57 protein-coding genes, 1 tRNA gene and 3 rRNA genes (1 of these 61 cut by a window edge) are annotated in these 56,924 nt (G+C 54.0%); 30 read left to right on the forward strand and 31 right to left on the reverse strand.

Going from position 1 to position 56,924, the window contains the following annotated elements:
- Positions 1-35: 35 nt before the first annotated feature.
- From glgD to PXT33_RS14315, 4 genes are all read right to left on the reverse strand, one after another.
- Entirely contained in the window at positions 36-1,163 is a 1,128-nt protein-coding gene (gene glgD / locus PXT33_RS14300; RefSeq protein ID WP_005938113.1) for a glucose-1-phosphate adenylyltransferase subunit GlgD, read from the reverse strand.
- On the reverse strand, positions 1,157-2,350 hold the full coding sequence (locus PXT33_RS14305) for a glucose-1-phosphate adenylyltransferase (RefSeq protein ID WP_005938116.1): 1,194 nt from the start codon (positions 2,348-2,350) through the stop codon (positions 1,157-1,159). Before PXT33_RS14305 ends, glgD begins: the two co-directional genes overlap by 7 nt.
- Before the next feature lie 87 nt (positions 2,351-2,437).
- Positions 2,438-4,654 (reverse strand): 1,4-alpha-glucan branching protein GlgB, encoded by a 2,217-nt coding sequence (glgB, locus tag PXT33_RS14310; RefSeq protein ID WP_332376828.1) that lies wholly within the window; start codon positions 4,652-4,654, stop codon positions 2,438-2,440.
- A 306-nt stretch (positions 4,655-4,960) separates the two neighbouring features.
- Positions 4,961-5,983, reverse strand: coding sequence for a 3D domain-containing protein (locus tag PXT33_RS14315; RefSeq protein WP_242702886.1), 1,023 nt, complete (start codon positions 5,981-5,983; stop codon positions 4,961-4,963).
- 759 nt (positions 5,984-6,742) lie between these two features.
- Between PXT33_RS14315 and PXT33_RS14320 the strand changes: the two genes are divergently transcribed.
- From PXT33_RS14320 to PXT33_RS14345, 6 genes are read left to right on the forward strand one after another with little or no spacing between them, the layout of a single operon-like run.
- Positions 6,743-8,203, forward strand: coding sequence for a phage baseplate protein (locus PXT33_RS14320; protein WP_143405583.1), 1,461 nt, complete (start codon positions 6,743-6,745; stop codon positions 8,201-8,203).
- 18 nt (positions 8,204-8,221) lie between these two features.
- Positions 8,222-8,614: a hypothetical protein gene (locus PXT33_RS14325; protein WP_291012948.1), complete on the forward strand. Its 393-nt coding sequence runs from the start codon at positions 8,222-8,224 to the stop codon at positions 8,612-8,614.
- Positions 8,614-8,727, forward strand: coding sequence for a CD1375 family protein (locus tag PXT33_RS14330; protein ID WP_263287078.1), 114 nt, complete (start codon positions 8,614-8,616; stop codon positions 8,725-8,727). The genes PXT33_RS14325 and PXT33_RS14330 overlap by 1 nt, the downstream gene beginning before the upstream one ends.
- Positions 8,720-9,115: a D-Ala-D-Ala carboxypeptidase family metallohydrolase gene (locus PXT33_RS14335; RefSeq protein ID WP_207698550.1), complete on the forward strand. Its 396-nt coding sequence runs from the start codon at positions 8,720-8,722 to the stop codon at positions 9,113-9,115. Before PXT33_RS14330 ends, PXT33_RS14335 begins: the two co-directional genes overlap by 8 nt.
- Positions 9,116-9,129: 14 nt before the next feature.
- Positions 9,130-9,357 carry a hypothetical protein gene (locus PXT33_RS14340; RefSeq protein ID WP_044953283.1) on the forward strand — a complete coding sequence of 76 codons (228 nt, stop codon included), beginning with the start codon at positions 9,130-9,132 and terminating at the stop codon, positions 9,355-9,357.
- Position 9,358: 1 nt separating this feature from the next.
- A complete protein-coding gene (locus PXT33_RS14345) occupies positions 9,359-9,610 on the forward strand; it encodes a phage holin (protein ID WP_005938144.1) in 252 nt (83 codons plus the stop codon).
- Between the two features lie 433 nt (positions 9,611-10,043).
- Here PXT33_RS14345 and lepA read toward each other — a convergent pair whose 3' ends face one another.
- The 4 genes from lepA to PXT33_RS14365 are packed head-to-tail and all read right to left on the reverse strand — an operon-like array spanning position 10,044 to position 14,427.
- Positions 10,044-11,855, reverse strand: a complete 1,812-nt coding sequence (gene lepA / locus PXT33_RS14350) for a translation elongation factor 4 (protein WP_097774375.1) — start codon at positions 11,853-11,855, stop codon at positions 10,044-10,046.
- A gap of 20 nt (positions 11,856-11,875) precedes the next feature.
- Positions 11,876-13,078: an alanine racemase gene (gene alr, locus PXT33_RS14355; RefSeq protein WP_332376829.1), complete on the reverse strand. Its 1,203-nt coding sequence runs from the start codon at positions 13,076-13,078 to the stop codon at positions 11,876-11,878.
- A 3-nt stretch (positions 13,079-13,081) separates the two neighbouring features.
- Positions 13,082-13,861, reverse strand: coding sequence for a tRNA 2-thiocytidine biosynthesis TtcA family protein (locus PXT33_RS14360; protein WP_005938152.1), 780 nt, complete (start codon positions 13,859-13,861; stop codon positions 13,082-13,084).
- On the reverse strand, positions 13,858-14,427 hold the full coding sequence (locus PXT33_RS14365; RefSeq protein WP_332376830.1) for a hypothetical protein: 570 nt from the start codon (positions 14,425-14,427) through the stop codon (positions 13,858-13,860). Before PXT33_RS14365 ends, PXT33_RS14360 begins: the two co-directional genes overlap by 4 nt.
- A gap of 310 nt (positions 14,428-14,737) precedes the next feature.
- Here PXT33_RS14365 and rplM point away from each other — a divergent pair, with 310 nt between their 5' ends.
- The 3 genes from rplM to PXT33_RS14380 all read left to right on the forward strand — a co-directional run bounded on the left by rplM (position 14,738) and on the right by PXT33_RS14380 (position 16,434).
- Entirely contained in the window at positions 14,738-15,166 is a 429-nt protein-coding gene (rplM, locus tag PXT33_RS14370; RefSeq protein WP_005938158.1) for a 50S ribosomal protein L13, read from the forward strand.
- A 17-nt stretch (positions 15,167-15,183) separates the two neighbouring features.
- Complete coding sequence (gene rpsI / locus PXT33_RS14375) at positions 15,184-15,582, forward strand: 30S ribosomal protein S9 (RefSeq protein WP_332376831.1); 399 nt, start codon at positions 15,184-15,186, stop codon at positions 15,580-15,582.
- A 288-nt stretch (positions 15,583-15,870) separates the two neighbouring features.
- Positions 15,871-16,434 (forward strand): hypothetical protein, encoded by a 564-nt coding sequence (locus PXT33_RS14380; protein ID WP_154261308.1) that lies wholly within the window; start codon positions 15,871-15,873, stop codon positions 16,432-16,434.
- 108 nt (positions 16,435-16,542) lie between these two features.
- Here PXT33_RS14380 and rrf read toward each other — a convergent pair.
- The 3 genes from rrf to PXT33_RS14395 all read right to left on the reverse strand — a co-directional run bounded on the left by rrf (position 16,543) and on the right by PXT33_RS14395 (position 21,398).
- Positions 16,543-16,659: ribosomal RNA gene (gene rrf, locus PXT33_RS14385) — 5S ribosomal RNA — on the reverse strand.
- A gap of 127 nt (positions 16,660-16,786) precedes the next feature.
- Positions 16,787-19,621: ribosomal RNA gene (locus PXT33_RS14390) — 23S ribosomal RNA — on the reverse strand.
- Positions 19,622-19,887: 266 nt separating this feature from the next.
- Positions 19,888-21,398 (reverse strand): 16S ribosomal RNA (locus tag PXT33_RS14395).
- Together the 16S, 23S and 5S rRNA genes form the textbook arrangement of a ribosomal RNA operon.
- A 916-nt stretch (positions 21,399-22,314) precedes the next feature.
- Here PXT33_RS14395 and nrdD point away from each other — a divergent pair.
- Positions 22,315-24,486 carry an anaerobic ribonucleoside-triphosphate reductase gene (nrdD, locus tag PXT33_RS14400; RefSeq protein WP_005938935.1) on the forward strand — a complete coding sequence of 724 codons (2,172 nt, stop codon included), beginning with the start codon at positions 22,315-22,317 and terminating at the stop codon, positions 24,484-24,486.
- 261 nt (positions 24,487-24,747) lie between these two features.
- Positions 24,748-25,305 (forward strand): anaerobic ribonucleoside-triphosphate reductase activating protein, encoded by a 558-nt coding sequence (gene nrdG, locus PXT33_RS14405; protein ID WP_118528346.1) that lies wholly within the window; start codon positions 24,748-24,750, stop codon positions 25,303-25,305.
- Positions 25,306-25,380: 75 nt separating this feature from the next.
- Here the strand turns inward: nrdG and PXT33_RS14410 are convergent, their stop codons facing one another.
- Positions 25,381-26,958, reverse strand: coding sequence for a RecQ family ATP-dependent DNA helicase (locus PXT33_RS14410; RefSeq protein ID WP_332376832.1), 1,578 nt, complete (start codon positions 26,956-26,958; stop codon positions 25,381-25,383).
- 248 nt (positions 26,959-27,206) lie between these two features.
- Here PXT33_RS14410 and PXT33_RS14415 point away from each other — a divergent pair, with 248 nt between their 5' ends.
- From PXT33_RS14415 to PXT33_RS14430, 4 genes are all read left to right on the forward strand, one after another.
- Complete coding sequence (locus PXT33_RS14415) at positions 27,207-28,235, forward strand: glycosyltransferase family 2 protein (RefSeq protein ID WP_154261215.1); 1,029 nt, start codon at positions 27,207-27,209, stop codon at positions 28,233-28,235.
- 354 nt (positions 28,236-28,589) lie between these two features.
- Positions 28,590-28,787 (forward strand): hypothetical protein, encoded by a 198-nt coding sequence (locus PXT33_RS14420; protein ID WP_294648605.1) that lies wholly within the window; start codon positions 28,590-28,592, stop codon positions 28,785-28,787.
- Positions 28,788-28,931: 144 nt separating this feature from the next.
- Positions 28,932-29,183, forward strand: a complete 252-nt coding sequence (locus tag PXT33_RS14425; RefSeq protein WP_005938917.1) for an AbrB/MazE/SpoVT family DNA-binding domain-containing protein — start codon at positions 28,932-28,934, stop codon at positions 29,181-29,183.
- Between the two features lie 24 nt (positions 29,184-29,207).
- On the forward strand, positions 29,208-30,137 hold the full coding sequence (locus PXT33_RS14430; RefSeq protein ID WP_120081344.1) for an alpha/beta fold hydrolase: 930 nt from the start codon (positions 29,208-29,210) through the stop codon (positions 30,135-30,137).
- A 181-nt stretch (positions 30,138-30,318) separates the two neighbouring features.
- Here the strand turns inward: PXT33_RS14430 and PXT33_RS14435 are convergent, their stop codons facing one another.
- From PXT33_RS14435 to PXT33_RS14460, 6 genes are all read right to left on the reverse strand, one after another.
- Complete coding sequence (locus PXT33_RS14435) at positions 30,319-31,809, reverse strand: lipopolysaccharide biosynthesis protein (protein ID WP_154261213.1); 1,491 nt, start codon at positions 31,807-31,809, stop codon at positions 30,319-30,321.
- 76 nt (positions 31,810-31,885) lie between these two features.
- Positions 31,886-32,440 (reverse strand): M48 family metallopeptidase, encoded by a 555-nt coding sequence (locus PXT33_RS14440; protein ID WP_097774138.1) that lies wholly within the window; start codon positions 32,438-32,440, stop codon positions 31,886-31,888.
- Positions 32,441-32,444: 4 nt separating this feature from the next.
- On the reverse strand, positions 32,445-33,365 hold the full coding sequence (locus PXT33_RS14445; protein WP_332376833.1) for a DMT family transporter: 921 nt from the start codon (positions 33,363-33,365) through the stop codon (positions 32,445-32,447).
- Complete coding sequence (locus PXT33_RS14450) at positions 33,365-33,904, reverse strand: hypothetical protein (RefSeq protein WP_332376834.1); 540 nt, start codon at positions 33,902-33,904, stop codon at positions 33,365-33,367. Before PXT33_RS14450 ends, PXT33_RS14445 begins: the two co-directional genes overlap by 1 nt.
- A gap of 182 nt (positions 33,905-34,086) precedes the next feature.
- The gene (locus PXT33_RS14455; protein WP_332376835.1) at positions 34,087-35,379 is read right to left on the reverse strand and encodes a family 10 glycosylhydrolase; all 1,293 of its coding nucleotides are present in this window, start codon (positions 35,377-35,379) and stop codon (positions 34,087-34,089) included.
- Positions 35,376-35,876 carry a conjugal transfer protein TraD gene (locus tag PXT33_RS14460; RefSeq protein WP_332376836.1) on the reverse strand — a complete coding sequence of 167 codons (501 nt, stop codon included), beginning with the start codon at positions 35,874-35,876 and terminating at the stop codon, positions 35,376-35,378. Before PXT33_RS14460 ends, PXT33_RS14455 begins: the two co-directional genes overlap by 4 nt.
- A gap of 123 nt (positions 35,877-35,999) precedes the next feature.
- Here PXT33_RS14460 and PXT33_RS14465 point away from each other — a divergent pair, with 123 nt between their 5' ends.
- Both PXT33_RS14465 and PXT33_RS14470 read left to right on the forward strand, forming a co-directional pair.
- Positions 36,000-36,419 carry a hypothetical protein gene (locus PXT33_RS14465; protein WP_044953353.1) on the forward strand — a complete coding sequence of 140 codons (420 nt, stop codon included), beginning with the start codon at positions 36,000-36,002 and terminating at the stop codon, positions 36,417-36,419.
- Between the two features lie 257 nt (positions 36,420-36,676).
- A tRNA-Ile gene (locus PXT33_RS14470) sits at positions 36,677-36,752 on the forward strand.
- Between the two features lie 54 nt (positions 36,753-36,806).
- Here PXT33_RS14470 and PXT33_RS14475 read toward each other — a convergent pair.
- The 9 genes from PXT33_RS14475 to PXT33_RS14515 all read right to left on the reverse strand — a co-directional run bounded on the left by PXT33_RS14475 (position 36,807) and on the right by PXT33_RS14515 (position 42,652).
- Positions 36,807-38,285, reverse strand: a complete 1,479-nt coding sequence (locus PXT33_RS14475; protein WP_270195062.1) for a site-specific integrase — start codon at positions 38,283-38,285, stop codon at positions 36,807-36,809.
- 107 nt (positions 38,286-38,392) lie between these two features.
- A complete protein-coding gene (locus PXT33_RS14480) occupies positions 38,393-38,617 on the reverse strand; it encodes a hypothetical protein (protein ID WP_097777023.1) in 225 nt (74 codons plus the stop codon).
- On the reverse strand, positions 38,610-38,945 hold the full coding sequence (locus tag PXT33_RS14485; RefSeq protein ID WP_347070399.1) for a type II toxin-antitoxin system PemK/MazF family toxin: 336 nt from the start codon (positions 38,943-38,945) through the stop codon (positions 38,610-38,612). The genes PXT33_RS14480 and PXT33_RS14485 overlap by 8 nt, the downstream gene beginning before the upstream one ends.
- A 150-nt stretch (positions 38,946-39,095) precedes the next feature.
- A complete protein-coding gene (locus tag PXT33_RS14490) occupies positions 39,096-39,941 on the reverse strand; it encodes a DUF6551 family protein (protein WP_270195063.1) in 846 nt (281 codons plus the stop codon).
- Positions 39,938-40,204: a hypothetical protein gene (locus tag PXT33_RS14495; RefSeq protein WP_347070400.1), complete on the reverse strand. Its 267-nt coding sequence runs from the start codon at positions 40,202-40,204 to the stop codon at positions 39,938-39,940. Before PXT33_RS14495 ends, PXT33_RS14490 begins: the two co-directional genes overlap by 4 nt.
- A 98-nt stretch (positions 40,205-40,302) precedes the next feature.
- Entirely contained in the window at positions 40,303-40,980 is a 678-nt protein-coding gene (locus PXT33_RS14500) for a hypothetical protein (RefSeq protein WP_347070401.1), read from the reverse strand.
- Complete coding sequence (locus tag PXT33_RS14505) at positions 40,958-41,203, reverse strand: hypothetical protein (protein ID WP_270193029.1); 246 nt, start codon at positions 41,201-41,203, stop codon at positions 40,958-40,960. Before PXT33_RS14505 ends, PXT33_RS14500 begins: the two co-directional genes overlap by 23 nt.
- Before the next feature lie 559 nt (positions 41,204-41,762).
- Positions 41,763-42,068 (reverse strand): helix-turn-helix domain-containing protein, encoded by a 306-nt coding sequence (locus tag PXT33_RS14510; protein ID WP_270195065.1) that lies wholly within the window; start codon positions 42,066-42,068, stop codon positions 41,763-41,765.
- A gap of 263 nt (positions 42,069-42,331) precedes the next feature.
- Positions 42,332-42,652, reverse strand: a complete 321-nt coding sequence (locus PXT33_RS14515; protein ID WP_270195066.1) for a helix-turn-helix domain-containing protein — start codon at positions 42,650-42,652, stop codon at positions 42,332-42,334.
- Positions 42,653-42,868: 216 nt separating this feature from the next.
- Here PXT33_RS14515 and PXT33_RS14520 point away from each other — a divergent pair, with 216 nt between their 5' ends.
- The gene (locus PXT33_RS14520) at positions 42,869-43,204 is read left to right on the forward strand and encodes a hypothetical protein (RefSeq protein ID WP_270195067.1); all 336 of its coding nucleotides are present in this window, start codon (positions 42,869-42,871) and stop codon (positions 43,202-43,204) included.
- A 246-nt stretch (positions 43,205-43,450) separates the two neighbouring features.
- Here the strand turns inward: PXT33_RS14520 and PXT33_RS14525 are convergent, their stop codons facing one another.
- The 4 genes from PXT33_RS14525 to PXT33_RS14540 are packed head-to-tail and all read right to left on the reverse strand — an operon-like array spanning position 43,451 to position 45,767.
- On the reverse strand, positions 43,451-43,711 hold the full coding sequence (locus tag PXT33_RS14525) for a hypothetical protein (protein ID WP_347070402.1): 261 nt from the start codon (positions 43,709-43,711) through the stop codon (positions 43,451-43,453).
- A gap of 26 nt (positions 43,712-43,737) precedes the next feature.
- Positions 43,738-43,947 (reverse strand): hypothetical protein, encoded by a 210-nt coding sequence (locus PXT33_RS14530; RefSeq protein WP_347070403.1) that lies wholly within the window; start codon positions 43,945-43,947, stop codon positions 43,738-43,740.
- Positions 43,928-45,460, reverse strand: a complete 1,533-nt coding sequence (locus tag PXT33_RS14535; protein ID WP_270195070.1) for a DNA methylase — start codon at positions 45,458-45,460, stop codon at positions 43,928-43,930. Before PXT33_RS14535 ends, PXT33_RS14530 begins: the two co-directional genes overlap by 20 nt.
- Before the next feature lie 19 nt (positions 45,461-45,479).
- On the reverse strand, positions 45,480-45,767 hold the full coding sequence (locus PXT33_RS14540) for a hypothetical protein (RefSeq protein ID WP_158400895.1): 288 nt from the start codon (positions 45,765-45,767) through the stop codon (positions 45,480-45,482).
- A gap of 466 nt (positions 45,768-46,233) precedes the next feature.
- Here PXT33_RS14540 and PXT33_RS14545 point away from each other — a divergent pair, with 466 nt between their 5' ends.
- The 12 genes from PXT33_RS14545 to PXT33_RS14595 all read left to right on the forward strand — a co-directional run.
- Positions 46,234-47,571 carry an ABC transporter substrate-binding protein gene (locus PXT33_RS14545; RefSeq protein WP_347070404.1) on the forward strand — a complete coding sequence of 446 codons (1,338 nt, stop codon included), beginning with the start codon at positions 46,234-46,236 and terminating at the stop codon, positions 47,569-47,571.
- Positions 47,532-48,146: a 5'-nucleotidase C-terminal domain-containing protein gene (locus tag PXT33_RS14550; RefSeq protein WP_347070405.1), complete on the forward strand. Its 615-nt coding sequence runs from the start codon at positions 47,532-47,534 to the stop codon at positions 48,144-48,146. The genes PXT33_RS14545 and PXT33_RS14550 overlap by 40 nt, the downstream gene beginning before the upstream one ends.
- A gap of 4 nt (positions 48,147-48,150) precedes the next feature.
- Entirely contained in the window at positions 48,151-49,335 is a 1,185-nt protein-coding gene (locus tag PXT33_RS14555) for a hypothetical protein (protein ID WP_347070406.1), read from the forward strand.
- Positions 49,335-50,696 carry an ATP-binding protein gene (locus PXT33_RS14560; protein ID WP_347070407.1) on the forward strand — a complete coding sequence of 454 codons (1,362 nt, stop codon included), beginning with the start codon at positions 49,335-49,337 and terminating at the stop codon, positions 50,694-50,696. Before PXT33_RS14555 ends, PXT33_RS14560 begins: the two co-directional genes overlap by 1 nt.
- A gap of 126 nt (positions 50,697-50,822) precedes the next feature.
- Entirely contained in the window at positions 50,823-51,062 is a 240-nt protein-coding gene (locus tag PXT33_RS14565; RefSeq protein WP_347070408.1) for a hypothetical protein, read from the forward strand.
- Between the two features lie 17 nt (positions 51,063-51,079).
- Positions 51,080-52,504, forward strand: a complete 1,425-nt coding sequence (locus PXT33_RS14570; RefSeq protein ID WP_405002390.1) for a diguanylate cyclase — start codon at positions 51,080-51,082, stop codon at positions 52,502-52,504.
- 60 nt (positions 52,505-52,564) lie between these two features.
- Positions 52,565-52,765: a hypothetical protein gene (locus PXT33_RS14875; protein ID WP_405002410.1), complete on the forward strand. Its 201-nt coding sequence runs from the start codon at positions 52,565-52,567 to the stop codon at positions 52,763-52,765.
- Between the two features lie 1,164 nt (positions 52,766-53,929).
- A complete protein-coding gene (locus PXT33_RS14575) occupies positions 53,930-54,520 on the forward strand; it encodes an ABC transporter transmembrane domain-containing protein (protein ID WP_347070409.1) in 591 nt (196 codons plus the stop codon).
- Between the two features lie 53 nt (positions 54,521-54,573).
- Positions 54,574-55,236 (forward strand): ABC transporter ATP-binding protein, encoded by a 663-nt coding sequence (locus PXT33_RS14580; protein ID WP_347070410.1) that lies wholly within the window; start codon positions 54,574-54,576, stop codon positions 55,234-55,236.
- 147 nt (positions 55,237-55,383) lie between these two features.
- Positions 55,384-55,629 (forward strand): hypothetical protein, encoded by a 246-nt coding sequence (locus PXT33_RS14585; RefSeq protein ID WP_270195076.1) that lies wholly within the window; start codon positions 55,384-55,386, stop codon positions 55,627-55,629.
- Positions 55,630-55,721: 92 nt separating this feature from the next.
- Positions 55,722-56,084 carry a hypothetical protein gene (locus PXT33_RS14590; protein ID WP_332376840.1) on the forward strand — a complete coding sequence of 121 codons (363 nt, stop codon included), beginning with the start codon at positions 55,722-55,724 and terminating at the stop codon, positions 56,082-56,084.
- A gap of 4 nt (positions 56,085-56,088) precedes the next feature.
- A protein-coding gene (locus PXT33_RS14595) for a radical SAM/SPASM domain-containing protein (RefSeq protein WP_347070411.1) crosses the window boundary here: on the forward strand, positions 56,089-56,924 show its 5' portion. The gene runs 445 nt beyond the window's last position; 836 of the gene's 1,281 nt are visible here — the first part of the coding sequence; the start codon lies at positions 56,089-56,091; the stop codon falls past the right edge of the window.

Below are 56,924 nucleotides of genomic sequence, written 5' to 3' on the forward strand. Positions count from 1 at the left end.
GGGAGGAAGCCGCCCCTATGGATAACTCAGTAAAATCAGACGGTGTGCTTCTTCTGCACGTACACCGGGAAGCTCTCGGTGCCGGACAGCTTCTTGCCGGCGGTGATCTTTACGTTCTTATCGGTAACAACGCAGTCCAGCTCGGCATTGGCTTCCACCACCGTATCCTGCATGAGCACGCAGTTCTTGACGACGGCACCCTTCTTGACCTTGACGCCGCGGAACAGCACACAGTTCTCCACCGTGCCTTCGATCACGCAGCCGTCGGCCAGAATGGAGTCGGTCACCTTGCAGCCCGGCACATAGCGGGTGGGGTTGTCGTCGCGGATCTTGGTGTAGACCGGGCTCTTCTTGGGGAACAGCTTTTCCAGATTCTCGTCATCGGTCAGCTTGAGGTTCTCGTCGAAGTAGCTCTTCATGTCACAGACATGTGCCACATAGCCGGTGTACTCCAGAGCGTGGATGTTCAGGATGTTGACATTGTGGGCCAGAATATCGCGCTCGAAGTAGATCAGGCCGCGGGAGGTCGCATCCCGGACCAGCTTGAGCAGGGTCTCGCGCTCCAGAACATAGATGTTCAGGTCAAGGTTCTGCACGCCGGGGCGGTAATCGTTGAACAGCAGCTCGGTCACACGGCCGTCGGCATCAACGGTCAGGGTGTAGTTGTCATTCTTGCGGCCCTCGGGGATCTCGGTCTTCTGGTAAGCGACGGTCACATCGGCACCGCTTGCCTGATGAGCAGCCAGCAGAGCGTTGAAGTCGTAGTTCAGGGCAACGTTGGCATCGCTCATGACCACGTACTTTTCCTTCTGGTTCTCCAGGAAGTTCATGATGGAGCCCAGAGCTTCCACACGGCCGGAATAGATGCGCACGCCCTTCTCAGCGAAAGGCGGCACGATGTTCAGGCCGCCGTGACGGCGGGCCATATCCCACTCACGGCCGGTGCCCAGATGATCCATCAGGGAGTGGTAGTTCTTGCGCACCACGATGGAGACATTGGAGATACCGCAGTTTGCCATGCTGGACAGAACAAAGTCCACCATACGGTAGCGGCCCGCGAAGGGGATCGAAGCCATTGCGCGCTCGGTCACCAGCTCGGGGACGGTATTATCATAACTGTTGGGGAAAATAATACCCAACGCATTGGTGTTCTGGCTCAGCATACTTCCATACCCTCCTTGACGGATTCAAAGACTTTGGCACCTTCCTTGACGGTTGCGCCTGCGCCGACGGTCAGGCCGGTGCCCACATGGGCAATGGGGCCATCGCCGCCCACTCGTGCACCTGCACCGACCACAACATCCTCCGCCAGGATGCAGCGCTTGACAACAGCACCAGCCTTGACCACAACGCCGTCCATCAGGACTGCGTCCTCAACGGTAGCGCCCTCTTCCACAACAACGCCTGCGCTCAGCACAGAGTGATGCACATTTCCGTAGATCTTGCAGCCCTCGGTGACGAGGGAATCCTGCACCACAGCGCGGGGGCCGATCTTCTGCGGAGGCAGGACCGGGTTGCGGCTGTAGATCTTCCACTTCTCGTCGAAGATATCGATGCCGGAGTTTTCGGGATCCAGCACTTCCATGTTGGCTTCCCACAGGCTGTCGATCGTGCCCACGTCACGCCAGTAGCCGGCAAAGCGGTAGGCGTACATCTTGCGGCCGTCGCGCAGCAGGGCGGGGATGATGTTCATGCCAAAATCGTTCTTGGAGTTGGGGTCTGCTTCGTCCTCTTCCAGATACTTCTTCAGCACATCCCAGTTGAAGATGTAGATGCCCATGGAAGCCAGATTGGACTTGGGTACCGGGGGCTTCTCCTGGAACTCGGTGATGCGGTCGTTCTCGTCAGCCACCATCAGGCCGAAGCGGGAGGCTTCCTTCCAGTCCACTTCCATAACAGCCACAGAGAACTCTGCGCCCTTTTCCTTGTGGAAGCGCAGGAAGTCGGCATAGTCCTGCTTGCAGATCTGGTCGCCGGACAGGATGATCACATACTCGGGATCGTAGCTGTCGATGAAACCGATGTTCTGGTAGATGGCGTTTGCAGTGCCCTTGTACCAGTCGGTGCCCTTTGCCTGCTCGTAGGGCGGCAGGGTGTGCACGCCGCCGTGCAGACGATCCAGATCCCAGGGCTGGCCGTTGCCGATGTACTCGTTCAGCTTCTGGGGCTGATACTGGGTCGCGATGCCAACGGTGTCGATGTTGGAGTTCACGCAGTTGGACAGCGGGAAGTCCACGATGCGGTACTTACCGCCGAAGGACACTGCGGGTTTTGCCGTTTTCTGTGTCAGCGCGTACAAGCGCGAGCCACGTCCACCGGCAAGGATCATTGCCACAATTTCTTTTGCCATAGCTTTATTCTCCCCTTTAACATTAACATTTCCGTTGTTCGGAAATGAGCGTCAACATGTGCGGTATGGGTCGGCCGAAGAGCCGGGTCATTCCTTGGGCTCCTTCGGTTTGCGGGTGCTTTTTGCGGGTGCTTTTTCCGCCTTGGGTTCTGCCTCTGCCTTGGGCTTGCGGGCGCGCTTTTTGGGTGCTTCCTCGGCCTTTTCCGGCTCAACCTTTGCCTTGCGGGCGGTCTTTTTCACCGGTTTTTCCTCTGCAGCGGCAGCTTCTGCCTTGGGCTTGCGGCCCGGCTTCTTTACCACCTTTGCTGCAGCTTTCTCCGCAGCGGTCTTTGCCTTTTTGGCTGCGGTCTTTTTTCCCGCCTTATCGGTCTTGTCCGCTGCGGCCTTGCGGGTGCGCTTGGTGGGCACTTCAAAATACAGGGTGCTCATGGGCGGCAGGGTGATGGTGATGCTCTGCTCAAAGCCGTGCATCGGCTTTTTGTGGGTGCGCACGGCCTTGTTGTGGACTGCGCCGGAACCGCCGAACTCTGCATCGTCGCTGTTCAGGATCTCCTTGTAGGAGCCTGCCACCGGTGCGCCCAGCGTGTAGCCCTCGCGCAGGACGGGGTTGAAGTTGCACACCACAAGGATCTGCTTGCCGGAAGTGTCCTTGCGCAGGAAGGCGATGACGCTCTGCTGCGAGTCATCCGGCACGATCCACTGGAAACCCTCCCAGCTGTAATCCACCTGCCAGAAGGCGGGATGCTCCTTGTAGAAGGCGTTCAGGGTCTTGACGTAGGTCTGCAGCTCGGTGTGCTTATCGTAGCCCAGCAGCATCCAGTCCAGCGGCTTTGTCTCGTTCCACTCGGCGAACTGGCCGAACTCCTGACCCATGAACAGCAGCTTCTTGCCCGGGTGGGCCATCATGTAGCCAAAGAAGGTGCGCAGGTTTGCAAACTTGGCGTCGTACTCGCCGGGCATCTTGTTGATCAGGCTGCCCTTGCCGTGCACCACCTCATCGTGGCTGATGGGCAGCACAAAGTTCTCGCTGAAGGCGTAGAAGAAGCTGAAGGTGACCTTGTTGTGGTTGCCGGAACGGAAGAGCGGGTCAGTCTTCATGTAGCTGAGCATATCGTTCATCCAGCCCATGTTCCACTTGAAGTTGAAACCAAGGCCGCCGTCCGAAGCAGGCTTTGTGACCATGGGCCATGCAGTGGATTCTTCCGCGATCATGTACTTGTGGGGGTGACGGCCCAGCACGGTGTCGTTCAGCTTGCGCAGGAAAGCAACAGCCTCCAGATTTTCCTTGCCGCCGTTCTTGTTCGGCTCCCACTCGCCCTGCTTGCGGTTATAGTCCAGATACAGCATGGATGCCACCGCGTCCACGCGCAGACCGTCGATATGGTACTGCTCCAGCCAATACAGTGCGCTGGAGATCAGGAAGCTCTGCACCTCGCTGCGGCCGAAGTCGAACACCATGGTGCCCCACTCCTTATGTTCGCCGCGCTTCGGATTCGGGTCCTCGTAGCAGGCTTCGCCATCAAAGTTGTACAGGCCGAACTGATCCTTCGGGAAGTGAGCAGGCACCCAGTCCATGATCACACCAATGCCGGCGGCATGGAGCTTATCCACAAAGGCCATCAGGTCCTTGGGGGTGCCGTAGCGGCTGGTGGGTGCAAAATAGCCGGTGACCTGATAGCCCCAGCTGCCGTCAAACGGATATTCCATGACCGGCAGCAGTTCCACATGGGTATAGCCCATCTCTGTGATATACGGGATCAGCTCGTCTGCCAGCTCGGAATAATTGTAGGGCTTACCGCCCTCTTTCATCTTCCAGCTGCCGGCGTGCATCTCGTAAATATTCATCGGGCTGTTGATCACATCAGCCTTTTTCTGTGCTGCCTGCCATGCATCATCGTGCCACGCAAAACCACTGATATCGTAGACCTTGCTGCCGTTGGACGGGCGGGTCTCGGCGTGGAACGCATAGGGATCGGCCTTATAGACCAGATCACCTGCGCGGGTGGTCACGCAGTATTTATAAACATCATATTCCTTCATGCCCGGGATGAACAATTCCCATACGGAATCGCCATCCACCTTGCGCATCGGGTGGCTGCCCGGCTTCCAGCTGTTAAAGTCGCCCACCACGCTGATGGCTACAGCATGGGGTGCCCACACGCGGAACACCACACCTGCTTCACCGGCACGCGTTTCCATGTGTGCGCCAAAGTAGCGGTATGCTTCACAGTTATTGCCCTGTTTGAACAAATACACCGGCAGGTCCGATGCATTGCTCTGGATCTTCTCCTCGGTCGGTTTCATAGACTGCTCCTCCCCGTACAGATGCACAAAGCGCACCTATAGCTTTTTACCCTTTTATATTAAAGAATTTCGGTCTGTTTTTCAAGAGTTTCGCCGCATTTTACTGTAAAATTTACCATAATCTTTTCGTTGATATTTTTCTCTTATATACATACCCGCTAAATTTTTACAAATTTTATGGTGAATCCTGCCAATCTGACAATAAAAAAGAGCCTCTGCGCACCCTCCCAAAGGGAAGGTGTACAGAAGCTCTCTGTTTCTGTTGAAAATTTTCAGTTCCGGTTTCCCCGGTTCTTTTCAGCCTGCTCAGTCCACCACGTAGACGTTCACCTGAATGGCTCCATTGATCACGCTCTCGGCGTAGGTCTCGTAGAACAGGTCCACAAGGATCTGGCCCTTCTGCACGGCAATGCCGGTATCGGTAGCCACCGCATAGCCGTACACGAACTTGCCGTCGGTGGAGGTGATATACAGCTTGGTGCCGTAGGGGATCACATCCGGGTCCACAGCCACAGTGCCGTAGCCCAGACCCAGACCGGAAGAACCCTTGCCGGTCTTGGAATAGTAGCCGGTGGCCTTTCCGGTGAGCACCTTGCTGTAAGAGGCGGGTGCATTGGTGGTGCCGTCCGGGCCGGTCAGCGGGGAGACCGGCGCGCCTGCGCCATAGGTCTTTACGATGTGGTTGGTCGGCTCCACAGTGGTGGTGGAATCCACCACGATGCTGTTTTCCAGCTCGCCGTCCACATAGCGGTCGCGGGTGGTGATCGTCTGCTGGCCTTCCGCACCATGGCGCACCGTGGTGGCGCGGCCGGTGTTGCGGAAATACAGGCTGGTGTAGACGTACTCGGTATCGTAGGGGATGGCCTGCGTCTCCACACGGTCGGTGTAGTCCACGCGGTGCACCGTGATGGTGGAACCTGCGCTCACCAGCTGGTCCAGAGCAGGCTCGGTGTAGTCGTCACCCTCCAGGGTGATACCGGCACGCTTCAGGGCATCCGCCACGGTGCCGAACACCATTTTGACGGGGTACTCCTGACCGTCGGCAGTGATGCTGACGGAGAATGCGCGCTCAATGTTCAGGGCGGCAAGGTTGCCGCTGTAGGCCGTGTAATAGACCTGATCGCCCTCTTCGGACTGGATGCCGGAAAGGTTCATAACCTGTGCAGGGTCGGTCTCGGAGGTGAGGATCACCTGCCGGGCACCATTGGAGTCTGTGACGTAGGTCAGCCGCAGATTCGCAGCGGTCACACTGAGTGTAGCCACAAGGCACACGACCATGACACAAAACGCCAGCACACGGGGAGAGACTGCATGCTTGCAGTCAGACAATGCTTTCTTCAATTTTACGGAAGCGATACGAGACAACTCCTCTCTTTTCAAAATTGGCTGTGGCCGCGGACATGTTTTTCATGCCCCGGCCGCCCGGACTGCGGGGCGGGCAGAAGCCATCTGGCCCCACAATCAAATACGATGCCCTCTTTTTGGTAAAATCGAGCATCGTATACAATTTGGACTCCGCTGCGGAGGGTGCAGTTACCCTCCCGGCCCGGACCCCATCTGCCCGCGCCGCGCCGTATATAAGACGGCTTTTTACTTCATCCAGATAAATTTTAAACGCTGCAACGTCTGTTGGTTCCGTTGAGCGGCTCTTATTTTACCAGTCCAATGGCCATTTGTCAAATCACCTTCTCATACTTTGTTAGTTTTTTGACGTTATTTTTTGTGCAACTTTAACATTGTTTTCTCCAAAATATTGTTTTTTCGGTTATTTCCTTCCGATTTTCGACCTGTTTTCTGGGGTGTTTTGTTCACGAATTTTTAACATTTATTTTGGACTTTTTGCACCGGAAACTGCACTTTTGGGTTCGTTTTCCCATGCGGCAAGCGGCCAAAAATCGCTGGTTTTCCGTACAAAGCCACCTCTTTTTCATCCCATTTTTCACCCACAAAGAACTGTGCGAATTACTCATGAAAAGCGCCTCCCGGCAAAATGCCGAAGCACAGAAATTTGTGCAGCAAAAGACCACACTGGCAGCTGCCGGGCAGCGGCTGTACAATCAAACAAAAAACAGAAAGGAAGGTTTTCAAGTGAACATCAAGATCATTCAAAGGCAGTGCGGCGGCACCGAATTTCTGTCCCAGCCGCACCGCCTGCACCTCGGTGCACAGAACGCTGCCGGTGTGGACGAGCTGTGCTTCACGCTGCCGGAAGCATGGGCCGGGTGCACCGTTGCGCTCTACCTGCGCCGCAGCGACGGCACCCTGCTGGCACCGGTCTCACTGGACACGCAGCACTGCGTCACCGTGGACCGCCGCCTGACCGGAAGCACCGGCGGACAGTGGATGCTGGCAGCCATCGATGCCAGCGGCTACGCCGCCTATACCCGGCCCGGCAGCTACGACACCTACGCCATCCTGCCCACCGACGGCGGCGCGGAAGAGCTGCCGCCCTCGCAGTATGAGCAGTTCGTGGCGCGTGTGCTGGAAAGTGCCAGTACCGCTTCCACCGCCGCGCAGCGTGCCGCAGCCAGTGCTGCAAGCACGGCATCCAATGCGGCACAGGCCCAGACCGCGGCACAGCGCACCAGCGCCGACAGTGCCGCTGCATCCCGCTGTGCAGCCCGTGCCGAGGCTGCTGCCGCACGGGCAGAGGAGCTGGTGCCTACCGACGGTCAGGTAGTGAGCGTGAACGGCAAAAGCGGCATCGTAAAACTGACGGCGCAGGATGTGGGGGCGCTTCCCTGCCCGGCAGTTCCGGTCTCCGGCCAGCTGCTTCGGGTGCTGAGCGTGGACCCCAACACCGGGGCCGTGTTGACCGATACTGCCGCCATGCCGGATCTGTCGCCCTATCTGCGCAGCAGCACGGTGCCCACGGCTTCGGCCCCCGGCGCAGTGCGGGTGGACCCCGCCTGCGGCATCAACGTGCGCAGCGACGGAACCCTGATCATCGCACCAGCTGCCCGCGAACAGCTGGACAGCATGACGGATGCACTTCTGCCGCTGACCGCAGCCCTGCTGCCTTATGGCGTGAAGAAGGCTCTGACCACCGCCGCAGCCGCCGGGGAATGGACCGCTGCCGAAAAGGCAAACGCCCTGCGCACCTTCGGTGCCGATTTTTCTTCCTATTATACAAAGGAAGATGTCGATGCTCTGCTGGCCGCACCCAGCTCCGCTGCCTACCCGGTGGGCAGCATCTACCAGAGCACCGACCCCACCAGCCCTGCCGCCCTGTTTGGCGGCACATGGGAGCAGATCGCATCGGAGCGCGTGCTGATGGGTGCCAGCAGCAGCCACGCAGCGGGCACCACCGTGAAGGCCGGACTGCCGAACATCACAGGCTCTTTTGTCGCGGATGTAAAAAAGGGTGAACATAAGGTATCCGGCGCATTCACTGCCGGCAACGTGATCGCATCTACGGGCGAATACAATTCCTTTTCTGATGTATATAAGTTCAGTCTGGATGCATCCAAGTCTAATGCCATCTACGGCCGCAGCGCCACCGTGCAGCCTGCCGCCTACTATGTGCACATCTGGCGGCGCGTGGCCTGAGAAAGGAGGTTTTGAACCATGAAGATCATTGACGAGAACGGTGCAGCCATTGAAAACCCTGACCTGACGCTTGGGTATCTGGTGGACGACACCGAGCCAGTGGAGCACCCCGCCGTGGAAGGCGTGGAGGAAGTGAGCCACTACGAGACCGTAACGGAGTATCCCGGCGGCGGCAGGGATGTGCGGAAGGTCATCGACGTGCCGGGCATGCCTGCGCAGGCCGCATGGACCGAACAGGTGCCGGTGCAGAGATACATCCGCTATACGGAAGAAGAATTGGCCGCGCGGGAAAAAGAGCGCCAGCAGGCCGAGGAAGCAGCCCGTCTGCCCGAGACGATTGCCAGCCTGACCTGCCAGCTGACCGACCTGCAGCTGGCCCTGTGTGAACTGTACGAAGGAGGTGGTGTGTAATGGCAAGGATCTATGCGGCCCTGATCCGCAAGGGCATCAAAACGCTGGAGGATGTGCCCGCCCGGCTGAGGGATGCCGTGGCAGCGCTGCTGCAGGAGGACGGCCATGCTTAACGTTTACTCCCGCGCAAGGGATGGCGAAACGCTGCTGAGCCGCAGCTTCCGCGCAAAGGAATTTGCCTGCAAAGACGGCACCGACCCTTTGTTTGTGGACAGCGAACTGGTGCAGGTGCTGCAGGCCATCCGTGACCATTTTGGCGCACCGGTGGTCATTACCAGCGGCTACCGCACCGCTGCACACAACAGGGCTGTGGGCGGGGCGGTTTACAGCCAGCATCAGTATGGCCGTGCCGCGGATATCCGGGTGTCCGGCGTGCCGGTGGAGCAGCTTGCCGCCTACGCCGAGACCCTGCTGCCCGGCACCGGCGGCATCGGCCGCTACCCCGCAAAAGGCTTTGTCCATGTGGATGTGCGCAAAGCAAAAAGCCGGTGGGTCGGGTAAAGGCGGTGAACGGAATGGAAACGATCTTATCCGCTGTCATTGCCGGGGCCGTGACCCTGATCGGCGTGCTGATCGCCAACAGCCGCAGTCAGGCCGTGACCGACACCAAGCTCGAAGAGCTGACCCGCGAGGTGCGCGAGCATAACAATTTTGCCCGCCGCGTACCGATTTTAGAAGAACAGATGAAGGTGGCCAACCACCGCATCGCTGACCTTGAACAAAATGAGAAAGTGAGGAATTGATATGAACTTTGGTAAAATTTCTGCCGCCACCATCGCCCGCACCGCTGTGCTGCTGCTTGCCCTGACCAATCAGGTGCTGAGCGCTCTGGGCAAACCTATGCTGCCCATTGAGAGCCAGACTGTGGAACAGCTGGTGACCGCCGGCATCACCACCGTGGCCGCGCTGATCAGCTGGTGGAACAACAACAGCTTCACCTCTGCAGCCATTCAGGCCGATGCCGAATACGCCCGCCTGAAGCAGAAAAGTGAGTGAGAAAGCCCTCGAAGCAGTGTATCAGTAGTACTTTTTGACTGAAAAGTATTACTGATGCAGTCATCTTTCACAGCAGCCCCGGAAGGCACCCAGACAGCCTTTCCGGGGCTTTTTTGCTGCCCAGATGATTCGTTCACGCAGATTCAAGAACGTTTCGCGCAGGTTTCGATGACTTTTGCACTGAAATCATGTATAATCCGGGCAGAAGCAAATCGGAAAAGAGCAGTCAAGAGACTGTAAGCGGCCCCCTAACGCCCCAACGTAAAGGGACTGTTGCAAAATAGTCCCAACAAAAAAATGAGATAGGTTTCCCCGAAAGGGGGTGCCTATCTCATTTTTTGTTGTAAACTGAGATTGTGAAAAAACAGAGAGAACCCGCGCGCTGGGTGCATTGCAGCATACCAGAGCGCGGGTTCTCTTTGATCTATAAAGTTTAATCGTCGTCGCTGTCCAGCTTGAGCACAGCGGTAAAGGCTTCACTGGGCAGGGAAACGCTGCCCAGCTGACGCATCTTCTTTTTGCCTTCCTTCTGCTTTTCCAGCAGCTTCTTTTTGCGGGAGATGTCGCCGCCGTAGCACTTGGCAAGCACGTCCTTGCGCATGGCCTTGACCGTTTCACGGGCAATGATCTTGCCGCCGATGGCAGCCTGTACCGGGATCTCGAACAGGTTGCGGGGGATGTTATCCCGCAGCTTTTCGCAGATGCGGCGGCCCTTGGCGTAAGCGTTATCGCGGAACACGATCATGGACAGCGCGTCCACAGGGTCGCCATTGAGCAGGAAGTCCAGCTTGACAAGGTCGCTCTCGCGGTACTCCTTAAACTCGTAATCGTAGCTGGCGTAGCCCCGGCTGCGGCTCTTGATGGCATCAAAGAAGTCGTACACGATCTCGCCCAGCGGCAGAGCATAGTGCAGATCAACGCGCACATCGTCCAGATACTTCATGTCGATCAGCACGCCGCGCTTGTTCTGGCACAGATCCATCAGGCCGCCCACATAGTCGTTGGGGGTGTACAGGTGCACATCCACAAAAGGCTCTTCCTGCTTGACGATATTGGAGGGGTCGGGGTAGCTGGAAGGATTGTCGATCATCTCCACAGTGCCGTCGGTCAGGGTAAGGCGGTAGCGCACGCTGGGCGTGGTGGTGATGATATCCAGATCGAACTCGCGTTCCAACCGCTCGGTGATGATCTCCATGTGCAGCAGGCCAAGGAAGCCGCAGCGGAAACCGAAGCCCAGCGCGGCGCTGGTCTCCAGCTCAAAGGTGAGGGAGGCATCGTTCAGCTGCAGCTTTTCCAGTGCATCCTTCAGGTCGGGGTACTTGGCACCGTCGGCGGGGTAGATGCCGCAGAACACCATGGGCTTGACCTGACGGTAGCCGGGCAGTGCTTCGGCGGTGGGATTATTGGCCAGCGTGACGGTATCGCCCACGCGGGTGTCCTGCACGGTCTTGATGCTGGCGGTCAGATAGCCGACCTCACCAGCCTGCAGCTGGGCACAGGGAGAAAGGTTGGTAGCACCCATGTGGCCCACTTCTACCAGCGTGAACTCCGCGCCGGTGGCCATCATGCGGATGGTATCGCCGGGCTTCACGGTGCCCTCAAACACACGGATATAGACGATAACGCCCTTGTAGCTGTCGTAGATGCTGTCGAAGATCAGCGCCTTCAGCGGGGCATCCGGGTCGCCGGTGGGAGCAGGAATGTCGGTGACGACACGCTCCAGCACCTGATCCACATTCAGGCCGGTCTTGGCAGAGACGCGGGGCGCATCCAGACAGGGCAGGCCGATCACGTCCTCCACCTCCTGCGCCACCTCGTCCGGGTGGGCGCTGGGCAGGTCGATCTTATTCAGGATGGGCACCAATTCCAGATCATGCTCCAGCGCCATGTAGGTGTTGGCCAGCGTCTGAGCTTCCACGCCCTGGGTGGCATCCACCACAAGGATGGCACCCTCGCAGGCGGCCAGACTGCGGCTGACCTCGTAGGCAAAGTCCACGTGGCCCGGGGTATCGATGAGGTTGAACTCGTAGGTCTTGCCGTCCTTGGCGGTATAGTTCATGGTGACAGCGCGGGCCTTGATGGTGATGCCGCGCTCGCGCTCAATGTCCATGTTGTCCAAAATCTGGTCTTCCATGGTGCGCTCGTCCACACTCTTGGTCAGCTCCAGAATACGGTCCGACAGGGTGGATTTGCCGTGGTCAATGTGTGCAATGATGCAGAAATTGCGGATATTGTCTCTTGCCATGTAGTTCCTCCGGGAGAAATTTAAGCTTCCAGTATCCAATCCTCGACATCCACGATCTTTCCGTGCTCGAGGTAGACGCGGGGCACGCGGCGGGACACGCCGCACAGCACCTCGTAGGAAATGGTGTCGGTCTTGCGGGCGATGGTCTCGGCAGTATCACTGACGCTGCCGCCCCACAGGATGGCTTCGTCGCCCTCGTGGATGTCCGGGATACCGGTCACATCCACCATCATCTGGTCCATGCACACGCGGCCAAGCACCGGGCAGGCCTTGCCGTGGATCTCCACGATGCCCTTGCCGCAGCTCAGCTGGCGGGGATAACCGTCCGCATAACCGGTGCACAGGGTGGCCACCAGCGTGGGCTTATCGGCGGTGAAGCGGCGGCCATAGCTGGCGCTCTGACCGGGCTGCATTTCCTTGACCATGCTCACCACGGTCTTGAGGGTCATCACCGGCCGGAACTGCCCAAAGCGCACCTCGTCGCTGGGGTCGTAGCCGTAGAGGATGATGCCGGGCCGCGCCATGCAGCGCTCCCGGGCCAATCCCTCGGGCCAGTCCGGGTGCAGCATCACGCCCGCAGAGTTGTCACAGTGGACGGTCTGCGGCTCACGGCCTGCCGCCTTGAGCGCATGGAACGCTCTGACGAACAGTGCGTGCTGCTCCGCGGTGTAGGCAACGTTCTCTTCGGCGGTGTCGTCGGCCACCGAGAAGTGCTGGAACAGGCCGGTCATCTCAAGGCCCGGCAGCGCACACACAGCCAGCATTTCGCGGATGGCGGCATCAAAATCGGTGCGCAGGGCAAAGCCGATGCGGCCCATGCCGGTATCTGCCTTGAGGTGGATCTTTACTCTGCCGCCTGCCTTTACGGCAGCAGCGGAAAGGTTCTGCGCCTGTTCGGTGGAGTAGCACGCTACGGTGATATCCTCGTGGATGAGGGTCTGGGCGTACTCCGGCTGAACATGGCCCAAAATAAGGATGGGCAGAGTCTGCCCGTCCTGACGCAGCTGCACGGCCTCGGTCAGGCAGCTCACTGCCAGCCATGCTGCGCCCTCCTGCGCAAAAACGCGGGCACACTGCACAGCGCCGTGGCCGTAGCTGTCGGCCTTGACCACCGCGCACAGCGGCAGGTCGCCGGCCCGGGCTTTGACGGCCCGGAAGTTATGCCGCAGGGCATCGAGGTCGATCTCGGCCCAGACGTGTTTTTCAAAAGGTTGAGTCTTCATGATTCATTCTTCCTCGTTTGTAATTGCAAAGCTGCCGCGCCCGGTGTGGACGGGCCGCCAGCCATCGATGCCGCTCTCCTGCAGTGCGTGCAGGGTTTTCTGGCGGAAAGCATGGTCGGTGCGGCAGCGCTCCTTGACGAACTCCTTGGTCTGTTCGCGCACGGTCACGCCGTCGGCAGGGCAGACGCTCTTGACGATGGGCAGCCCCTCGGCGTTCACTGCGGAAATGACCTCCTGCTCGGTGGCCAGCAGCATGGGCCGGATGAGGGTGAGGTCCCGGCGCGAAAGATAGGTGACCGGCGAGAAGCAGCCGATGCGGCCCTCCCGCCAGAGATTCATGTAAAAGGTCTCCACGGCATCGTCCAGATGGTGGCCCAGCGCCACCTTGTTGCAGCCCAGTTCCTGCGCTGCCGTGTGCAGTGCACCGCGCCGCAGCTTGGCGCACAGGGCGCAGGGGTTCTTCTCCTTGCGGTAGTCGAACACCACAGGGCCGATCTCGGTGCGGCGGATCTCATAGGGGATATCGTACTGGGCAAACAGCTCCTGCAATACGGTATAATCCATGGGCCTGCCGCCGAACTGCGGGTCCAGCGTGACGGCCTGCACCGTAAAATCAAAGCCGATGTACTTGCGCAGCTCCGCGAGGCCAATGGTCAGCGCTACGCTGTCCTTGCCGCCGGAAACGCCCACCATCACTTTATCGCCGGGGGCGATCATTTCATAGTCCTGCACAGCCTTGCGCATCAGGCCGCACAGACGCTGCATTGCACGGGAACTGCTCATGACAGGGTCACACTTTCCACAAGGTTCACAATGTCGTTGATGGAGGCAAGCTTTGTCAGGCCGGAAACATACACCACGTCACCGCTGGGGTAGGTAATGGTGGCCAGCACCGCATAATACGCCTGAATGTCGCAGCGCACGGCCTCCACCTCGGCACCGTCCACGGTCAGGTTCACCTTGCGGGGCTTGATGACGCCATAGGCCTGCTTGAGGTCCTTCTCGGACGCATCGATAAAGTCCGTATAGCTGTCGGCAGTGCCGCGCTGCAGCAGCACAGCTTCGTAGTCCTCACCGTCGGCGCTGTCTGCCGTGGCGAGTTCCAGCACGGTGCCAAGGGTGCTGTCCTCGGTCATCTGGCATACCTTCCAGATGGAACTGTCATAGTAGACGGAAACGCCGTTTGTGCCGGTGTAGTGGGTGTCCGGGTTTGCGGGCACGCTGCGGTTGACCAGCAGCGTTAAAATAATGTAAGCAATGATGCCCAGAGCAACAAAGATGCCCATAGCGGCCAGAAGCTTGGAGGTGCGGCGCTGGGCAGAGGCGTTGCGGTCGATGTCGTTTGGCATGTAAAAAATTCTCCTTGTATCAGTGCGCAGCAAAAGCTGCCATATCCTTTATAGTATACCACACCGGCAGACAAAATTGTAGCGGGCAGCGGCAGAAAATGTGCGGCCGTGGGCAGAAAATTTTGCAGAAAATGCGTTTTTAGAAATAATGAGGATTCAAGAGAAAACGTGAGATTTTGCAAGATTGAAAAAATTACAATGAAAAAATCAAAAAATGCTGTTGACAGGCACCTTTTTATGATGTATACTGACACTCGCGCCCCAGAAAGGCGCCTGAAACGTACAAAAAGCTTATCAGGAGGAAATAGATATGAGCACTACTCTCGTGAAGCCCGCTGAAGTCGAGCGCAAGTGGTACCTGCTCGACGCTGCCGGCAAGAGCCTGGGCCACGTCGCTGCTGAGGCCGCTGTTCTGCTGCGCGGCAAGCAGAAGGTCGATTATACCCCCAACGTGGACTGCGGCGATTTCGTTGTTGTCATCAACTGCGATCAGGCTGTTCTGACCGGCAAGAAGGCTGAGCAGAAGTTCCACATCACCCACAGCAAGTACATCGGCGGCCTGAAGAAGGTCCAGTACAGCAAGCTGATGGCTGAGCACAGCGATCTGGCCATGACCTACGCTGTCAAGGGCATGATCCCTTCCAACACCATCGGTGCTAAGGCTCTGACCCGCCTGCACTGCTACCAGGGTGCCGAGCACGCTCACGCAGCTCAGAAGCCCGAGAAGATCGAGTTCTAAGAAGGAGGCAATCGAACATGTACGAAACCAAACCTTATTTCTACGGCACTGGTCGTCGTAAGGATTCCGTTGCCCGCGTTCGTGTTTACACCGGCACTGGCAAGATCACCATCAACGATCGTGATATCGACAACTACTTTGGTCTGGAGACCCTGAAGCTGATCGTCCGTTCTCCGCTGGTCCTGCTGGGCCTGGAGGGCAAGTACGATGTCGTCGTCCGCGTTTCCGGCGGCGGTGTTTCCGGTCAGGCTGGCGCTATCCGCCACGGCCTGAGCCGCGCTCTGCTGCAGCAGAACGCGGAGAACCGTGCTGCTCTGAAGAAGGAAGGCTTCCTGACCCGCGATCCTCGTATGAAGGAACGTAAGAAGTACGGTCTGAAGGCTGCCCGTCGTGCACCTCAGTTCTCTAAGCGCTGATTTTACCCGTATTGCAAACTTTGCAGCTCTGCCTTGGCAGAGCTGCTTTTTTATTGCAAGTTTTCTGCTGAACTGGGGTGCGCGATTGCGCACATCAGGCGGTTGCCCCGCATTTTTTTGATTCCTATACATCCTGCCTAAAAAATGGAGAATTATTTTTCACAATGCGCGCGAAAGGGGTTGAAACCTGCGTGAATGCAGTTTGACCCGGGGGGATGTATTACAATAAACAAGAAAAGGGGGAAACCCCGACTGTAAAGGATAGAATCAGAAAGGATGTGTTTTATCGTGAGAAAAATCTCAAGACGGGCAGTTTTGCTTTTAGGCGGCGCATTGACACTGACTGCACTGACAGGCTGCTGGCCCAGCGGCATCAGCAGTTCAGAGCAGACAAAAAATGCAGTAAAGACTGCACTGAAAGCGGCAGTTGAGCAAAGCGAGGATTCTTATAATCTGGTCGAAAACAAAGCGCTGAGCGTAAAAGCACGGGCCATTCTGGAGGCATATCTTAAGGAAGTTGAGGCTGGATACACGGATGTCTTTGAGTCTCAGAATGTAACCCATATTTGGCCGACAGATGTAACTGTCGGTGACGACGGATTCGGAACGGCTGTCTTTTCCATGCCGGAGAATGCTGTTGATCCGCAGGCGTGGAAAAGAGCTGCGAATGCATTGGTGGCAAATTTTCTGTGTTATTATCAATACAATGGCAATACTGTTGAGTACTGCGTTGAAATTGTGAAGCAGGAGGCCGCAGATGGACAAGGTGAAGCGGCAGACTATATGGTGATTTTTGCCAAAAAACATGATGGGGAGGAAGGCGGAGAAATCTGGACGCCGCCGGCACTCTGATATTTTTTGATACCAGCATCCCTGTATAAACCCGGAGAAAAAGATTTGACAAAGCTTTCCGGCAAAAGAAAAACGCCTCAGAATTTCTTCTGAAGCGTTTTTTGTTCAAGTCGGCGACTACCTATTTTCACACGCCGTTTCCAGCGAACTATCTTCGGCACAAGTGAGCTTAACTTCTGTGTTCGGAATGGGAACAGGTGGAACCTCACCGTCATCGACACCGACCAATCTGACTGAACCAGTATAACATGTTTGTTGTACTTTGTCCAGTATTTCTTAGAAGGACGTGCCTTCAAAACTGAATAATCACTGCTCACATTTTTTCGTTGACTCTCAGAGTCTCAAGCGAATTGTGGTCAAGCCCTCGACCTATTAGTACACACTTGCTGAATGGATCGCTCCACTTACACATCGTGCCTATCAACCTTGTAGTCTTCAAGGGGTCTTACTTGTTTGAAACAATGGGATATCTTATCTTTGGGTCGGCTTCACGCTTAGATGCTTTCAGCGTTTATCCGATCCGTACATAGTTGCCCAGCTATGCTCTTGGCAGAACAACTGGTGCGCCAGAGGTACGTCCGCTCCGGTCCTCTCGTACTAGGAACAGCTCCCATCAAATATCCTGCGCCCACGACAGATAGGGACCGAACTGTCTCACGACGTTCTGAACCCAGCTCGCGTACCGCTTTAATTGGCGAACAGCCAAACCCTTGGGACCGAATACAGCCCCAGGATGCGATGAGCCGACATCGAGGTGCCAAACCTCCCCGTCGATGTGGACTCTTGGGGGAGATCAGCCTGTTATCCCCAGGGTAACTTTTATCCGTTGAGCGATGGCATTTCCACTCACATACCACCGGATCACTAACTCCAACTTTCGTTACTGCTCGACCCGTCAGTCTCGCAGTTAGGCTCGCTTCTGCGTTTGCACTCTTTTGCTTGATTTCCGTTCAAGCTGAGCGAACCTTTGAACGCCTCCGTTACTCTTTAGGAGGCGACCGCCCCAGTCAAACTGCCCACCTAACAATGTCCCCCGCCTTGATTCAAAGGCGCAGGTTAGAATTCCAATATCGCAAGGATGGTATCCCAACGGCCACTCCACAAGCGCCAAAGCACCTGCTTCCCAGTGTCCCATCTATCCTGTGCATGCAACATCGAAACCCAATATTAGGCTACAGTAAAGCTCCATGGGGTCTTTCCGTCTTGTCGCGGGTAACCGGCATCTTCACCGGTACTACAATTTCGCCGGGCGGGCTGTTGAGACAGTGCCCAAATCATTACGCCTTTCATGCGGGTCAGAACTTACCTGACAAGGAATTTCGCTACCTTAGGACCGTTATAGTTACGGCCGCCGTTCACTGGGGCTTCGATTCAATGCTTGCACATCTCCTCTTAACCTTCCAGCACCGGGCAGGCGTCAGCTCGTATACGTCATCTTTCGATTTAGCACAAACCTGTGTTTTTGGTAAACAGTTGCTTGGGCCGATTCTCTGCGGCTGCATTGCTGCAGCACCCCTTCTCCCGAAGTTACGGGGTCAATTTGCCGAGTTCCTTAACAACCCTTCTCCCGTTGGCCTTAGAATCTTCTTCCTACCTACCTGTGTCGGTTTGCGGTACGGGCACCGCAGAAATACACACAGCTTTTCTCGCCATCTTCCATCCCGGACTTCGGTACTAACTTCCCTCGATCGCTACCGGAACCAACACCCGGCTCCGAGACTTCATATGTGTCCCTGTGTTTAACTCTTTTGGTGGTGACGGAATCTCTACCGTCTGTGCATCGGCTACGCCGTTAGGCCTCACCTTAGCTCCCGACTAACCTGGAGCGGACGAACCTTCCTCCAGAAACCTGAGGCTTTCGGCCATGCAGATTCTCACTGCATTCGCGCTACTCATTCCGGCATTCTCACTTCTATACACTCCACAGCCGCTTGCGCTACTGTTTCACCGCGTATACAACGCTCCCCTACCCAGCATGTAATCATGCTGCCTAAGCTTCGGTGTCAGGTTTAGCCCCGTTAAATTCTCCGCGCAAAGACGCTCGACCAGTGAGCTATTACGCACTCTTTGAATGAGTGGCTGCTTCTGAGCCAACATCCTGGTTGTCTACGTATCTTCACATCGTTTTCCACTTAACCTGACTTTGGGACCTTAGCTGTAGATCTGGGCTGTTTCCCTTTTGACAATGACATTTATCTGACACTGTCTGACTCCCAAGCATCAATACTCTGGCATTCTGAGTTTGATAAGCTTCGCTAACCTCTCGGCCGCTAGGCTATTCAGTGCTTTACCTCCAGGTATCTAACTTGAGGCTAGTCCTAAAACTATTTCGGGGAGAACCAGCTATCTCCGGGTTCGATTGGAATTTCTCCGCTACCCACAGTTCATCCGCCGCCTTTTCAACGGAGGTCGGTTCGGTCCTCCATGGAATTTTACTTCCACTTCAACCTGACCATGGGTAGGTCACCCGGTTTCGGGCCCATTATATGCAACTTAACGCCCTTTTCAAACTCGCTTTCGCTTCGGCTCCAGACCTTAAGTCCTTAACCTTGCTGCATACAATCGCTCGCCGGACCGTTCTACAAAAAGTACCCTATCACGCTTTGACGCGCTCTAGGTGCTTGTAGGCACAGGGTTTCAGGTTCTTTTTCACTCCCCTCCCGGGGTGCTTTTCACCTTTCCTTCACAGTACTATACGCTATCGGTCACTGGGTAGTATTTAGGGTTGGAGGGTGGTCCCCCCGTATTCCGACCAGGTTTCACGTGTCTGGCCGTACTCTGGAATTCGCTCGGCTCTTGTCGTTTTCACCTACGTGGTTCTCACACTCTCTGACCGGCCTTCCCATGCCGTTCGGTTAACAACTTAAGTCCTAAATGCGCTCCGTACCCCGAAAGTATTTCTACTCTCGGTTTGCCCTCTTCCGCGTTCGCTCGCCACTACTTACGGAATCTCGTTTGATGTCTCTTCCTCGCCCTACTTAGATGTTTCAGTTCAGGCGGTTCCCTCGATATACCTATTTTGAAGTTCAGTATAACGTACCTGAGTATGAACCCAGGTGAGTTTCCTCATTCAGAAATCTCCGGATCAATGCTTATTTGCAGCTCCCCGAAGCTTATCGCAGCTTATCACGTCTTTCATCGGCTCCCAGTGCCAAGGCATTCGCCCTGCGCCCTTGTTCGCTTGACCTTTCAAACGTTCTCTTGGAACATTTGGTATCCTCTTGATTCTCTCTTGCCAACGAAGATTATTGTTACCCTTCCTTTTGAAATTGCAATATTTCTTAAAAAAGAACTTACTATAATCTTTGTTTCGCAGTTATTATTCAGTTTTCAAGGTACGTCTTTGAGTGTCCTTTTCAGGGCCCTCAAAATCGAACAATATCTACTCTTCTCGTTTGTTACCTGTCCGAAAGATCTCCATCTTCGATGTCGCTCTTTCGCCTGACTCCTTAGAAAGGAGGTGATCCAGCCGCAGGTTCTCCTACGGCTACCTTGTTACGACTTCACCCCAATCACCAGTTTTACCTTCGGCGGCGTCCTCCTTGCGGTTAGACTACCGACTTCGGGTCCCCCCGGCTCTCATGGTGTGACGGGCGGTGTGTACAAGGCCCGGGAACGTATTCACCGTGGCATGCTGATCCACGATTACTAGCAATTCCGACTTCGTGCAGGCGAGTTGCAGCCTGCAGTCCGAACTGGGACGTTGTTTCTGAGTTTTGCTCCACCTCGCGGTCTTGCTTCTCTTTGTTTAACGCCATTGTAGTACGTGTGTAGCCCAAGTCATAAAGGGCATGATGATTTGACGTCATCCCCACCTTCCTCCGTTTTGTCAACGGCAGTCTGGCCAGAGTCCTCTTGCGTAGTAACTGACCATAAGGGTTGCGCTCGTTGCGGGACTTAACCCAACATCTCACGACACGAGCTGACGACAACCATGCACCACCTGTCTCCTTGCTCCGAAGAGAAAACATATTTCTATGCCTGTCAAGGGATGTCAAGACTTGGTAAGGTTCTTCGCGTTGCGTCGAATTAAACCACATACTCCACTGCTTGTGCGGGCCCCCGTCAATTCCTTTGAGTTTCAACCTTGCGGTCGTACTCCCCAGGTGGATTACTTATTGTGTTAACTGCGGCACTGAAGGGGTCAATCCTCCAACACCTAGTAATCATCGTTTACGGTGTGGACTACCAGGGTATCTAATCCTGTTTGCTACCCACACTTTCGAGCCTCAGCGTCAGTTGGTGCCCAGTAGGCCGCCTTCGCCACTGGTGTTCCTCCCGATATCTACGCATTCCACCGCTACACCGGGAATTCCGCCTACCTCTGCACTACTCAAGAAAAACAGTTTTGAAAGCAGTTTATGGGTTGAGCCCATAGATTTCACTTCCAACTTGTCTTCCCGCCTGCGCTCCCTTTACACCCAGTAATTCCGGACAACGCTTGTGACCTACGTTTTACCGCGGCTGCTGGCACGTAGTTAGCCGTCACTTCCTTGTTGGGTACCGTCATTATCTTCCCCAACAACAGGAGTTTACAATCCGAAGACCTTCTTCCTCCACGCGGCGTCGCTGCATCAGGGTTTCCCCCATTGTGCAATATTCCCCACTGCTGCCTCCCGTAGGAGTCTGGGCCGTGTCTCAGTCCCAATGTGGCCGTTCAACCTCTCAGTCCGGCTACCGATCGTCGCCTTGGTGGGCCGTTACCTCACCAACTAGCTAATCGGACGCGAGGCCATCTCAAAGCGGATTGCTCCTTTTCCCTCTGGTCGATGCCGACCCGTGGGCTTATGCGGTATTAGCAGTCGTTTCCAACTGTTGTCCCCCTCTTTGAGGCAGGTTCCTCACGCGTTACTCACCCGTTCGCCACTCGCTCGAGAAAGCAAGCTCTCTCTTGCTCGTTCGACTTGCATGTGTTAGGCGCGCCGCCAGCGTTCGTCCTGAGCCAGGATCAAACTCTTTATAAATGATATTTATCACTTTTAAAGTGTTAAATCTTGTTCGCTCAGCACGCAATCGCTTGCGTCCTGTGTGAATTACTTTTGGAATTGTTTTTAGTGTTTTTCCAAACACTTAAAAGGTTCCTTACAAGTTTTTCGATATTGTTCAATTTTCAAGGTCCTGTAGCGCCTCAGCCTTTCGGCTGACGACCTGTTTATTTTACCACTGAAGTGGTTTTTTGTCAAGCCTTATTTTTTAGAAGCTTTTGAACTTTCCGAACTTGGACATCCAAGAAGTTTCTCTGAACAAACCGTGAGCTTGTCGGGGTGAGTCCCCTCCATCTTGCTTTCGCAAGACCGCTCTGTTTGCTTGAACGCCCCACTGGGGCGATTCATTGCTTTCGCAACCGCAAAACTTTTCAGCGTCTATTGGTTCTTTTCAAGGGCTTCCTGCTGAGGCTTCGGAAGTCATTCTTTTGCCTCAGCGCTTGGCGCTCAAGTATAATACCACACCCCTGCCTCCTTGTCAACACTTTTTGACGGATTTTTTCCATTCTTTTTTGCACACGACCGGAAACGGCATCTGACCGTGAGGTATATGCGCCGCAGCTGCTTTGGTGCAGCTTGGCACAAATGCCCTTTCTCTTTGCTTATATAATGTATTATAAAGCTTTCGCCGTATAATATTTTGCGATATTACACCTCGGAAACAGGTGTGCGTTGTCAAGAGGTCTTGGCTCAGATTTTATCCTGAAAATTATCCATGAATTTTGGCTAAAACTCCAAAACGCAAAATGTAGTGGTATTTTCCTTGACTTGCCACTAGATAGTGATAGAATAGAGTTACATTCAGTTTGTTGGATATCGTGTGCGCAAAACGGGTATCTCTTATTGTAAGAGATACCCGTTCACACTGTGCTTTATTTGTTAAGGAGGAGAGCCGATGAAGATCATCAAACGCAACGGTGCAGAGGTCCCCTTTGATATCACCAAGATCATCACCGCTGTTACTAAGGCCAGCGATTCTGTGAGCGGTCAGAGCCGTCTGACAAAGGACCAGATCACCCAGATCGCCGCTGCTGTTACCGACCAGTGTCAGGCGCTGAACCGCGCCGTCAGCGTGGAAGAAGTGCAGGATATGGTGGAGAACCAGCTCATGGACATCAAGGCACATGATGTGGCCCGGCACTACATCACCTACCGCTATGTGCAGAGCCTGAAGCGCCAGACCAACACCACCGATGAGCGCATCCTGAGCCTGATCGAGTGCCAGAACGAAGAGGTCAAGCAGGAGAACGCCAACAAGAACCCCACCGTGAACAGCGTACAGCGCGACTATATGGCCGGTGAGATCTCCAAAGATCTGACCGCCCGTCTGCTGCTGGACCCGGAGATCGTCAAGGCCCATCAGGAGGGTCTGATCCACTTCCACGATTCCGACTACTTTGCCCAGCACATGCACAACTGCGATCTGGTGAATCTGGAGGACATGCTGCAGAACGGCACCGTCATTTCCGGCACCTATATTGAAAAGCCTCACAGCTTCTCCACCGCCTGCAACATCGCCACCCAGATCATTGCACAGGTGGCATCCAACCAGTACGGCGGCCAAAGCATCAGCCTGACCCACCTCGCCCCCTTTGTGGATGTCTCCCGCAAGAAGATCGCCGCTGAGGTAGAAGTGGAAATGGCCGGTCTGGACGTTTCTGCCGAGCGCAAGAAGGAGATCGTGGAGCGCCGCCTGCGCAGCGAGATCAACCGCGGTGTGCAGACCATCCAGTATCAGGTGGTCACGCTGATGACCACCAATGGTCAGGCTCCCTTTATCACCGTGTTCATGTATCTGGGTGAGGCGCGCAATCCGCAGGAGAAGGCAGACCTTGCCATCATCATCGAGGAGACCATCCGCCAGCGCTATCAGGGCGTGAAGAACGAGGCCGGTGTGTGGATCACCCCCGCTTTCCCCAAGCTGATCTATGTGCTGGAAGAGGACAACATCCGCCCCGGCACTCCTTATTACTACCTGACCGAGCTGGCCGCCAAGTGCACCGCAAAGCGCATGGTGCCCGACTATATCTCCGAAAAGAAGATGCTGGAGCTCAAGGTGGACAAAAACGGCGAAGGCCACTGCTACACCTGCATGGGCTGCCGCAGCTTCCTGACCCCCTATGTGGACCCCGAGACCGGCAAGCCCAAGTACTACGGCCGATTCAATCAGGGCGTTGTCACCATCAATCTGGTGGATGTGGCACTCTCCTCCAAGGGCAACTTTGAGAAGTTCTGGAAGATCTTCGACGAGCGTCTGGCCCTGTGCCACCGCGCACTGCAGGCACGGCACAAGCGGCTGCTGGGCACTCCCAGCGATGCCGCACCCATCCTGTGGCAGTATGGTGCGCTGGCCCGCCTGAAGAAGGGCGAAAAGATCGACAAGCTGCTGTTCGGCGGCTACTCCACCATCAGTCTGGGCTATGCCGGCCTGTATGAGTGCGTGAAGTATATGACCGGCAAGAGCCATACCGATGCCGGTGCAAAGCCCTTTGCTCTGAGCGTGATGCAGCACATGAACGACAAGTGCAACGCATGGAAAAAGGCCGAGAACATCGACTACTCCCTCTACGGCACCCCGCTGGAATCCACCACCTACAAGTTCGCCAAGTGCCTGCAGAAGCGGTTTGGCATCGTGCCCGGTATTACCGACAAGAACTATATCACCAACAGCTACCATGTGCATGTGTCGGAGCAGATTGATGCCTTCACCAAGCTGAAGTTCGAGAGCGACTTCCAGCGCCTGTCCCCGGGCGGTGCCATCAGTTATGTGGAAGTGCCCAACATGCAGGACAATCTGGAAGCCGTCATAAGTGTGCTACAGTTCATCTATGACAACATCATGTATGCGGAGCTGAACACCAAATCCGATTACTGTCAGGTCTGCGGCTATGACGGCGAGATCAAGATCGTGGAGGATGACGGCAAGTTGGTGTGGGAGTGCCCCAAGTGCGGCAACCGCGACCAGAACAAGCTGAACGTTGCCCGCCGCACCTGTGGCTATATCGGCACCCAGTTCTGGAATCAGGGCCGCACGCAGGAGATCAAGGACCGCGTGCTGCATCTGTAATTACGATTCAAATGCCCTCTGCAACGGCGACGACCGCCGCCTGCGGCGGAAGCAGGGAGGAGCTGTTGGGGCCGCGGCCAGTAAGACGCGAGTGCCGCTCAAGGCACGAAGCGGATTCTGGGTGCCGCAACCCGATATAACAGTAGAACTATTATTTTGATTTCACGTTTGGAGCGGCCTGCGGGCCGCTCCAAACGTATTTTCACCGGAAGGGCCGCAACGGCAGGCTTCCATTTCTTTGTAAAGTACAGGAATCATATTATGAACTACGCAACCATCAAATACTATGACATTGCCAACGGCCCGGGGGTGCGCACCAGCGTGTTCGTGTCCGGCTGCCGCCACCACTGCCCGGGGTGCTTCAACGCCGTGGCGTGGGACTTTGACTATGGCCAGCCCTTCGACAAACCCACCCGCAACGAAGTGTTTGCATCCTGCCAGCCGGACTATATCGCGGGTCTTTCTCTGCTGGGCGGCGAACCCATGGAGCCGGAAAATCAGCGGGAGCTGCTGCCCTTCGTGCGCAACTTCAAGGCCTTGTACCCGAACAAAACGGTATGGTGCTATTCCGGCTACACCTGGGAACAGCTGACCGGCAAAGAGCCAAGTCTTGCCCGGTGTGAAGCCACCGACGAGCTGCTGAGCCTGCTGGATGTGCTGGTGGACGGCGAGTTCGTGCAGGCAAAGCACGATATCTCCCTGCGGTTCCGCGGCAGCAGCAACCAGCGTCTTCTGGATGTGAAAAAGACCCTTGCCGCCGGGGAGCCCGTGTGGTGGGAGGACGAAAAGGTGTTCGCCACCCATACTATGGAAAAATAAACACAACAGAAAAGAGCGTCCGGTTTTCCACTTCCTGAACGGAACGTGTGGAAAACTGGACGCTTTCTTTTTGTTTTATTCTCTGCTGCCCACGGCATCCTCGATGATGCGCAGGAATGCATTGCCGTAGCGGGCGGCTTTCTTCTCGCCCACACCGCTGATATTCAGCAGTTCGTCGGTGCTCAGCGGCTTTTTCTCCACCATCTCCCGCAGGGTGGCATCACTGAACACCATAAAGGCCGGGATATTCTGCTTTCCGGCCAGCCGCTTGCGCTGAGCATAGAGGGCATTCAGCAGCTTTTCGTCAAACTCGCTCAGCTCGCCTGCCACCGCCTTTGTGCGGCGCGGCTTCTCGGTCAGGCGGCGGGCATTATCCGCCGCGCGCCGCCGGGAATACTCCACCTGTAGCTGCGCTTCCTGCTCTGCGGCCAGACAGCAGGAGCAGTTGCCGCATTTCTTTGGTGCAGCTTCGCCGAAGTAATGCAGCAGAAATCCCCGCAGACAATCCTGCGTGGTGGAATAAAATGTCATGTACTTGAGTCGTTCCTCGGCCTTGCGGGCAGCTTCGGCCTTTACATCGGCGGGCAGGCCGTTGTCTGCCTCCATCTCCTTCTCGATGAAGAACCGGATGGTGCGCACATCGGTGCCGGAATAGAGCAGCGTGCACCGGGCGGGCTGTCCATCGCGGCCTGCACGGCCTGCTTCCTGATAATAACTTTCCAGATCCTTGGGCATGTTATAGTGGATCACGAACCGTACGTTGGGCTTGTCGATGCCCATGCCAAAGGCGTTGGTCGCCACCATGACCTGCACCCGGTCGTAGAGGAAATCGTCCTGATTCTTCCGCCGGGTATCCGCGTCCAGCTTGGCATGGTAGGCCGCAGCCCGGATACCGCGGCTCTGCAGCAGGCGGGCAGTCTCATCCACCTGCTTTGTGGTGCTGCAGTAGACGATGCCCGCGTTGTCACCCTCTTTCAGCACAAGATCCAGCAGCTCCTTCGGCTTCTGGCTGGGCAGGGCGCGCCGGGTCTCAAAATAGAGGTTGGGCCGGTCAAAGCTGGTGGTCACCTCGTAGGGCTTGTGCAAGGCCAGCTGTTCCCGGATGTCGTCCCGCACATGGGCGGTGGCCGTGGCCGTGAACGCGCCCACCACCGGACGGCTGGGCAGGCTGTCCACAAAGGCTTTGATGCGCAGGTAGCTGGGCCGGAAGTCCTGCCCCCACTGGCTGATGCAGTGGGCCTCGTCCACCGTCACCATGCTGATGGGCCTTTCCTGTGCGAACCGCTGGAAGCCGGGCATTTCCAGCCGCTCCGGTGCCACATAGATGATCTTGTACCAGCCTTCCCGGGCGCGGCGCAGCATCAGGGCCTTCTGGTTATCGTTCAGGCTGTTGTTCAAAAAGGCCGCCGCCACACCGGCCTGTACCAGTGCCCCCACCTGATCCTTCATCAGGCTGACCAGCGGCGACACCACGATGGTGATGCCCGGCAAAAGCAGCGCCGGCACCTGATAACAGATGGATTTGCCCGCACCGGTGGGCATCACCGCCAGTACATCCTGCCCGTCCAGCAGCCGCCGGACGATGTCCTCCTGTCCGGGGCGGAAGCTGTCGTAGCCGAATACCTTTTTTAAGATCGAGTGCGGGTTTTCCATGGGTCCCTCCGTATCATAGAATAGGTTTTTTCTGCGCAATGTCTTCAAAACCATATTAGTATACCACAAAAGCCGGGCTTTTGCGCAGGTGCAGAGCCGTTTTTTTGGCAAAAAGCACGAAATGTCAAAGGTAATTTTTTTGCAAATGATAGCTTTTCAGGCGCGAAAATGATATAATAGGAGCACATAACTCCATGCCCGGCGTGTTTTATGCGCCGACTGTTGATAGAAAAAGGAGCAATCATCTTATGCAGCAGAAACTCATCACCTTTGCCGTTCCGTGCTACAACTCGGCGGCATATATGCGCCATTGCGTCGAGACCCTGCTTTCTGCCGGAGAGCAGGCCGAGATCATCCTTGTGGACGACGGTTCCGTGAAGGACGATACCCCTGCCATCTGCGACGAGTACGCCGCCAAATATCCCACCATCGTCAAGGCCATCCATCAGGAAAACGGCGGCCACGGCGAGGGTGTGAATCAGGGCATCCGCAACGCCACCGGCCTGTATTATAAGGTAGTGGACAGCGACGACTGGCTGGACACCGACGCCCTGAAAAAGGTTCTGGCCCGCCTGACCACTCTGGTGGCCCGCGGCACCGCGCCGGACATGATGATCTGCAACTACGTGTATGAGCATGTGGAGGACAACACCACCCTGACCGTGCGCTACACCAACGTGTTCCCGCAGAACCGCCTGTTCAACTGGACCCATGTGGGCCACTTCCGCCCGGACCAGAACATCCTGATGCACTCGGTGATGTACCGCACCGAGGTGCTGCGCAAGTGCGGCATGGTGCTGCCCAAGCACACCTTCTATGTGGACAACATTTTTGTCTACCAGCCCCTGCCCTATGTCAAGAGCATGTACTACATGGATCTGGATCTGTACCGCTACTTCATTGGCCGTGCCGACCAAAGCGTGAACGAGAGCATCATGGTAAAGCGGGTGGATCAGCAGCTGCGGGTCACCCGGCACATGATCGACTGTCAGGATCTGGATGAGCTGAAGGATCAGAAACGTCTGCACGCTTACATGGTGCACTATCTGTCCGTGATGATGGCCGTGAGCGACATCTTCCTGCTGCTGGACGGCAGCGACGAGGCAAAGGCCAAGCGCACCGGGCTGTGGCAGTACCTCAAGGACCACGTAAGCACCGGTGTTTACCGCGCCGTGCGCTACAATCTGGGCGGTCTGACCGACCTGAAGTTCCCCGGCGGCGACAAGCTCACTCTGGGCGTCTACCGCCAGCTGCGCAAGGTCTTCAAGTTCAACTGATTCTTTGGAATTTACTCCTTCCGTCACGTCTTACGCCGTGCCAGCTCCCTCAAAGAGGGAGCCTTTGGCAGAATGGAACACCTCTCCTTCTCGCCAGAGCCTCCCTCCGTGAGGGAGGTGGCATCGCGCAGCGATGACGGAAGGAGTTTCTTTTATTTGCCCGACCGGAGCTCTTTGCCGGGGCTCCATATTCCGGTTGCTTTTTGTCTGGGCGGATAGTATACTGGACGTATATACGTTTTTTCTGGCTGTGCTGCGTTTTCCCTTTTCGTTCTTTCCTTTCGCTGATCGCGGGCCCGCTGCAGTGATGATATCCAGAAGTACCTCGGCATCACCCTGCTGCCGCAGGCCGGTGTGGCACTTGGCATGGCTGCCACAGCCGCCCAGCTCTCGGACGGCCACATGGTGCGCAACGTGGTGCTGTTCTCGGTGCTGGTGTATGAGCTGGCAGGCCCCACGCTGAACAAGATCGCACTGACTGCCGCTGGAGAGATCCGTCCCGAGGGACGCACCAGCGCCCGTGTGGAGAACAAGCCGGAAGAAGTTGCATAAAAGGTTGTTTTTTGTCGAAATGTCACGCAATCATTGACGAACCCTGTTATTTTTTGTATACTGAGCATAGCGCCACTGGAACAATTTTCCTATTGTGTCACAGACTGGCTATCACAGGAAAAGGATAAAGGAGAATGGAATACTATGAAAAGTACCGGTATCGTCCGCGGCATCGATGCGCTGGGCCGCATCGTTCTGCCCAAGGAGCTGCGCACCAGTATGCATCTGGACACTGACACCAAGCTGGAGATCTTTGTGGATGGCGACTCCATCGTGCTCAAAAAGCATCGGCCCGCCGGCAGCTGCGATTTCTGCGGCGAGGTGGATGAGTCTTCGGTGCAGTTTGCGGGCTACTGCATCTGCCCGGCCTGCCGCCGCAAGATCGGTGCACTGTAAAACACACAAAAAGGAGGCTCTACTATGAGCCAGATGATTGATTTCACCGTCCCGTCCACTGTGCCGGGGCGGACTTTGCATGCCTTCCGCTGTGTGCCGGAGGGTGAAGTAAAGGCGGTTCTGCAGCTGTCCCACGGCATGGTGGAATTTATTGACCGCTACAAGCCGCTGGCGGAATATCTGGCCGGGCGGGGCATTCTTGTTACCGGCCACGACCATTTGGGCCACGGCGGCTCCATCCGCACCAAAGCGGACTACGGCTACTTTGCCGAGCCGGACGGCAACCGCGCCGTTCTGGCCGACCTGCACGCCATGACCGTGCGCACCAAAGAGCTGTACCCGGGCGTGCCTTATTTTCTGCTGGGGCACAGCATGGGTTCGTTCTATGCCCGGCAGTATTTATGCGAATACGGCCATGAGCTGGACGGAGCCATCATCATGGGCACCGGCTTCCAGCCCAAGGCACTGGTGCAGTTTGCCAAGACCCTCTGCCGGGTGCTGGCGGTCTTTCATGGCTGGCAGTACCGCAGCAAGTTCGTGGCCAACATGTCCTTTATGGGCTACAACAAAGGGCTGGAGGGCCGCACCACCCACGACTGGCTCAACCGCGATCAGGCCGAGGTGGACAAATATCTGGCCGACGAACGCTGCACCTTTACCTTTACGCTGAACGCCTACTACAGCATGTTCAGCGGCATCCTGCGCCTGCACGACCCGGCGTTCCTTGCAAAAATGCCCAAAGACCTGCCGCTGCTGTTCTTGGCTGGCGATGCCGACCCGGTGGGCGAACAGGGCAAGGGCGTGCAGCGTGCCATCCAGAGCCTGAAAGACGCCGGTGTGCAGAACATTGAGTGCAAGCTGTACCCCGGTGCCCGGCATGAACTGCTGGTGGAAACGAACCATCAGGAAGTGTTTGAAGATATCGGCAGCTGGCTGGAAAAGCATCTTGCCTGATCTGCCGCATCCGTTTTACCGTCATTCTGAGGAATGGCGGTACTTTTTGCCCTAATGGCTGGCGGCACTTTTGCCAGCCTGACCGGCAAAAATGCCCGGCACTGAAAGTTTTCCCGATTGCTGAAAAAGTCCCCGGAACCAGCGTTCCGGGGACTTTCTGCGTTTATTTTCAGTTATGCTGTTATGCTTTCTTGGGTGCGATCCAGCCGTCGATCACATTTACCAGTGCCTTGCCGCGGCGGCCCAGAAGCTTGGGCAGCAGGACACGGGCCATGGCCCACACACCGGCAAAGTTGTACAGGATGATCAGCGCCGTGATGATGCCGGTCCACAGGCCATAGAGCGGCGTTTCGGCCAGCAGCACAAAGGCTTCGATCACCAGCGCAGCCGCATTCACCAGCACGCGGCCCGGATGTACCTGCATCCCGATCATGCGGTGGGCATCGATGGCGCGCAGGGTGAACACCAGCGCAAGGCCAAGGAAGGACGCATAGGTAGCGCCCACAGGCCCCCACCACTTGATGAAGAAGTAGTTCATGATGCAGTTGCTCACAGCACCCGCCATCATGGTGATCATGCTGCGGGCGGACTTTTTATTCACCACATACACGCTGTTCATGAACTGGTTGAAGCAGCTGCAGGTGGAAGCCAGCACAAGGAAGGGCACAAAGTGCCATGCATAGTAGTAGTTGGACTTCATCACGTGCATCACCGGGCGGCACAGCCAGATGATACCGGCTGCGCAGCAGAACAGCACACTGGAATAGGTGCGGAAAATTTTGGTAAAGAACTTTGCGCGGCCCTCTTCCTCGGTCACAGCGGAAAGCTGCCATGCATCGTAGAAGATCAGGCCCAGCGTAGTAAGGATGGTGGGCAGGAAATAGCCGGTGGAAAGCAGGCCGCTCCATGCATTGCCGTCGCGGCCGTCCAGACCGTTGCACATCTCACGCACAAAGAACAGGTCGGATGCGTTGATGATCCAGAAGCTGATCTGTGCCGGGATCATGGGCAGCGAGAAGCGCAGCATCTGCTTCCACAGATCCTTGTTGATGCCCTTCAGCTCCACATAGTTCCACAGCTTGCCGGTGAACATCAGGAACAGCACACTGGAAAGGTCGCCGCTGATGATGGCCAGCAGGTAGCCGTTGGCACCCCACTTGAAGCCCACCAGATACAGCACGTAGAAAGCCATAGTGGCTACGGTGCACAGCACGCCGTCCACGGCCACCAGCTTGTTCCACTGGCGGCTGCGCACGAACTGGGTGCACAGGGTGCGCAGGCAGCTCATGAGCACATAGATGTAAATGAGCAGGCCGTACTGTGCCATATCGGGCAGGAACTGCGCAATGGGCCAGCACAGCACCAGAATGCCAAAGCCGCCCAGAATGGTCAGCAGGCCGTTGGTGAACACCTGTTTTTCGCTGTTGCCCTTGTCCAGACCAAAGCGGATGATGGCGTTGGACATGCCCATGGACACGAACGGGATGAGCAGGTTCGCGTACTGGCTCAGGATCTTGGAAAGGCCCAGATCGGAGATCTCCGCCATTGCATAGGTCAGGAACGGCTGGACGATCAGGGTGAGCAGCTTTGACGAAAAGCTGGAAATTGCAAAGATCAATGTGTTGCCGGCCAGCTTTGAATATTTATCGCCGGACTTTTTTTCGTTTTCCAAGGGAACTTCCCTCCTGTTTTACAATTCGGATGCGGGCCGGTCTGTGACTGCCCGCATCCGCTTTCCCACTATTTAGTCACTTTAAAAGCGCCCGCCGGGCTTTCCAGTCCGGCAGCAGCTTTGCCACCTCGGCCCAGAACGCCGGGCTGTGGTTGGGCTGCAAAAAGTGGCAGTACTCATGCACTACCACATAAATCTGCGCCGCCGGGGGCATATGATACAGCTGCAAAGCAAAGGTGATCTGCCGCTTTGCCATAAAGCACACGCCCCACCGGCTGGTCATGCTGCGCACTTTGATAACAGGCTTGTGCCCGCCCAGCACTCCGGCAAAGGCCGGGTAGACCTTATCGCTCATGGCCGTAAAATAGGCCAGCGCTGTTTCCTTATCCGGCAGAGACCGCGCTTCCTGCGCTGCGCGCCGCATGGCACGTTCCCGGGCCTGCTGCACCCAGTCGGCGCGTGCGGCCACAAAACGGTCTGCCGCTTCTGCGCTCGTCCGCAGGGGGATGCTCACCGCCACGGTGCCATCCTCCCGCACACGGATGTTCAGGTTCTTGACCCGTTTGCGGGTCAGCTCGTATTGGATGCCGCCTGCCGTGCGCAGCTGTGTCTCCTGCTTTCTGCCCGCCATGAGGTCAGGTAGTCTTTTTTGCCCGGTGCAGCATTTCCAGCGGCAGCTGGGCCAGCACCACGGCAGCAAAGATCAGCACGCAGCCAAAGACTTCCCGGGCAGAAAGGTTCTGGTGCAGCAGCATCCAGCCGCCCAGCGCACTGAACACGCTTTCCAGACACATGATCAGGCTGGCAATGGCGGGGTTCAGGTCCCGCTGGCCCAGAATTTGCAGGGTGTAGGCCACGCCGCTGGACATGATGCCGCAGTAGAGGATCGGCAGCGCATTCTCCGCGAACTGCGCTGCGGAAGGTGTCTCGAACAGCAGAGCCGCAGCGGTGCTTTCCACCGACACCACCAGAAACTCGGCAAGGCTCAGCCGCACGCCGTCCACCTGCGGGGCAAAGTGATCCACCGCAATGATCTGGAAGCTGAACAGCACCGCGCAGCTCAGCAGGAGCCAGTCGCTGGATTCGATGCTGCCAAAGCCGTTTTTCATGCACAGCAGATACAGGCCCAGCACGGCTACCACCATGCTCACCCACAGCTGCGCGCTTCCCTTGCGGCCCAGAAACAGGCCGAACACCGGCACCAGCACCACGTACATGGCGGTCAGGAAGCCAGCCTTTGCCGTGGACGGATTGATGGTAATGCCGATCTGCTGTGCAGCGGAAGCAGCAAACAGAAGGGTGCCGCACACAAAGCCTGCCGCCCGCAGCTTTTTCTTCTCGGCAGCAGTTTTGGGCTTTGCATCGGTGCCGCTTTTGCGGCGGATGGCATCAAACACCATCACCGTGGGGATCAGCACCAGTACAGCCAGCCAGCTGCGCCCGGCCAGAAAGCTGTAGGCTCCCATGCCGGAACCGGCGCTCTGGGCCACAAAGGCTGTGCCCCAAATAAGGGAGCACAGCAGCAAAAGCAGAGAGTTCTTGGTTTGTGTGTTCATCAGCCAATGCCCTCCACCTTCAGCAGGCCGTACAGGTAGTACTTGCTGGAGTCATAGGAGATGGTCACACGGTACTGCGCCGCCGGGTCCAGCCCGGAGATGGTGCAGCGGTAGTCGGTGCCGTCGGTATGGATATAATAGGTGCTGTCGGTCACATACTCTGCGCCGCCGTCCACCTTTTTCCACACGGCCACCTTGAACCGCTGGGTGCCCTCAGCCGTGCCGCAACCCATAATACTCAGCGTGCCGGAGGGCACGGTAAAGTAGCTGGTCTGGCGGCTCCAGATGCCGTTGAACACTGCATACAGGCAGCCATCCGCCGTGGCCGTGGCAAACTTGGCTGAGGAGTCTGCAATGCCCTGAATGATCAGCGGATCACCGGTCTGGTCGGCCCAGCGGGTAGTGTCCTCTTCCTGCACTTCGTCTGAAGTGCCCGATGCCTTGTGCACGATGCTCTTCAGGGTGTCCTTGCAGCCGATCAGGCCCACTGCAAGCACCAGCGCCATCAGCAGCACAACGATCCTTTTTTTCATCTTCATACGTTTCCTCACGAAGCAATGCGCTTCTCTTTGTTTTTCATCCTTCCGCCCTGTTCTTGTACAGAGCAGATACAGATATAGTATACCGCATTTTCCGGCGCTGTACAAGACGTTTGTCCTGTGCCGTACTGCAAGAAAAGCCCCGCCGGGGCTTTTCTTTTTGTGCGGTTTGCCGCCCGATTTTACGTTTCTTTGCCAGTGACCGCCCGCAGGGCAGCACACTCGGCAGCGGCCTGCTCCGGTGCGCCCGCACCAAACAGACTGCCGTACCGGTACAGCGCCCAGCCGCCCGCGTTCTGGCTGCGCAGGTCCTGCACCTGCCGGGCCAGCACATCGCCGGTGCTCCAGCCGCTCACGCTGTCCGGGTTCGCGCCGCCGTCACCTGCGCCCACGCGGTACGCGCCCAGCCCGAAGTACAGGGCCACGCCCTCTGCGCGCGGGTACGCCAGCCACGCGGGCACGATGTTCTCAAAGGCAAATCGGGTGCTGCCGCTCTGCAGCGTGTAGCCATAGCCCCAGTAGATCTGCGGGCAGAGATAATCCACCACCTGTTCTTCCCCGCCCGCAGCCAGCCACGCCGTCACATCGCTGTACTGGCTGTTGAGGTCGTTGTCGGGATTCCCCTGCGGACTGATGCCAAAGCGCAGCGTCGGGTCTGCAGTCTTCACCGTGTCGTGCACCTTCTTGACCAGAGCGGTCACGTTCTGCCGCCGCCATGCTGCAAGGTCTGCCGCACCGCTGGCCGCAAACTGCGCCGCATCGATGCTTTCTTCGGTCGTAGGGTAAAAATAATCGTCAAAGTGGATGCCGTCCACCGCGTAGTTCTGCAAAAGCTCGGCCACGCCCTGCACCACATAGTCCGCCGCTGCAGGCTCGGCCGGGTTCAGATACAGCCCGTCGCCCACTGCACACACCCATTCCGGGTGGGTGTTGGCAAGGTTGTTCTCTGCCAGATTCGGCGGCATGGCTGCAGAGGACCGCAGCCGGTAGGGATTCAGCCACGCCTCCACCGAAAGGCCTCGCCCGTGGGCCTCCTGCAAAAGGATGTCCAGCGGGTCAAAACCGGGGTCCTGCCCTTGCACGCCGGTGCACAGGTGGCTCCACGGGAACAGCTGGCTTTTGTAAAGTGCATCTCCGAAGGGCCGCACCTGCGCAAGCACCGTGTTCAGCCCAAGGCCCGCGCAGTTTTCCAGCATTTGCACGCACCCGGCGCGGAAGGCATCCGCCGAGGAAAAATCCATTGCTGCCCATTCCAGATAGCTCACCCATACGGCCCGCCACTCGCCTGCAGGCAGGGCAGGGTTCTCAACAGGGTGTTTTTCTGCTTTCGTTTTGTCCTGTTTGGAAAACTTTTTTCTGCGCAGCCACAGCCCCGCACCCACACAGGCAGCAGCACCGGCCCCCGCCAGAAAGGTGCGCCGGTTCACACGGCGCGGTTCCGCTTCCGTTTTTTTGGACTTGCGCCGCTGGGTCACAGGGTCTCCTCCTGGGTCTTATACAGCACAAGCGCTGCCCAGCCCCGGGCGCAGGCCAGCAGCACGAACATGATGTTCGTCCAGAAGGCAAGGGCGCTCATACCCGCATACTTCGTCAGCAGCCAGAACAAAAGGCGCAGCGCTTCCGAGATGCACACCAGCTGCAGCGGGCGCTGAACGGGCCTGCCGTGGCCGTACTCGATGGCAAGCAGGCCCGGCCACACCAGTGCCGAGCACAGGTCGCCCGCCCAGCCGCCTGCAGCCAGCTTGCTGAGCATCAGCAGCACGAACACCAGCGTGTAGCTGCGCTTATCCTTGGCGGGAGCACCCTTCTGTGCGGCCAAAAACAGCACTGCAATGCCGGTGATGCAGAACACGATCAGTTCCAGCCCCGAAAAATCCATGCCGCCCAGCACGGCAAAGCCGCCCAGCATGGACATTGCCGCTGCCGCCAGCAGGAAAAAATACCAGGTCTTGCGTGTAAATTTGAGCTTCATTGTGTTCCTCCCGCCTGCAGCAGTGCGCAGGCTCCTGACAAAATTTTCAAAGAATTAAAAATATTATAGCACAAAAGTATGCGGGTTGTGTTACAATAAGAAAAACTCTTCAGGAGGATCTTCATGAACGCCGCAGTTTCCATTGTCCTGCTTGCCGCCGTACTTGGCGTGATCGTTTTTCTTTTGTCCCGGCGCGAGAATACCCGCCGCAGCCAGTACGGCCCCGCCGGCCTTTCGGAGTTCCGCACCGACCTGCCGCTGGACGAGTGCTTCGACCGGCTGGACGAGCACAGGGATGCCGACGAGTTCGTGTACGAGTGCCGCCGGGAAAAGGACGGCGGCTTTCTGCTGCATCTCACCCTGCACCAGCCCACCCAGCAGCCGCTGGACACCCTGTATACCCTCCGGCTGGACCCCGGTCGTCAGACCGTAGTGACCCTGATCTTCATCCGCGAGGCCTTTGGCTACAAGGAGCCGCTGTTCCCGCAGGAAATGCTTGATCGTTTTATGCAGCAGAAGCTGGATGCCCACCGTACCAAATAAAGTTTTGTGTAAATGCTTTTCATTTTGCGCTGTTTTTGGTATACTTGTAAGTGCCGCAGCGCAGAATATGCGGGCTAGTAGCTCAGTTGGTCAGAGCTGGCGGCTCATAACCGCCAGACCTTACCGTTTCCACCTTTTCAAAACAGCGTTTTTTCGTTATTTTTTGAAGTTTCAAACTTCAAAAAAGCGGTTTCACCTACTTTTCACCTACGAAGGGTCATTTGAACGTCCCTCACAGGTACGTTCAAATTTCATAAGGGCCATTAGCTTAACGGTTAAAGCCGGCGGCTCATAACCGCTCCAGTGGGGGTTCGAATCCCTCATGGCCCACCAAAAAAGCACGAGATTTTGCGTCTCGTGCTTTTTCTTTTGCCTGATGGAGCAATCTCACTTGTACAGTTCCTTGCTCATCTGCTTCCGAATCTCATCACGCCGCCTGTCGTAGACCTGCGTATAGATTGCAAGGGTCGTGCTGGGTTGCGCGTGTCCGGCTTCTGCGGCCACCGTTGCCACACCGATGTTTGGATTGGACAGCAGGATACTGACGAAGGTGTGCCGGAACATATGCGGGTGAATTTTTTCGATGCCCGCTTTTTTCCCGACCCGGCGCACCAGTGCTGCATAGCTGTCGGGGTTGATGGGAAAGCCGTAGTCGTTGCAGATCACAAAGTCATTCCCACGCAAATCCAGAAGCGACTGTGCGTACTTAGCACCTTTCTTTTCCAGATTTTTCTGCCAGCTTGCACCCATCAGCTTTTTTCTGGACTTCCACTGTTCGTGATAGTCCTTCAAAAAGGCCATAAACTCCGGGGCAACATCCACATCACGGATGTTGCTTTCTTTCGTTGTGGTAAGCTGATAGCCATAATTAGGGAAAACCAACAAAGATTTTGACACATGGATTGTTCCATCACGGAAATTCACATCTTTCCATGTAAGACCAGCCAGTTCTCCACGCCGGACACCAGTGTTCAGCAGGCACAAAACGACTGCCTTTTCCAGCATGGAGCACTCTTTCAAAGCCACTTGTAAGGCTTCTACTTCATCACTATGTAAGCAGTCCACAGATTTTCCTTTTCGCCCAGATGCTTTTATCATTGGCATTTGAAGTGATGTTCCATAGTTATCATTGGCGTAGTTCAGGACTGACCGAATGAACAGATTGTACTCTCGCATCGTCTTTTTCGTCATGGGGCGGCGGTCAATCTCCACCTCAAACATCTGCCCAACGGTCTTACCCAAAGCCATTGCCACCTGTTGTGCCGAGTCCAAAGAAACCGTTTCACCACGGAAAATCCGCTCAATGGTTTCCTCTCGGATGGTGCATTTTTTCGCAATTTTAGGGCAAGACACCGTTTTGAACTCTTTAGATTCTGGCTTCAAAACCGCACGTTTATAAACGCGTGCATCACTATCTTCCAGAAAGCGAATGACTGCATCGCAGTCTTGCCGGGTAATCGTCCCAATCGCTTTTTCAGAAAATTCCGGGTAACTTTGGATGCGTTGAAGATACTTTTCTTTTTTCAAGCTAGTGTTCTCTTTGTTGCGGTTTGCGTCATAGTCACCTTTCAGACGAACCGAGGGAGCCATCCGAGAACGGTTTGAAGCTATGTACTCTTGCGCTACAACCGCAAAGGTCTTTCCTGCGTTGCTGGCTTCTTTATCGGCCTTTTCCTGTTCCTGCCGCTCAAATTCAGCGGCGGCAGCATTCGCAGCAGCGTTGCGCGCACGAGCGTTTTTCAGTTCGGTGGGGTCAAAATCGAACCGACCATAGCGACGTTCGATTTTGCCGTTCACCAGAACATTTGCGGTGATTTGGTAATACCGGGGTTTCTTTTTGGGTTCGATCAGCTTAATGGATGCCATATATTTACCGTCCTTTCTGTGTGGTGGTTATCTCTGTCACAATGAGTATAGCAGTTCAGGCGGTTAATTTTTAGGATGTCGCAGTTTATGCCCGCATCCTTGACAAGTCAGGAAGTTGTCGTTCCACCGTTGAAGTAGTCAGCCATTTTTCCAAGGTTGATATACCATTTAATGCCCGACTGAAATGCCATGCCCGGCACTTCCCGGCAAAGGCGGCGGATGTAATATTCAGGCAAGCCCATACGCTGACTTGCCTGCTTGATGCTGACGATCTGCGGCAGTACAACTGCTTCGCTCTGGATCTCCGGCGATACCATCACTTTTTCATTCATCGGCATTCCTCCTGTCCCATTCATTGATTTCCAAACTATTCAGAAGTGCTTCTTCGATCCGGCGCATTTCGTTCCGCGTAGTCCGCCCCAAGAAGCGTTGTATGCGGCTTTTGTCTATCGTGAAGATCTGTTCCAGTTGAACCACAGATGGCTTCTCAAAGGCTGTATTGTGGGCTATCAGAACGTGTGTGGGCTGGTATTTCTTTTTCTCGGTGCGGGAAGTCACTGTCGCCACGATAAGGGTAGGCGCATAGCGGTTCCCTACATCGTTTTGCAGAACCACCACAGGGCGGGTGCCGCCCTGCTCGGAGCCGATGTGCGGCTCCATGTCTGCATAGTAAATGTCCCCTCTGAGGTATTTCCAGTCTTTTGGTATGATAGCTATCAGACCTCCTATCCTTCTATATGTAGCAAAAGCCGCCCGTTTTTGGCAGGCGGCTCTTGCAGGAAAAGGAGTATGCCTAGAAAGGCGAAAATGTCACTGCTTGATGGGGAGATTGAAGCGGCGGCTGGAGCCGTTGTAGGTGCGAAGAATCAGCATCATATACTTGTAGCTGACGGTGCCGCTCATGGCCTTTTCATCACGCACCAGCGTCATGGGGTGAACGGTACGCAGCCGCTTCACCAGACGTTCCGGGTCATACTCGCCCTGATAGAGTGCCACGAAGCGAACCATGCCCCGCAGGATGCCGGAGCGGAGGGAATCGGGGTCACCCTCCCAGCCCTTTGCCAGCATGGTCAGGGCTTCTTTGTAGAGGTCTGCGCCATAGGTCTTGTACTCCTTAAAGGCGGTGCGGATGCAAATGATCTTCCACGGAGCGCGATAGGCATCCAGACCAAGCTGCAAGCCGGTGCTTTCGGTGGCATTCAGGAATGCGATGGACTGTGCATCCTTGCCGACCAGTGCAGCACGAAGTTCTGCGCCAGCAGTCAGAGGTCTGGAAACGCCGGTCTGCTTGGAAAAGAGAATTGCTTCCTCCTCTTTCGTCAGCCCGGTGTACACCTTGCAGATGATGGGAAGGTCAGCACCGCCGTTCATGGTTTTCCGGGTTACAATGGTGTGCTGACCATCGAACACAAAGTAATGCCCGTCCCGGTAGCTGACCTTGGGAGGGTTGGCGATCAGTTCAGTGAACTCAGCCGACATCTTCTCAACATTCGGGATGCTCAGACCCCGCTGGTAGTCGGCAGGGATTTCGAGGAAGGCACTGTTGATAACCTTTTCCTCGTAAGGCCGCTGGGCAAAGAGGGCTTCGATGATGGCTTCATCGGTGATTTCGGGCATGATCTCAGGCATGGTGTTGACGCAGTTCATATTCTTCATAGCAGTTCCTCCATCTTATCTTCCAGATTTTTCAGGTAGTCTCTCAATTTCTGAATCGTTCGTCCTACGGATGCACGGTTCTCTGCATCGGACAGAATGTCGGGATATTCCCGGAAAACGCTTTCCCAGCGGCGCATCATACTGTTGGCGGCTCCCGATACTTCGCAAAGCATCGCAGTCCCATCGGCAAGTCGTTTGGGTACATAGCGGCTGTTTGCGATATCAAGAATCTGCTGACGGTCGATTTTCAACGGTTCATTCACTCTTTGTGGAAAAGTCTGCTCCTGCGGAGCCGGAGTGTGAACCAGTTCTTCGTCCGTGGATTCTTCCTCGGATGTACTGGCATTGGGCAGCGGTGCAGCTACGGCTGGGGAGCTTTCTGCTTTTGTGCAGGCGGTTTTGGGGGCTTCGGCTTGCAAATCTCAGCCACCAATGCCGGACGTTCTTCGGGAGGGGCACGGGCAACAGATGCAATCTCGGCGGCGGTCGGCTTGACCTCGCCGGAAAGCACTTTCTGGCGTGTGCCGGGAACAGCTTCTTCGGCAACATCCACACCTTTTGCAAAATGTTCAGCCCTTCGTACAAAGCTGTCTGTCGTATTCGTTTCACGAGCGATTCGTTCACGAGTCTTTTCGGGTTTTATCAGGTGGTCAAAATGACCACCTGATTTTGCCGCAGGGCTTTTTCGATCACCGCCATTAACGCATTTTTCGGCTTCATACTGTTTCCCGATAAGGTACTTCTTCTGTTCCGGGGTGAGATTGCGCCGCCCCAGCTGATTCTTGCAAATCCAGATGATGGCTTCATAGCGGTTTGCAAACTCCGTTTCGTGAACGGTGAACGGGATTTCCGGGTGCTTCTTGGCGATGATGAAACGGTTGTGTCCGTCCACGATCAGCCCCTCCCACACGATGATGGGATTGATGATGCGTCCATCCCGCAGGATGTTGGCTTCCAGCTGGTTCAGTTCTTCAAAGGTAAGCGGCGGAATCTTGCCCTGAAACTCTGGGTCGATCTTAAGCGCAGATAAGTTCATCATCGAACCGTCCTTTCTTCGTGTAGGTGGATTTCGGGCTGGTGGGCTGGATGTAGTAGTCGTAGCCGAAGCTGGTCTGGCAGTAGGTGCAAGGCTCCTTGGTGAGCTGATAGGGGTCTGCACGGCGGACACGGATGCCACGAGTGTTCCGAAAGGCATTCAGGCAGCGGGGGCAGAGGGTGGTCAGGGTCGATTCATCGGTCTTGTGGGTAAAAGTACGGCTCATAATCATTTCCTCCGTTTCGTATGGGTGAGTGTTCGGTATGGAAAAAGCCCGCCGCCAAGGTTCAAAAGAATCCCCGGTGGTGGGCTTTGAAGTTTTGTTTTAAGTTTTTCCAACCTATTTGTCCTCGACGCCCGTTGGATTTGGAATGCACCTCGGTAAGTGGGGACTTGCACCCACACTCCACATTGGCTTCTTCAGCCACCCCGTCTTCTTTATGACCGGGCCGCGAGTTACGGAAGTTTCATTATTTTGTCCGAGGGAATGATATTCAATTTTCAAGGTACGGCTTCCAGCTTTGGGCTTCTCCCCGTCTGGGGTGTTGCCCTTGCTGTGACCATAGTGTACCTGAAAACTGAACGCATTTTTAGGAAGTAATAGTTCCGCTTTTTTCGCCAAAAACCGGAACTATCACTTCCGGTTTTCCACGAAAATCGACGTCAAATCAAATGTTTTTAATTTACAAGTTCTAAAAAGAAATTTTGATATTTTTCAAAGAAAAAAGCCCTTCCAGATGGCGGCTCATACAAGCCGACCATCCAGAAGGGCTATTCTATAAAGATTATAAATCGTCTGCAATCGCATCTAAACTGCGTGCAAGGCGGTGCAATTTAGCGCAGAGCTTTTTCCTCAGCTGTTCTTCTTTTTCTGAGGGTGTCTTTCCCACAATCAAATAGTCAAGTGTCGTATTGAAGGTTTCCATGATTTCAACCAAAAGGTCAATCGATGGAGCTTCTTCCCCTCGTTCAATGTTACGAAGATGGCGGTCGCTGATGTTCAGCTTGATAGCCAATTCTTCTTGCGTCAGTCCCTTGGTTTTACGCAGTTGCTGAATGCGTTTTCCTGCGGAGTAAGAATCAAAGTACATAAGCCAGCCCTCCGACCACAGTGCAACGCAGTCGCAAGCTGCGCCATAAGGTCGGAGCGCAAAGATACAGTCGGCGGCGAACCAAGTTCTGGTTGCCGGGGCTCAGTTGGTACTCGATCAATCTCCTTTTCATAGTTCTTCGTCCTTTCTTTGTCGATGATGGCAAGGCGGGCGGAGCATGAAGAACGCACAGTGCGCTCTCCATGATAGTAAAAGGGATAAATCCCTATTGCTATCCATGATAAAAAGGGAAATACGGCTGTTTACGGCATGGTACTCAGCAAATGAACGACTGCTTCTTTTTGCTCTGGACGCAACGCAGACCATTTTTCAAGCATTTCTGCCTGTTCATGAGTAAGTACAACAGCTTCCCGTTCGCCGGATTCAACCACTGAGAAAAATTCTGTCAATGTGATTCCGAATGCATCACAGATTTTCAGAAGCGTCGGTACAGTAGGGACGATGTTCTTTCTGTACCATGAGGAAATGGTAGTTGGCTTGATTCCGGCGTGAGATGCCAAATCATAATTCGACCAGTGCCGAGCTTCACGGTAAGATGTTATCGTGTCCAAGACATTTTTCACCGAAAAGCCTCCTCTGCCGTAAAACTTGCGCTCATTATACCGTAGAAAAAGAAAAATTATAATCCTTTTAGACGTACATTCGCGACGACTTTCGGGCATACCGAACAAGATTTGCATTGGCAGTTGAAAACGGCTCAGATTACCTATTGCAATTCTGACTATTTGGAAATATACTTGTAAGTATCAAATTATTTCACTGTATGGGAGGACATTATCATGGCAAGACCCAAGGGAAGCAAGAATAAGACCCGTGCTGTAAAATCCACTGTTGATTATGTAGCCGTCGTTGTAGAAAAGACTGCTGAAAAGGAAAAAATCGAATCTGAGATCGCTGTATTGATTGCCAACATTGACGATCTGAAGGCACAGCTGAAAACGAAAAAAGACGAGCTGAAAGCAGCTACCAAAGACCTGACTAAGGCTGAAGCCAAGAAAGCTGCTATCGAGAAAAAAGCTGCTGAAGAAGCCAAAAAGGGCGAAGCCGAAGATGTGCTGAAAAAGCTGCTTGCCAACGGTATGACCGCCGAAGAAATCCTTGCCAAACTGCAATAATCCAGCATGGGTGCAAGCAACCACGTTTGTCCGAACTGCGGACGCAAAATGAAGCAGCAGTTCATAGGGCTGTTCCATTGTAAGTGCGGAATGAGCTGGAAACGGGATATTGGCTTCTTTGAACGTACTCCAGACATGGTTTTTGCATTAGAGCGCAAGAAGGTTGGCACGAAGATAAAACAGCTTCCAGTAATACGGTATAAATAATAAGAACGCTCATCAGCCTGAAAACTGATGAGCGTTCTTTCATTCCTCGGCTATACCAAGATACTTGTCGATTTCTATGATGCCCTCCCCGCTGACCTCCACCAGATCTTCAAAGGGCACCACGGTGTCTCCCACCTGCAGAGTGCGGAACACCGGGTCGATACGGTCTGCTTTCCCGGTCAGTGTCACATAATTGCCAACTGCCGGAACCTCCGGGTGGGCGGTGTCCTCCTTGAAGTACCGCACCGTGATGCTCATGCCCTTGGTGACCTGCATCAGCCTATCGGACAGAGCGGACATTTCTTCCTCGGTCAGAATGCGCTTGGTTACACGCTCGGTACGCTGCTTTTCTGCGGCAAGCTGCTCATCATAACCACGCAGGGCTGCAAAGGAGAGAAGATCTTTGCCCGGTTCTGTAAGGTCATGCGGGGATGCTTGCGAAGGGATTCTTCGGTCTGGGGACGTTCCATCTCTATGATGTCCCCGTATTTTTGGGCAGTCTCCAGCCCGATTTTGCTATTTTTGTAGTTTTCCATCTGAGCCTCCTGCCGAACCTCCTGCACTGTGCCCGCCGATTTGCGCATTGCGCTGGCGCATGGTGGCACCTTCTTCGTAGCTGCTGGCTTTCAGCACGGCGTTTTTTCCGTACTTGTTCTTGATGCCCAGCATGGCTTGCTGGAGTTTTTTCTCCTTTTCCAGCTTCTTGGTGTCGGTGAAAAAGTCCACCTGATAGATGCCCTCGTCCGGCGTGACCTTGTTGGCGTTGAGGGTGATACGCCGCACCGTCAGCGCTGGGTTAGTGATGCGCTCAAACAGCTTTGCGCTTTCGTTGATGATGGTGCTGCCCAGATTGGTAGGAGCATCAAACCGGACGGTGCCGTGGGCTGCCTTGGGGATAACTCTGCCGTAGCGGTCGGTCTGGGTCAGACCACGGTAGTCGCCCTTGTCCACATTCTCCCGGTCGTAGCCTATCTCCAAGGTGATGGATTCCGTCACCAGCTTCTTTTCCGTGAGCCGGAACATCAGAATCTCTGCCATCTCCCGGACGATGAGTTTTGCCTTATCGTTGGGGTAGGGGCAGGTCAGCACCTGTCCCTCACTGATGCTGTTGGTGCTGGGCTTGTAGCTTTTGATCTGCTCCATGCCGCAGGGTTCGTAACCCCATGCGTGGTCGATGAGGATCTCTGCATCCACGCCAAAAATCTCATACAGACGATCTTCTCCGTGGATGGAAAACCGTGCCAAGTCCCCCATGGTATAGATGCCGTGAGATTCCAGCCGCTTGACGGTGCCGGGACCGGTCATCCAGAAATCTGTCAGCGGGCGATGGTTCCACAGCAGATACCGGTAGGACTGCTCGTCCAGCTCTGCAATGCGGACACCATCTTTGTCTGCCGGGATGTGCTTGGCCACGATGTCCATGGCCAGCTTTGCAAGGTAGAGGTTGGTGCCGATGCCTGCCGTTGCGGTGATGCCGGTGTTGTACAGCACTTCCCGCACCATGGTCATGGCAAGCTCGTGGGCGCTCATGTGGTAATAGGGCAGGTAGCCTGTCACATCAATAAAAACTTCGTCGATGGAGTATGGGTAGATGTCCGCCGGGGACACATATTTGAGATAGGTCTTGTAAATCTGGGTGGACACATCCAGATACCGCTGCATCCGGGGCGGCGCAACGATGTAGCTCAGCCCTAGCGTCGGGTCTGTGTTCAGGGCATTGGCATCAAAAGAGGTGCTGGCAAAGTGGTATTTTCCATCTTCTCCCCGGACTGCCTTTTTCTGCCGGATGGCAGTTTGCAGCCGCTGAGCGTTGACCTCCCGGACACGCTGAACGGCTTCAAACAGCCGTGCTCTGCCGGGTATCTTGTAGGCTTTCAGGGAGGGCGACACCGCAAGGCAGATGGTCTTTTCGGTGCGGGAGGCGTCTGCCACAACCAGATTGGTGGTCAGAGGGTCCAGATGACGGTCTACGCACTCCACCGAGGCATAGAAACTTTTCAGGTCGATTGCCAGATAGGTGCTTGCCAGATAGGTGCGCGGCGGTGCCATGATTCAGCCCTCCTTTGTGTTATTTGGTTTCCACCTCCACGAACCATCTGCCAAACCGGGATGGAAACCGTGGGTCGGAACGCTCGAAAAACAGGTGCCGCTCCTGTCCCTTTACCATTACAGTATAACAGTCACCGGACATATCGGCAATGGTATTTGCAGGGCGAAAGTCCCGCACCTGCTCGATGGGATATGTCCGGCCATCGCCCCATGTGATCTGCCGGGGCTGCATATAGCCAGTCGCGTCAAAATCAGAGTTCACCTTCACATAGACCTTTTCCGTTTTGCGGCGGCAGTTCCGATTCATTCCTCACAGCTCCTTTGCAAAATTTACCACAACTATTTATCTTATTATAATAAATCTTTACGCTGTTTTCAAGGCGAAATAGCTATTTGTTTGTGATTCGGACAACAAAAAGATTTGTCCTGACTTTTGAATGGCTCAAAAAGACACATTCAATCCTTCTAAAGCATTAAATCTAACGTCTATAATGTTTTCCTTGACAGATTTTTGCATTTCAAGCTGCGCAAAACGCAGAATTAGATATAAAAATATTCTTTTGTATGTAAAAAGCCTTCAAAATCAACTTGAAACGCTTTTGTTGCAATGATACAATAAAAATGTCACTTTATGGGAAAATCGGCGTATGCGCAGTGCGGACAGACCGCGAGCGTCGGAGTTCCTGTGGGGTGTGTAAAAATAGCTAAGGCAACACCGCGCTACTGCACCTGCGTGGTACTGCTTTCTGAAAATGTGAGGAAGATATATTTATATGATGAAAAAAATCTCCCGCCGCTCCTTTTTGCAGGCTTGCGGCATTGCAGCAGCCACAGCAGCGCTGACCGCCTGCGGCGGCGGCAAGGCTGAAGCCGACAAGAGCAGCAGCCAGAACGGCAAAATTCAGATCACCTTTTATCTGTGGGATCGCTCCATGATGAAAGAGCTTACGCCGTGGCTGGAAGAAAAGTTCCCGGAGTATGAGTTCCACTTCATTCAGGGCTTCAACACCATGGACTACTACCGCGATCTGCTGAACCGTGCGGAGCAGCTGCCGGATATCATCATCTGCCGCCGCTTCTCCCTGAACGATGCGGCTCCTCTGGCAGAGCACCTGATGGACCTGAGCACGACTGAGGTTGCAGGCACCTTCTATTCCAGCTACCTGAACAACAATCAGGAGCCGGACGGTGCGATCCGCTGGCTGCCCATGTGCGCCGAGGTGGACGGCACGGCAGCCAATGTTGATCTGTTTGCTCAGCACAACATCCCCCTGCCTACCAACTATGCCGAGTTCGTGGCGGCTATTGATGCCTTTGAAGCTATCGGCATCAAGGGCTATCAGGCAGACTGGCGGTATGACTACACCTGTCTGGAAACCATGCAGGGCAGTGCTATCCCGGAGCTGATGAGTCTGGAGGGCACCACATGGCGCATGAACTACGAGAGCGAGACCGAGGACGGCTCCACCGGTCTGGACGATGTGGTATGGCCGAAGGTCTTTGAAAAATATGAGCAGTTCCTCAAGGATGTGCGGGTGCAGCCCGGTGACGCTCGGTTGGAGTTGAACCCCATTGCCAAGCCTTTCTATGAGCGGCAGACCGCCATGATCCGCACCACCGCAGGCATAGCGGATGTAATGCCTGACCAGTACGGCTTTAACGCATCTATTCTGCCCTATTTCGGCGAGACTGCCAACGATAGCTGGCTGCTGACCTACCCCATGTGTCAGGCGGCAGTTTCCAGCACAGTAGCGCAGGACGAAGCAAAGCTGGCTGCTGTGCTGAAGGTACTTGAGGCTGTGTACAGTGCAGAGGGTCAGAGCAAGATGGCTGGCGGTGCTGCTGTACTGTCTTATAACAAGGAGATCAATATTACCTCCTCCACTTCTCTGGAACATGTTGCGGATATCATCAGCGCAAATCATCTGTATATGCGTCTGGCCTCCACCGAGATCTTCCGCATTTCGGAAGATGTAGGACACAAGATGATGACCGGCGAATACGATGCCAAGGCCGCATACGATGCGTTCAATGAGCAGCTGGTCACCCCAGAGCGGACCCCGAAGCCGAGGTGCTGTTCACCCAGAATACCGCATACTCCATCGACATGACCAACCACGGCAGCGCTGCGGCTTCCTCGCTGATGAACGCCCTGCGCGCCACCTATGATGCGTCTATTGCAGTCGGCTATTCGCCGCTGGTGTCCACCTCCATCTACTGCGGCGAGTACAGCAAGCAGCAGATCTTGTGGGTGATGGCCGGCAACTACGCTGTCTCACAGGGGGAATATACCGGTGCAGAGCTGCGGCAGATGATGGAGTGGCTGGTAAACGTGAAGGACAACGGCGCAAACCCCATCCGGCACCGGAATTATATGCCCGTGACCAGCGGCATGGAATACAAGGTGACCGAATACGAGCAGGGCAAGTTCCGTCTGGAAGAGCTTACCATCAACGGTGCACCGCTGGACGACACCGCCACCTATACCGTATTTGTGGCGGGCACTGATGTGTGGATAGAAAACGAGGTCTACTGCAACTGCCCCATGCCGGAGAACCTGAAAGCTAAGCGGACGGAATACGCCATTGAAGGGGCAGAAAGCCGCTCCTGCCTGAAGGATTCGCTGGCGGTCAGCAAGCAGTTCCCCGCCCCCTCCGAGTATCTGACCATTGTACAGGGAGAATAAACTCTTGAAAAATGAAACTAAGATGCGGCCTGCGATAAAAAACCGTATCCTCGCAGTTTTGGCAGTGCTGCTGCTCGGCGTCAGTATTTTGACAAGCTACGTTGTCTTTACAGATTTCATGTCGCACACCATCTACGAGGAAAGCACTGCACACCTTACGGAGATCTACCATCAGGCAAACCAGACCCTTTACAATAAGGTATCCCTCAACTGGCGCGTCATGCGGATGTGGACACCTTATCTGGAAAGTGCGCAAAGCGATGCCGATGTCTGCGCTTTCCTTGCACAGGCAAAAGAAGAATACCATTTTACAGATTTTTTCTTCGTCTCACGGGATGGCTCCTATATCACGCTGGACGAAGAACGAGGCTATCTCGATCTGGGACGAATGCTGTCGCAGCTGGTTCTGGAGCAGCAGCCTATCGTGGCAAACTCGGTGGTACCGGACAAGCCGGAGATTATGGTGTTTGCAGTCCCCACGGAAAAAGGCAGCTATCAGGGCTTTGATTACGAGGCCATTGCCGTCACCTACAACAACAAAGATCTGGTGGACTCCCTGAAGATCTCTGCCTTTGAGGGACACGGCAGCACCTTTGCCGTGCTGCCGGATGGCCGTGTGGTACTGGACAGCAGCAGTGAAGATATGCGCGGCGTGCACAACATCCTTGCCATGCTCAAAAATTCGGCTGGCTTTACGGACGAACAGATCACTGCCCTGCAAAAGGCTTTTGCCGCCGGGAAGCCCGGCAACCTTGAGTTTTCCATCAATGGCACCGGCTATTACATGGTTTACGGCTCAGCTTCTTTCCAGAACTGGACGATCCTTGGCATAGCGCCTAAAGCTATCGTGAATGCCAACATGAACCGGCTGCAATACACCACCATGGCTGTGATAACCGGCATCGTGGGGATACTGGCCGTTACTATCTTACTGCTGGTGGTACAGAACAACCGGCAGAAGCTGCGGAAAAAGGATCAGCAGCTACTGGCGCGCGAGGAGTTGTTCTCGAATCTTTCTCGCAATGTGGACGATGTGTTCCTGATGATCGACACCGAAACCAGCAAGGTGGAATACGTCAGTCCCAATGTCCAGCGCATTCTGGGCATTTCCCCGAAGCGGTGCAAGAGGATTTTCACGTCCTATACTCTGCTGGAGACGATAATTGCGCACCGCAGCTGGAAAACCTGATGCAGATGGAGCAGGGCGTTCAGCAGGAATGGGATCGAGACTTTATCCATCAGGAGACCGGCGAGTCCCGCTATATCCATGTGACCGGCTTTATCAATGATGTGCAGGGCGCAAAAAAGTGCATCGTGGATCTGTCTGACCGCACAGGCGAGCACCAGACCACGCTGGCTGTGGAAGCCGCGCTGGAAGTAGCCGAAAAGGCCAGCAAAGCCAAGACGGACTTCCTTTCCAACATGAGCCACGATATCCGCACCCCCATGAATGCTATCATCGGCATTACCACTCTGATGAAAAACGAGCTGCACGAGCCGGAAAAGCTGGCCGAGCATCTGGGCAAGCTGGAAACATCCGGCCAGCTTCTGCTGGGCATCATCAACGATATTCTGGATATGAGCCGGATTGAGAGCGGCAAGACTACCCTGAATGTGGAAAAGATGAACCTGCCCCAGCAGGTCAGCCAGCTGGACAGCGTTATTCGCCAGCAGGCAAGCCAGCGCCGCCAGACCTTTACGGTAAACACCCTTGTGCAGCACGAAAACGTACTGGCCGACCCCAACCGCCTAAATCAGGTGCTGATGAACATCCTCTCCAACGCGGTCAAGTACACGCCCACCGGTGGGTACATCCGGCTGGATGTAGATGAGCTCACCCATACCGAGCATTACGCCAAATACCGCTTTGTGGTGCAGGATAACGGCATCGGCATGAGCGAGGAGTTCCAAAAGACCCTTTTTGAACCCTTTACCCGCGAGGAAAAATCCGGCACCAACAAGGTGCAGGGCACCGGCCTTGGCATGGCTATCACCAAGAGCATCGTAGACCTGATGGGCGGCTCCATCAGCGTGGAGAGTGCCACCGGCAAGGGCACCCGCTTTGAGGTCGTGCTGGAATTCCCCATTGATGCCGAGGCAGACACGGCACAAAAGGCGCAGGAGCTGCCGGAGGAAACAGAAGACACTTCTCCCCTGTGCGGCATGAAGTTCCTCTGCGCCGAGGATAACGCCCTCAACGCCGAAATTTTGCAGATGCTGCTGGAGACCAAGGGAGCCAGCTGCACCATCTGCTCCAACGGTCAGGAGATCGTGGATGCGTTTGTCCGCGTCAAGCCCGGCGAGTATGACATGATCCTGATGGATGTGCAGATGCCGGTGATGGACGGCCTCGAAGCCGCCCGCCGCATCCGCAGCAGCGAAAACCCGCTGGGCCAGGTCATCCCCATCCTCGCCATGACGGCAAACGCCTTTTTGGAAGATATGCAGAAGAGCAAGGAAGCCGGGATGGACGAGCATCTGTCCAAGCCCGTGGACATCGACGCGCTGGAACAGGCCGTCAAGCGCTTCCGCGTTACCCCCCGAAAATAAATAGTGGAATCGCACGGTTTCGCAGATGACCGACACCCACGACCTAGCAGGGCCGCCCATTTGCGGCCCAGCTCTTTTTTGTGAGAGAGCAATCATAATGAATCAAAGTATTGGATGGTATTGCGTATGGAACAACAGCCAAATAAAATCCAGCCTATGTTGCTATCGGCACTTGCCCAATTGAGCGCCTGCCTGATCGTCTGGAATTTTCATATTCCAAATCCAAATATCGTGCTTTTTGTTGTTCTTTCTGCTGTGCTCGTGAAATACGGCTATGCAGCAGGAATCGTAAGCGGCCTCATTGCATTCCTATACTCCGCGTTTTTCTTTTCTACCGACCACAGCTTTTTCTTTACACCTCTTTGAACCTTCATAAGCTCATTGTGATCGGCCTTGGTATTGCTGCGAACATTCTGCTGATCGGTCGCCTGCCAAGGCAGGTCGAGCGCTCTAGCATGGAAAAGGCGCAGGCCGAAGCCGAGGAAAAGCTTCAGGAAACAACAGAGAGCTACCGTGCAAAACTTTACCACGATGTCTTGACTGGCGCATACAACCGCCGCTATTATGAAGATATCGCATCCCGTATCGTCGGCCCTGCAGGCATCGCGCTGATGGATGTGGACGATTTCAAAATCTGCAACGACACCTATGGACATTACGCCGGAGATATGGCACTGGAAACTGCGGCAAATGCCATCCGCTCCTGCATCCGAAACGCCGACCTGCTCATCCGCTACGGCGGGGATGAATTTCTGCTGGTGCTGCCCGGCATTCCGAGCGACATCCTGCAAGCCAAGCTGGAGCAGATCAGAGCCGCCGTGCAGCAGGCTGCTGTACCCGGCTATTCGCATTTTCGCCTCTCACTGAGCATCGGCGGAACGATGCAGGCCATCACCGACCCGATGGAGAATGCGGTCCGCCGGGCAGACCGGCTGATGTATCAGGCAAAGGGCAGCAAGCGTTCGGTCGTGGTTGAACTCCCCGAAAACGCACTGACCGCACAGGAAGAACTGGTGGAGGAGAAGCCGCAGATCCTTCTTGTGGACGACTCTGAAATGAACCGCCTCATCCTGACCGAGATTCTGCAAGGCGACTACCGTATTCTGGAAGCAAAAGATGGCCGGGAATGTATGGATGCCTTGCAGGCTGAAGCCGGGAATCTTGTGCTAGTGTTGCTGGACATCAATATGCCGGTCATGGACGGTTTCGAGGTACTCAAGGCTATGAACGCCAACCACACCATCGAGGACATCCCGGTCATCATGATCTCCAGTGATGACTCTGACGCTGCAATTCGGAAGTCCTATGAACTAGGCGCAAGTGATTATGTCAATCGACCTTTCGATGCTCGTATCGTCTACCGCCGCGTGACCAACACCATCAAGCTGTACGCCAAGCAGCGGCGGCTGGTGCAGATGGTGTCAGACCAGATCCGCGCTCGTGAAAATAATACGGATATGCTGGTGGGTGTACTGAGCCATATCGTAGAGTTCCGCAACGGCGAAAGCGGTGCTCATGTGCGGCATATCCGTATCATTACAGAAATGCTGCTCCACCGTCTATTGGAGATCAGCAGCAACTACTCGATTTCTGCAGAACAGCAGGATATGATCCCGCTGGCCTCCGCTCTGCACGATATCGGCAAGATCGGCATTGACGAAAAAATCCTCAACAAACCCGGCAAGCTGACCCCGGCGGAATTTGAGGCCATGAAGACCCACAGTATGCTGGGAGCCGAGATGCTGCATGATCTGGATGAATTTGCCGAGCAGCCGTTGCTGCAAACCGCCTACGAGATTGCCCGCTGACATCACGAACGCTGGGATGGCCGGGGCTACCCGGATGGACTGAAGGGCGATGAGATCCCCATCAGCGCACAACTGGTCTCGCTGGCCGATGTGTACGATGCACTGACCAGCGAACGCTGCTATAAGAAAGCGTTTTCCCACGAAAAAGCCGTGCAGATGATCCTGAACGGCGAGTGCGGAGCGTTCAACCCGCTGCTAATGCAATGCCTGACAGATATGCAGTCCAAGTTGAAAGAAGAACTGCACCAGCGTCTTGAATGATTTGCAATAAGTAAACAAGGCCACCCGTCATTCCGACAGGTGGCCTTGTTGCGTTTAAACCCGCAAAATGATTTTACTGTGACAGTTCAAATTGCGGACTGAAAGGACGCATAGCTTACGCAAGCAATGTTTTCGTCTATACAAAAACACTTTTTGCGTTGCAAAATGCTTGTTGGGGGAATGCCCCAAGCCCCTTTGATCTGCATTTTCCAATGCAGGCTGCGCATCCCTTCGGGACGCTTTTTATCCGGTGATGTGCTCCGGGTCGTTGAGGACTTGTATGAGGTGAGAAGCGGCTTCTGCCAGAGAAGCATACTTCATCTGTTCCGGGACAGGCGCATCCAGAAACGAAATGCCCCATTCCTGCATACAGAAAAAGCTAATTTGAACAAGCTACGCGGGATGCAGCATAGAAAAGTGGCTCATCGAGCGTATAGACGATAAATGCGAAAGCAAATACGACCAGTACACACAATTGTTTTCAAGATTGGCGAAAGATATTAACACTTTAGCTAAAGCATGATAGCATATAAAGGGGATTTTTTGTTTTCAAAAGTGGTTGTTCCTTTTACTAAGCATGTTTTTGAGATGCCGCTGCTGAGGCAAAGACCCATTCAGTCAGCCTACGGCTGACAGCTTCCTCACAAATGGGAAACCTTTTGAGATGGCACAAAGCGCAAGCTTTTCCCTTAGGGAAAGGTAGCAATTGCGAAGCAAATGACGAAAGAAGTTTCCGCCCTCAGTCGGTATTAGTTGCTGACCCAAAGGGATAACCACTTTTTAAAAGTCGCCGAATATTATTTTAAAAACAAAGTCGGTTTATCATCATGAAAAGAATCTTTCAATTTTCCCATTGCACATTGCATCTTTACCGAAAAAAGATTATCCTTTTTTCTGTTCTCAGCATAGGATCTTCGTTAATATCCCTCTTTAACACTTTGTTGTCCGGTCGATTTATTGACTTTTTGGCTTCGCCTAATTGCGTGGAATGGAAACCTCAACTATGCTACTATTGTATTCTTTTCTTGGCGACTATTATGATAAGTTTTGCGATATCTTTTGCACTCGGGCGAATACGCGAAAAACTTCATACAATGGTAAGCTACAATATAAACAGACAAATGCTCGTCCACATCCAGCAGATCCCTTTTTCCAAAACTTTTTTTGGACAGTTCACGCATTACTCAGCAACTTCAAACTGATTCCAATGAAATCGCTTCATATTGCATAAACGTGATACAAAATGTTCCTGTAAGTTCGGTACGGCTTATTACGGTGAGCGTTATAACATATCAAATCAACAAAACAGTATTCGGTATATTACTTATACTAGCTGCACTTTATATCGTCTTCTTTGAAATATTCAAGGGCAAACTATATAATACCACAAGGGAATTCAAAAACGAGCAAGCCCTGTTCTTTTCTAAAGCACAGGAGCAATTGCGTTATATTAAATTTGTCAAAAGGCACGGGTTGATAGATGTATTTATAAATCGAGTGGACTTAGCATTTCAATCTCTTTTCAAGACGGCTATGCACGCTCAAATTTTTCAATATATTTTTTCTGGTATTGATTCAATGCTTTTGGCTTTAAGCCAAATCGGTTTATTCCTTGTAGGAGGTGTAGCCGTACTAAATGGAGAAATGTCTATCGGCGGTTTTACGACAATCAATGTTTATTTCTCTTCTGCATTGGGATGTATTAGATATTTTTTTCACTTACTTCCTCTACACAAAATGCATTGGTATCTTTAAACCGTTTGATGGATGTTGCTAAGATGCAATCCGAATCCGACGGAAAACAAATTGTGTCAAACATCAAGGCTATATACCTACAAGACATATCATTGAGTTTTGACAAACCAGTCTTAAAGTCTTTTAGTGCAGCGTTTTATAAAGGAAATATATATGCCTTGTGTGGTGATAATGGTACTGGAAAATCCTCGGTATTACATTTAGTTGCAGGGCTGTATAATAATCTTTATGGCGGTAACATTTACTTCGACGATTTTGACATCAAGAAATTAAATATGAATTTTTTGAGAAAATCTCTTATTGGCTTTGTTGAGCAGGAGCCGCAGCTTCTCGCAGACAAAATCATTTCAAATTTGTATCCATATAACATTAATGAAAATTACGAACCTGAAGAAATCGACGCTGCAATATATTATATTAACAAACTTGGAATGAATGACTGGCTAGATAAATGTTGTGATGGTTTGAACACATATATAAATGAAAAAAGTGATAATATTTCGGGAGGGGAAAAGCAAAAATTGTCTATTATTCGCGAATTGCTAAAAAAGCCTCTTGTGCTATTATTGGATGAGCCAACTTCAGCTATGGATGCAGATAGTATAAATACTTTCTTTGAGTTGCTGAATGCGATAAAAAACGATACAATTATTATAATTGCCACACATGATTCAAGAGCTTTACATTACTGTGATTCCATTGTACCATTAAAATAATTACTTGTCTTTTTGGGCGACAAACCACAATTCTTCTGCGAAAGTGAATGCCGAATTTAACGCGATAGACATCCATAGGATTTGACAAAATCCTTAGGTGTTCAGATATGATAGTACTGCCAGCCGAAGAGTAGAAAGGAGTCGATTATGACTACATATATTGGAAATGCCTACGATAACAATACGAATCCGATTGGATTATGCTTGGGACAAATCTCTCCATGTGCAAAAGATGCGAGTGCCTGCGTTGCAGACTTTGGCGGATGCACCACAAATGTTTCGGGCTGTATTTCTGACGTGTCTATTTGTGGAAGCAATGCTGGGCTTTGCGGTTTAAATTCCGTTTCTTGTACAGTAAATAGTGAGTCTTGTGGAATTAATACACCTGATTGATAATTGCGCAATTTACGATGTTTTGTTTTGGCTGGCAGTACTATCTATTTTCTGAACATGTGATGAAGATAACAGTATAAAGGGGGCTATATATGATTTTTTCAGACGGCTCATATATTCCAACATTTATAATATTTTCTGCAACTGGAATTATAATAAAGTACGCTCCCGTGGAATATCCTCTTTTCCATAAAAGCTTTCCGTTCCATAGTTACTACGGTTTCCGTTTTTCCTTGCCTGTTGATATAAATGAAAAAAACTGGCCTCATATCAAAAGTATTGGAAGTATGATATTTTTTGCTTTTGCAGCTCTTGACCTCATTGTTTTTGTATTAGGCATCTTGAATAGAAGCTCTACATTATATATTTCTTGCACTCAGCATTTATTATTAATTGGTGTAAGTTTTTCATTTGGCGGAATGATACTAGCTGCGAACAAGCATAAGGAGGATTGAATTAATGAAGTTCTCAAAATATAATATAATTCATACAACCGAAAATCAGGAACATATTTTATTCAACTCCTTATGGGGAAGTACGTTTGTAATTTCTCCTTCGGTTAAGCAAGCAATAGAATCATCTAATCCGACGTTGCTCACTGAAGAAGAAAATAGACTGTTTATAAAATACAATGCTTTAATCCCTGACGAATATAATGAATCGTGCATTTATAATCATTTCTATAACAAATCACGCTACGGAAAAAAATGCCTTACGGCAACAGTGCTATTAACTTGGTCATGCAATTTTAGATGTATATATTGTTATGAAGGCGCAGGAGAACTGCGTTGTGAAAACATGACAAAAGACAGAGCTGGAGCGATAGCTAATTTTTTAATCAAATGTTCTGAAGAACAACGAGGTGAACTAATACACGTTGTTCTTTTCGGTGGCGAGCCTCTTTTGAATATAGATGTTGGTTTTCATATGTTGGGTATTCTCAAAGAGTATTGTTTAACAAGCCATAAGGAATTACAGTGTTCACTTGTTACTAACGGTTCTTTATTGACTGAAGAAATTGTTAGTGGATTATTAAATTATAATTGTAAATTTGTACAAATCACTTTGGACGGACCGGAATATATACACAATTGTCGAAGAGTTGCTAAAGATGGTTCCGGCACATTCCAGAAAGTTTTGCATGGAATAACTATCATGGAGGAGTTTTGCTCTCAAATACATACTTATATAAGAATAAATGTAGACAAGAACAATGTTGACTCGATTCCGATGCTTTTGGATACACTCAAAGATTTGGGGATTTCGCATTCACAGGTGGATTTTGGCATAACAAG

This window comes from Faecalibacterium taiwanense (assembly GCF_036632915.2).
GTDB lineage: Bacteria > Bacillota > Clostridia > Oscillospirales > Ruminococcaceae > Faecalibacterium > Faecalibacterium taiwanense.

Excerpts from the sequence above, each read along its gene's own strand:
- PXT33_RS14505 (WP_270193029.1), bottom strand. The coding sequence starts at position 41,203 with ATGAGCCGTACTTTTACCCACAAGACCGATGAATCGACCCTGACCACC.
- PXT33_RS14510 (WP_270195065.1), bottom strand. The coding sequence starts at position 42,068 with ATGTACTTTGATTCTTACTCCGCAGGAAAACGCATTCAGCAACTGCGT.
- PXT33_RS14545 (WP_347070404.1), top strand. The coding sequence starts at position 46,234 with ATGATGAAAAAAATCTCCCGCCGCTCCTTTTTGCAGGCTTGCGGCATT.
- PXT33_RS14415 (WP_154261215.1), top strand. The coding sequence starts at position 27,207 with ATGCAGCAGAAACTCATCACCTTTGCCGTTCCGTGCTACAACTCGGCG.
- PXT33_RS14345 (WP_005938144.1), top strand. The coding sequence starts at position 9,359 with ATGAACTTTGGTAAAATTTCTGCCGCCACCATCGCCCGCACCGCTGTG.
- PXT33_RS14560 (WP_347070407.1), top strand. The coding sequence starts at position 49,335 with ATGCAGATGGAGCAGGGCGTTCAGCAGGAATGGGATCGAGACTTTATC.
- glgD (WP_005938113.1), bottom strand. The coding sequence starts at position 1,163 with ATGCTGAGCCAGAACACCAATGCGTTGGGTATTATTTTCCCCAACAGT.
- PXT33_RS14500 (WP_347070401.1), bottom strand. The coding sequence starts at position 40,980 with ATGATGAACTTATCTGCGCTTAAGATCGACCCAGAGTTTCAGGGCAAG.
- glgB (WP_332376828.1), bottom strand. The coding sequence starts at position 4,654 with ATGAAACCGACCGAGGAGAAGATCCAGAGCAATGCATCGGACCTGCCG.
- PXT33_RS14340 (WP_044953283.1), top strand. The coding sequence starts at position 9,130 with ATGGAAACGATCTTATCCGCTGTCATTGCCGGGGCCGTGACCCTGATC.
- PXT33_RS14330 (WP_263287078.1), top strand. The coding sequence starts at position 8,614 with ATGGCAAGGATCTATGCGGCCCTGATCCGCAAGGGCATCAAAACGCTG.
- alr (WP_332376829.1), bottom strand. The coding sequence starts at position 13,078 with ATGAAGACTCAACCTTTTGAAAAACACGTCTGGGCCGAGATCGACCTC.
- PXT33_RS14460 (WP_332376836.1), bottom strand. The coding sequence starts at position 35,876 with ATGAAGCTCAAATTTACACGCAAGACCTGGTATTTTTTCCTGCTGGCG.
- PXT33_RS14425 (WP_005938917.1), top strand. The coding sequence starts at position 28,932 with ATGAAAAGTACCGGTATCGTCCGCGGCATCGATGCGCTGGGCCGCATC.
- PXT33_RS14530 (WP_347070403.1), bottom strand. The coding sequence starts at position 43,947 with ATGGAAAACTACAAAAATAGCAAAATCGGGCTGGAGACTGCCCAAAAA.
- rpsI (WP_332376831.1), top strand. The coding sequence starts at position 15,184 with ATGTACGAAACCAAACCTTATTTCTACGGCACTGGTCGTCGTAAGGAT.
- PXT33_RS14410 (WP_332376832.1), bottom strand. The coding sequence starts at position 26,958 with ATGGAAAACCCGCACTCGATCTTAAAAAAGGTATTCGGCTACGACAGC.
- PXT33_RS14525 (WP_347070402.1), bottom strand. The coding sequence starts at position 43,711 with ATGTCCGCTCTGTCCGATAGGCTGATGCAGGTCACCAAGGGCATGAGC.
- PXT33_RS14540 (WP_158400895.1), bottom strand. The coding sequence starts at position 45,767 with ATGAATCGGAACTGCCGCCGCAAAACGGAAAAGGTCTATGTGAAGGTG.
- PXT33_RS14480 (WP_097777023.1), bottom strand. The coding sequence starts at position 38,617 with ATGAATGAAAAAGTGATGGTATCGCCGGAGATCCAGAGCGAAGCAGTT.
- PXT33_RS14485 (WP_347070399.1), bottom strand. The coding sequence starts at position 38,945 with ATGGAGCCGCACATCGGCTCCGAGCAGGGCGGCACCCGCCCTGTGGTG.
- rplM (WP_005938158.1), top strand. The coding sequence starts at position 14,738 with ATGAGCACTACTCTCGTGAAGCCCGCTGAAGTCGAGCGCAAGTGGTAC.
- nrdG (WP_118528346.1), top strand. The coding sequence starts at position 24,748 with ATGAACTACGCAACCATCAAATACTATGACATTGCCAACGGCCCGGGG.
- PXT33_RS14325 (WP_291012948.1), top strand. The coding sequence starts at position 8,222 with ATGAAGATCATTGACGAGAACGGTGCAGCCATTGAAAACCCTGACCTG.
- PXT33_RS14430 (WP_120081344.1), top strand. The coding sequence starts at position 29,208 with ATGAGCCAGATGATTGATTTCACCGTCCCGTCCACTGTGCCGGGGCGG.
- PXT33_RS14440 (WP_097774138.1), bottom strand. The coding sequence starts at position 32,440 with ATGGCGGGCAGAAAGCAGGAGACACAGCTGCGCACGGCAGGCGGCATC.
- PXT33_RS14445 (WP_332376833.1), bottom strand. The coding sequence starts at position 33,365 with ATGAACACACAAACCAAGAACTCTCTGCTTTTGCTGCTGTGCTCCCTT.
- PXT33_RS14535 (WP_270195070.1), bottom strand. The coding sequence starts at position 45,460 with ATGGCACCGCCGCGCACCTATCTGGCAAGCACCTATCTGGCAATCGAC.
- PXT33_RS14360 (WP_005938152.1), bottom strand. The coding sequence starts at position 13,861 with ATGAGCAGTTCCCGTGCAATGCAGCGTCTGTGCGGCCTGATGCGCAAG.
- PXT33_RS14365 (WP_332376830.1), bottom strand. The coding sequence starts at position 14,427 with ATGCCAAACGACATCGACCGCAACGCCTCTGCCCAGCGCCGCACCTCC.
- PXT33_RS14565 (WP_347070408.1), top strand. The coding sequence starts at position 50,823 with ATGGAACAACAGCCAAATAAAATCCAGCCTATGTTGCTATCGGCACTT.
- PXT33_RS14520 (WP_270195067.1), top strand. The coding sequence starts at position 42,869 with ATGGCAAGACCCAAGGGAAGCAAGAATAAGACCCGTGCTGTAAAATCC.
- nrdD (WP_005938935.1), top strand. The coding sequence starts at position 22,315 with ATGAAGATCATCAAACGCAACGGTGCAGAGGTCCCCTTTGATATCACC.
- PXT33_RS14450 (WP_332376834.1), bottom strand. The coding sequence starts at position 33,904 with ATGAAGATGAAAAAAAGGATCGTTGTGCTGCTGATGGCGCTGGTGCTT.
- PXT33_RS14475 (WP_270195062.1), bottom strand. The coding sequence starts at position 38,285 with ATGGCATCCATTAAGCTGATCGAACCCAAAAAGAAACCCCGGTATTAC.
- lepA (WP_097774375.1), bottom strand. The coding sequence starts at position 11,855 with ATGGCAAGAGACAATATCCGCAATTTCTGCATCATTGCACACATTGAC.
- PXT33_RS14335 (WP_207698550.1), top strand. The coding sequence starts at position 8,720 with ATGCTTAACGTTTACTCCCGCGCAAGGGATGGCGAAACGCTGCTGAGC.
- PXT33_RS14465 (WP_044953353.1), top strand. The coding sequence starts at position 36,000 with ATGAACGCCGCAGTTTCCATTGTCCTGCTTGCCGCCGTACTTGGCGTG.
- PXT33_RS14585 (WP_270195076.1), top strand. The coding sequence starts at position 55,384 with ATGACTACATATATTGGAAATGCCTACGATAACAATACGAATCCGATT.
- PXT33_RS14490 (WP_270195063.1), bottom strand. The coding sequence starts at position 39,941 with ATGAAGAATATGAACTGCGTCAACACCATGCCTGAGATCATGCCCGAA.
- PXT33_RS14305 (WP_005938116.1), bottom strand. The coding sequence starts at position 2,350 with ATGGCAAAAGAAATTGTGGCAATGATCCTTGCCGGTGGACGTGGCTCG.
- PXT33_RS14590 (WP_332376840.1), top strand. The coding sequence starts at position 55,722 with ATGATTTTTTCAGACGGCTCATATATTCCAACATTTATAATATTTTCT.